This is a genomic window from Holtiella tumoricola (assembly GCF_027857615.1).
Classification (GTDB): domain Bacteria; phylum Bacillota; class Clostridia; order Lachnospirales; family Cellulosilyticaceae; genus Holtiella; species Holtiella tumoricola.
Window position 1 is genome coordinate 1 of sequence record NZ_JAQIFT010000004.1, and the last position, 51,624, is coordinate 51,624.

The 51,624-nt window shown below is 34.9% G+C and carries 35 protein-coding genes; 24 read left to right on the forward strand and 11 right to left on the reverse strand.

Going from position 1 to position 51,624, the window contains the following annotated elements; all coding sequences use genetic code 11:
• Positions 1–245: 245 nt before the first annotated feature.
• On the forward strand, positions 246–1,415 hold the full coding sequence (locus tag PBV87_RS00275) for an AI-2E family transporter (RefSeq protein ID WP_271010714.1): 1,170 nt from the start codon (positions 246–248) through the stop codon (positions 1,413–1,415).
• Between the two features lie 51 nt (positions 1,416–1,466).
• Here the strand turns inward: PBV87_RS00275 and PBV87_RS00280 are convergent, their stop codons facing one another.
• Both PBV87_RS00280 and PBV87_RS00285 read right to left on the reverse strand, forming a co-directional pair.
• A complete protein-coding gene (locus PBV87_RS00280) occupies positions 1,467–2,720 on the reverse strand; it encodes a Gfo/Idh/MocA family protein (RefSeq protein ID WP_271010715.1) in 1,254 nt (417 codons plus the stop codon).
• Between the two features lie 32 nt (positions 2,721–2,752).
• Complete coding sequence (locus PBV87_RS00285; protein WP_271010716.1) at positions 2,753–4,399, reverse strand: DUF4091 domain-containing protein; 1,647 nt, start codon at positions 4,397–4,399, stop codon at positions 2,753–2,755.
• 193 nt (positions 4,400–4,592) lie between these two features.
• Between PBV87_RS00285 and PBV87_RS00290 the strand changes: the two genes are divergently transcribed.
• The 8 genes from PBV87_RS00290 to PBV87_RS00325 all read left to right on the forward strand — a co-directional run bounded on the left by PBV87_RS00290 (position 4,593) and on the right by PBV87_RS00325 (position 15,970).
• Positions 4,593–6,023, forward strand: coding sequence for an alpha-L-fucosidase (locus PBV87_RS00290; RefSeq protein WP_271010717.1), 1,431 nt, complete (start codon positions 4,593–4,595; stop codon positions 6,021–6,023).
• Between the two features lie 37 nt (positions 6,024–6,060).
• Positions 6,061–7,086 carry a glycoside hydrolase family 18 protein gene (locus tag PBV87_RS00295; protein WP_271010718.1) on the forward strand — a complete coding sequence of 342 codons (1,026 nt, stop codon included), beginning with the start codon at positions 6,061–6,063 and terminating at the stop codon, positions 7,084–7,086.
• 91 nt (positions 7,087–7,177) lie between these two features.
• Positions 7,178–8,464, forward strand: coding sequence for an alpha-L-fucosidase (locus PBV87_RS00300; RefSeq protein WP_271010719.1), 1,287 nt, complete (start codon positions 7,178–7,180; stop codon positions 8,462–8,464).
• A 60-nt stretch (positions 8,465–8,524) separates the two neighbouring features.
• The gene (locus PBV87_RS00305; RefSeq protein ID WP_271010720.1) at positions 8,525–11,086 is read left to right on the forward strand and encodes a transglutaminase domain-containing protein; all 2,562 of its coding nucleotides are present in this window, start codon (positions 8,525–8,527) and stop codon (positions 11,084–11,086) included.
• 578 nt (positions 11,087–11,664) lie between these two features.
• Entirely contained in the window at positions 11,665–12,351 is a 687-nt protein-coding gene (locus tag PBV87_RS00310) for a response regulator transcription factor (RefSeq protein WP_053985987.1), read from the forward strand.
• 8 nt (positions 12,352–12,359) lie between these two features.
• Positions 12,360–13,397 carry a sensor histidine kinase gene (locus PBV87_RS00315; protein ID WP_053985986.1) on the forward strand — a complete coding sequence of 346 codons (1,038 nt, stop codon included), beginning with the start codon at positions 12,360–12,362 and terminating at the stop codon, positions 13,395–13,397.
• 75 nt (positions 13,398–13,472) lie between these two features.
• Positions 13,473–14,156, forward strand: coding sequence for an ABC transporter ATP-binding protein (locus PBV87_RS00320; RefSeq protein ID WP_271010721.1), 684 nt, complete (start codon positions 13,473–13,475; stop codon positions 14,154–14,156).
• A complete protein-coding gene (locus PBV87_RS00325) occupies positions 14,153–15,970 on the forward strand; it encodes an ABC transporter permease (protein WP_271010722.1) in 1,818 nt (605 codons plus the stop codon). The genes PBV87_RS00320 and PBV87_RS00325 overlap by 4 nt, the downstream gene beginning before the upstream one ends.
• Positions 15,971–16,399: 429 nt before the next feature.
• On the opposite strand, the gene PBV87_RS00330 is transcribed toward PBV87_RS00325, so the two are convergent.
• Positions 16,400–17,095, reverse strand: a complete 696-nt coding sequence (locus tag PBV87_RS00330; protein WP_271010723.1) for a peptidoglycan recognition protein family protein — start codon at positions 17,093–17,095, stop codon at positions 16,400–16,402.
• A gap of 674 nt (positions 17,096–17,769) precedes the next feature.
• Positions 17,770–18,495, reverse strand: coding sequence for a DeoR/GlpR family DNA-binding transcription regulator (locus tag PBV87_RS00335; RefSeq protein WP_271010724.1), 726 nt, complete (start codon positions 18,493–18,495; stop codon positions 17,770–17,772).
• Positions 18,496–18,702: 207 nt separating this feature from the next.
• On the opposite strand from PBV87_RS00335, the gene PBV87_RS00340 reads away from it, so the two are divergent.
• Positions 18,703–19,488, forward strand: coding sequence for a Cof-type HAD-IIB family hydrolase (locus tag PBV87_RS00340; protein WP_330680306.1), 786 nt, complete (start codon positions 18,703–18,705; stop codon positions 19,486–19,488).
• Positions 19,489–19,544: 56 nt separating this feature from the next.
• Here PBV87_RS00340 and PBV87_RS00345 read toward each other — a convergent pair whose 3' ends face one another.
• From PBV87_RS00345 to PBV87_RS00355, 3 genes are read right to left on the reverse strand one after another with little or no spacing between them, the layout of a single operon-like run.
• Complete coding sequence (locus PBV87_RS00345; RefSeq protein WP_271010726.1) at positions 19,545–21,167, reverse strand: DUF4091 domain-containing protein; 1,623 nt, start codon at positions 21,165–21,167, stop codon at positions 19,545–19,547.
• A gap of 38 nt (positions 21,168–21,205) precedes the next feature.
• A complete protein-coding gene (locus PBV87_RS00350) occupies positions 21,206–22,828 on the reverse strand; it encodes a DUF4838 domain-containing protein (RefSeq protein ID WP_271010727.1) in 1,623 nt (540 codons plus the stop codon).
• A gap of 15 nt (positions 22,829–22,843) precedes the next feature.
• Complete coding sequence (locus PBV87_RS00355) at positions 22,844–24,367, reverse strand: sialidase family protein (RefSeq protein WP_271010728.1); 1,524 nt, start codon at positions 24,365–24,367, stop codon at positions 22,844–22,846.
• Positions 24,368–24,526: 159 nt separating this feature from the next.
• Here PBV87_RS00355 and PBV87_RS00360 point away from each other — a divergent pair, with 159 nt between their 5' ends.
• The 11 genes from PBV87_RS00360 to PBV87_RS00410 all read left to right on the forward strand — a co-directional run bounded on the left by PBV87_RS00360 (position 24,527) and on the right by PBV87_RS00410 (position 42,085).
• Positions 24,527–26,887 (forward strand): chitobiase/beta-hexosaminidase C-terminal domain-containing protein, encoded by a 2,361-nt coding sequence (locus tag PBV87_RS00360; RefSeq protein ID WP_271010729.1) that lies wholly within the window; start codon positions 24,527–24,529, stop codon positions 26,885–26,887.
• 512 nt (positions 26,888–27,399) lie between these two features.
• Positions 27,400–29,418 carry an immunoglobulin-like domain-containing protein gene (locus PBV87_RS00365; protein ID WP_271010730.1) on the forward strand — a complete coding sequence of 673 codons (2,019 nt, stop codon included), beginning with the start codon at positions 27,400–27,402 and terminating at the stop codon, positions 29,416–29,418.
• Positions 29,419–29,452: 34 nt separating this feature from the next.
• On the forward strand, positions 29,453–32,347 hold the full coding sequence (locus PBV87_RS00370; RefSeq protein WP_271010731.1) for an extracellular solute-binding protein: 2,895 nt from the start codon (positions 29,453–29,455) through the stop codon (positions 32,345–32,347).
• A 19-nt stretch (positions 32,348–32,366) separates the two neighbouring features.
• A complete protein-coding gene (locus tag PBV87_RS00375) occupies positions 32,367–33,287 on the forward strand; it encodes a carbohydrate ABC transporter permease (protein ID WP_053985974.1) in 921 nt (306 codons plus the stop codon).
• Position 33,288: 1 nt separating this feature from the next.
• Entirely contained in the window at positions 33,289–34,176 is an 888-nt protein-coding gene (locus PBV87_RS00380; protein ID WP_053985973.1) for a carbohydrate ABC transporter permease, read from the forward strand.
• A gap of 14 nt (positions 34,177–34,190) precedes the next feature.
• Positions 34,191–35,660: an NHL repeat-containing protein gene (locus PBV87_RS00385; protein WP_271010732.1), complete on the forward strand. Its 1,470-nt coding sequence runs from the start codon at positions 34,191–34,193 to the stop codon at positions 35,658–35,660.
• A gap of 13 nt (positions 35,661–35,673) precedes the next feature.
• Positions 35,674–36,300 carry a Yip1 family protein gene (locus PBV87_RS00390; protein ID WP_053985971.1) on the forward strand — a complete coding sequence of 209 codons (627 nt, stop codon included), beginning with the start codon at positions 35,674–35,676 and terminating at the stop codon, positions 36,298–36,300.
• Positions 36,301–36,304: 4 nt separating this feature from the next.
• Positions 36,305–38,869, forward strand: a complete 2,565-nt coding sequence (locus tag PBV87_RS00395) for a DUF5696 domain-containing protein (protein ID WP_271010733.1) — start codon at positions 36,305–36,307, stop codon at positions 38,867–38,869.
• 17 nt (positions 38,870–38,886) lie between these two features.
• Complete coding sequence (locus PBV87_RS00400; RefSeq protein WP_271010734.1) at positions 38,887–39,786, forward strand: carbohydrate ABC transporter permease; 900 nt, start codon at positions 38,887–38,889, stop codon at positions 39,784–39,786.
• Positions 39,776–40,810 carry a carbohydrate ABC transporter permease gene (locus PBV87_RS00405; protein ID WP_053985968.1) on the forward strand — a complete coding sequence of 345 codons (1,035 nt, stop codon included), beginning with the start codon at positions 39,776–39,778 and terminating at the stop codon, positions 40,808–40,810. Before PBV87_RS00400 ends, PBV87_RS00405 begins: the two co-directional genes overlap by 11 nt.
• A 273-nt stretch (positions 40,811–41,083) precedes the next feature.
• Positions 41,084–42,085, forward strand: a complete 1,002-nt coding sequence (locus PBV87_RS00410) for a LacI family DNA-binding transcriptional regulator (protein ID WP_053985967.1) — start codon at positions 41,084–41,086, stop codon at positions 42,083–42,085.
• Positions 42,086–42,161: 76 nt separating this feature from the next.
• Here PBV87_RS00410 and PBV87_RS00415 read toward each other — a convergent pair whose 3' ends face one another.
• Together PBV87_RS00415 and PBV87_RS00420 are read right to left on the reverse strand one after the other, a co-directional pair.
• On the reverse strand, positions 42,162–43,199 hold the full coding sequence (locus tag PBV87_RS00415; protein ID WP_053985966.1) for an aldose epimerase family protein: 1,038 nt from the start codon (positions 43,197–43,199) through the stop codon (positions 42,162–42,164).
• A gap of 20 nt (positions 43,200–43,219) precedes the next feature.
• Positions 43,220–45,757, reverse strand: coding sequence for a beta-N-acetylglucosaminidase domain-containing protein (locus PBV87_RS00420; protein ID WP_271010735.1), 2,538 nt, complete (start codon positions 45,755–45,757; stop codon positions 43,220–43,222).
• Between the two features lie 321 nt (positions 45,758–46,078).
• Here PBV87_RS00420 and PBV87_RS00425 point away from each other — a divergent pair, with 321 nt between their 5' ends.
• The gene (locus PBV87_RS00425) at positions 46,079–47,242 is read left to right on the forward strand and encodes a galactokinase (RefSeq protein WP_271010736.1); all 1,164 of its coding nucleotides are present in this window, start codon (positions 46,079–46,081) and stop codon (positions 47,240–47,242) included.
• A 20-nt stretch (positions 47,243–47,262) separates the two neighbouring features.
• Positions 47,263–48,765, forward strand: coding sequence for a UDP-glucose--hexose-1-phosphate uridylyltransferase (locus PBV87_RS00430; RefSeq protein ID WP_271010737.1), 1,503 nt, complete (start codon positions 47,263–47,265; stop codon positions 48,763–48,765).
• 321 nt (positions 48,766–49,086) lie between these two features.
• Here PBV87_RS00430 and PBV87_RS00435 read toward each other — a convergent pair whose 3' ends face one another.
• Positions 49,087–50,430 carry an MATE family efflux transporter gene (locus PBV87_RS00435; RefSeq protein WP_271010738.1) on the reverse strand — a complete coding sequence of 448 codons (1,344 nt, stop codon included), beginning with the start codon at positions 50,428–50,430 and terminating at the stop codon, positions 49,087–49,089.
• A gap of 147 nt (positions 50,431–50,577) precedes the next feature.
• Here PBV87_RS00435 and PBV87_RS00440 point away from each other — a divergent pair, with 147 nt between their 5' ends.
• Positions 50,578–51,018, forward strand: coding sequence for a GNAT family N-acetyltransferase (locus PBV87_RS00440; protein WP_271010739.1), 441 nt, complete (start codon positions 50,578–50,580; stop codon positions 51,016–51,018).
• On the opposite strand, the gene PBV87_RS00445 is transcribed toward PBV87_RS00440, so the two are convergent.
• A partial coding sequence (locus tag PBV87_RS00445) for a DUF305 domain-containing protein (protein WP_271010740.1) occupies positions 51,019–51,624 on the reverse strand: 606 nt, incomplete at its 5' end.

Sequence of the window (51,624 nt, forward strand, 5' to 3'; positions counted from 1 at the left end):
AAAAGAACTTTGTCAGCGGTCTGAGAACAAGCTCACTTTAGGTGAGCTTGTTCTAGTTTTAACTAAATTATTTATCTTAAAGTATAAATATGTTTATAAGAATAACTATTTTCTTGACAGTAATAGCATAAAAGTATATAAAGAAACTATGAAAGATTACAAACACATGGGGAGCAAGAGGTGTTATATAAAGCAATCACCTCTAATGCAGAGTAATATAAAACTAATAGAAAGAAGACTAAAGAATGGAAATAAAAAAAGAAAACTTAAAGAAAATATTTTTTGGTGTTATAGCACTTATTATATTCTATTGGGCATTACAAAATAATATAGAAGTAATGTCTTGGGTTCATAATGGGATTGGCTTATTTGCACCCATTATACTAGGACTTGCAATAGCCTTTTTAATCAACATCCCAATGAGAGCTATAGAAAAAACAATTTTTAGAAAGCAAACAGAAACTGTAAAAAAGATTCAAAGACCAGTAAGTTTAGTGTTAGCAATGCTATTAATGGTATCTATTGTTATTCTTGTTATGGTTATTATTGTGCCAGAGCTTATACGTACTATTTTAATTATCAAAGATAGTGTTCCAGGATTTGTTATACAAGTACAAAATATACTTAATAATTTATTAGAACATTTCCCAGATTTAGCAAACCAAATTACTGTTTCAATTGATTGGGCAGAAATAGGTAAGAAAATCTTAGAATGGGTCCAACATGGGGCAGCAGCTTTTGCGGGATCAACCTTTAGTGCAATATCAGCCACTTTTAGTGGTGTATTTACTTTTGTGCTAGGGCTTGTTTTAGCTATTTATGTCCTATTACAAAAAGAAAAGCTAGCTATGCAAGTGAGAAAGGTATTTTATGCATATGGAAAAGAGCGTAGAGTAGACGAGGTGTTGCGTATTGTAGCAATTGCTAACAAAGCTTTTAGTAATTTCTTTACAGGACAATGTTTAGAAGCAGTTATTATAGGTGTTCTATTCTTTGTAACGATGTCTTTAACAGGCTTCCCTTATGCTTTAATGATTTCAGTAACAATAGGATTTACAGCTTTGATTCCTATCTTTGGTGCTTTTTTAGGATGCTTTATAGGGGTATTCCTTATCCTTGTAACATCACCAGTACAGGCTGTATGGTTTATCATCCTATTCCTTATCCTTCAACAAGTTGAAGGAAACTTCATTTATCCACGTGTAGTAGGGGGGTCAATAGGGCTTCCTGGAATATGGGTATTAATTGCTGTTACAATAGGGGGGAATATGTTTGGGGTATTAGGTATGCTTGTTATGGTACCAATGTGCTCAGTTATCTATACTCTTCTGAGAGAAGATACTTATAAGCGTTTAAATGAAAAACATGTTAATAACAAAAAAATTGAAGGTAAAATCCAGGACAATAAGCATTAGAATACTAATAAAAAAAGAGGCCGTTTTAGAAACGACCTCTTTTTTTATTGTTTATTTGTAAAGTTCATCGCATACACGACTTAAGCAATATTTGCTTGCAGCCTCTTCTTGGCGATGCATCCATTTCCCGTTTGTAAAGTCTGGGATTGCAACAGGCATGCTACCCATAGCAATAGATTGTTCAGATAATGCACCAATGCACATCCAAGCAGCTGTATCATAGGCATCGATTGGTACTTCAGTACCTGCCTTAGCACATTCAAAGAAGGCTTTAAGAACGAGCCAGTCCATACCACCGTGGCCACCTTGTACACCCTCAGTTAAGAATTGCTTCCAAAGTGGGTGATCATATTCTTCTCTGTACTTTTCAACATTACCCCATTGTTCATTCCATTTGAAGTCATATTCATTATGTTCTCCATCTAAGAATAGAGTCATGTTATCTTCTAGGAACATTGCTTTAGTACCTTGTACTCTAAAGCCTCTAGAGTAAGCACGAGGAAGAGTAGTATCTAAAGTGATAATGATTGTTTCACCATGAGCACATTTGATAGAAGTGGTAACCACATCACCTTGAGTGAAGTGTGTATTCATAAGTGCTTCATCATCAGATTTATGCTGTGCAATATACTCGTGCATACCACGTGCTTTAGAAGACATAGAAGTTAAAGAAAGCATACGGTTGCCGCGGTTAATATCAAGAACTTTAGCGATAGGCCCAATTTCGTGAGTAGGGTAGTTTTCGCAGTTACGGTTTGAGTAGTTTACGAGACGATAATGTCTGTTTTCCTTCCCGTATCCAATTTCTTCTCTAAGGTCATGTTGGTATCCACCTTGGCAATGAACTACTTCACCAAAGATTCCTTTTTTAACCATGTTAAGTACCATAAGCTCTTCACGACCATAGCAGCAGTTTTCAAGCATCATACATGGTACACCTGTTCTTTCGTAAGCTTTTACAAGGTCCCAACATTCTTCTACAGAGTAGGCACCGCCTACTTCCATACCTACATATTTTCCAGCTTCCATAGCTTCTATAGCAATTTGAATATGTCCAGTCCAAGCACTTGAGATGACAATAGCATCTACTTCTGGCATTGCCAAGATTTCTTTGTAGTCAGTTGTAGCAACAGGTGTTGTACCACGTGAAGCATTCACTGCGTTAGCAGCACCTTCAGCACGGTCAGCATAAGTATCGCATACAGCAACGATATTAATATCTTCCATATGTAAAATAACGCCATGTAAAAGGCCCATACCACGTGCACCAGCACCGATAAGACCAATATTAAGTTGAGTTTTCATGATTAAGCTCCTTTTGCGCAAGTGAAATTGGTTTATAAATATTTTTTGATTTCTTTATTAATAGTATCTCTAAAGTTTAGTAAATAGTTTGCATCATGAGGGTAGCTTGAGAAAGTAATTGGAGCATCAAGTGTACCTTCCATCAGTTCTAATACATGTTCTTTTGAAGTAAGTGATGCAAGAAGTTGCATTGCACGTAAATCATAGAGTGCTTCTGCAAATACTTTAATACGAATAGAGCAAATTGTACCATCTTCTCCAGGATAAACTAAGAAGGAGTCTCCAGAAGCAAAAGCAGAACCTGCATCTGTTATTTTGTAAGGGTCAATAGCCTTTTTAGAGTATTGTGTATTATAGAAGTTATACCCCCAATGTAAGAAGCCTACAATATCATATTTAAAGAGTTGTAATCCAATAATACGATTACGGAAGCTAGGAAGTGCCATGAAACGGTTACTTACTTGATTGGTTTGTGCACAGCAGTAATAAGTCCAAAGGTTAGGTACACCAGCTTCTATAAATGGATGAATATGATCATTTGCAGGAATCGGTAATTTAAGTGCTCCTGTTTGATAGAATTCTAAGTTAGAAAGTGCATCGATAATTGGATAACCTTCTAAGTGTTTTTCTACTAAGCTAAGTGCAAATTTGTAAGATTCTAAGTGCTCTAAGCTTGGTTCATCTGAAATATGGAAGTAACATTTATCTTTTAATCCATAGCTTTCAAGGTATTGTAAAAGTTGTGGTAAAAATGTATCTAAGAAAGTTTTATAGGCAGGGTCTTTTGCTAAAGTATTCCAACCGAAAATTTGAGTCAGTTCACCATTTACATTGGCCATAATCTTAGGTATAGCAAAGGCACCCCATTGAGTGAATAAGTGAGACATTTCAAAGTACTCAATCCCCACTCTTTTAGCCGCTTCAATCCAACGACCTAATTTATCAAAGTTGAAGCTATATGTATCGTTGTTTACAGTTACATCAACAAGTTGAACTGTAAGACGTTCGCCACCGATTTCAGTATCTAAAGGTGGTGTAAAGAGTGGTGTAAGAATCATGTTGATACCATGAGTAGCAGCTGTTTGCATATAAGCTTCAACAAGTTCCCAATACCTTTCGGAGAATACATCTATATTGTAGAAGTTAGCAATACAGTCTGTATGGAACCATTCTGTATGAAGAAGTGTTTGTTTAGGTAAAAGTCCATCAATAATCTCTAAGTTGAGTGTTTCTCTTGCTACTTCAGCACCAGAAGCATCTTGGAAGATGATTGTAATAGAATGTGTACCAGCAGGAAGCGTATTTGTACTTGCAACTTCAATCCATAAGCTTTTCCAGTGGTTTGGAATAATTTTAATACAATCATTGTCTAGTGGCTCGAGTACATCAGGGAGTAAACAAGGCATAGTAGTAAAGTATTCTTCATCAGAACCAGGAGGACATGGGTAGTTTGATGGTACTAAGCCTACAGATGTAACACTAATGTATTCTTTAAGAGGTGAATCAATAGAAACAGTAACAGGACCTCTCCAAAGCCAAGCATGATCTGTACTTTGATAAGCTACTTGGAAGTTAAATGTTTCATTTTTGAAAATAGATGGTTGTGAGACAAGAGTAGAAATAGGTTGCTCTTGAGGTAAAACTTTTTCTAAAGAGGAAAGCAAAATTGTAGATAACATCTAATGTAATCTCCTTAATGTGGTTTTTGTTGTATAAATTATATAATACTAGATTGTATAAATTATAATAGTATAAAAATTGAGTGTCAATAAAAAAACAGACAAAAAATAATAAAAAATATAATTAATTTTACTGTTTTTTTATCAAAAACATAGTAAAATAGAAGGGACACATATTCTAGGAGGTAAGTAAATGTCACAAAATACTTTAGTAGAAAGATTAGTAAGTACTGTCCCTTCTAAAAGACAACTTGCTTGGCATGAGTTAGAGTTCTATGCTTTTATTCATTTTGGGATTAATACTTTTTATGATCGTGAGTGGGGGAATGGGCAAGAAGACCCGGCTATGTTTAATCCTACAGAATTAGATACAGATCAATGGGTACAAACTATTAAAGCAGCAGGGATGAAAGCCATTCTTCTTACATGTAAACATCATGATGGCTTCTGCTTATGGCCAAGTGCATATACAGAGTTTAGTATCAAAAATAGTCCATACAAAGATGGCAAAGGTGATCTTGTAAAAGAGCTTGCAGAGTCTTGTAAAAAACACGACATGAAGTTTGGAGTCTATTTATCACCATGGGATCAAAATAGTTCAGTATATGGTGACTCAGAAAAATACGATGACTACTTTATCAATCAACTTACAGAACTTCTTACAAACTATGGACCAATCTTTAGTGTGTGGTTTGATGGTGCTTGTGGAGAAGGACCAAATGGTAAAAAACAAATTTACAATTGGGAAAGATACTACGCATGTATCAGAGAACTTCAACCAGATGCAGTTATTAATATCTCAGGACCAGATATTAGATGGTGTGGAAATGAAGCTGGGCATTGTAGAGAATCTGAATGGAACGTGGTACCAAAACGTTTAACAGATCCTGCTTATACAGCTGAGCATTCACAACAAGAAGACAATGAAGCCTTTAGAGAAAGACCAGTTTCTTTCTTAGATCAAGATTTAGGTAGTTTAGAAGCACTAAAAGATGAAAAAGAATTTATTTGGTACCCATCAGAAGTGGATACATCTATTCGTCAAGGCTGGTTCTATCATAAACATGAAGATGATAAAGTAAGAAGCTTAGAAACATTATTAGAAATCTACTACAATTCGGTAGGCGGAAATGCATCTTTACTTCTTAACATTCCAGTTGATGGAAGAGGTTTAGTACATGAAAATGATGCAAAACGTCTACAAGAGCTAGGTACATATATTAAGGAAGCTTTTGCTTCAAATGTTGCACCAAAAGCGAAAGTCACAACAGATACTGCATATGAAGATGCATATGATGTAACTCATGTTTTAACAGCAGATAGAGGCTACTTTAAGCCAGCACAAAACGAAGAAAGTGTTACTTTACGTTTTGAGCTTGATCAAGCTTATGCTATCAATCATGTTGTATTACAAGAAGAGCTTACAGAAAGTCAACGTATTGAATCCTTTGAAATCTGGGTTAAAAAAGCTGATGAGATGGAAAAAGTTTATGGAAAAACTGTAGTAGGCTCAAAACGTATTTGTAAGTTTGATGCAGTGAATACAGATGTTGTAGAAGTACGTATTACAGCATCTAGAATTTATCCAACACTTAAGTTTGTTGGCATTTATGAGGCACAATAATTGATACTAGAAATATGAACAACGGGGGAAGAAGATAGTGAGTTTAAATAAACATAGATTAATAGGATATGTTCACACGCAAGATTTAAAGACGGTAACAGATGATGATGCAAGAAATCTAGATATTATTAATATTGCGTTTGGCCATATTGTAAATAGCGCCATAGAATGGAATGTTTTTGACGTGGTGGAACAAATGGAGAGACTAAAAGGTCTCAATCCAACACTCAAATTCATTTTATCTATAGGTGGATGGAGTGCAGGTGGTTTCTCTGAAGCAGCAGCGACTGAAGAAGGTAGAAAGTCTGTAGCTAAGAGTGCACTTTATTGGATGAAGAAATATAACTTAGATGGTATAGACTTAGACTGGGAGTATCCATCTTACACAGTAGCAGGAATTAAAGGTTGTAGAGAAGATAAACAAAACTTTACTCTACTTCTAAAAGAGATGAGAGAAGCTTTTGATGAAGTGAATAAAGCATATATGCTTACTATTGCAGCAGGCGGTGGGAAGTACTACTTAAAAGGTGTTGAAATGGGAGAAGCGATCAAGTACTTAGATTATGTACAGCTTATGACCTATGACCTAAGAGGTGGATTCCAGACCTTAACGGGACATCATACCAACTTATATCCTTCAGAATTAGACCTTTTCGACTTTAGTACAAAAGAAGCAGTAGATGACTTTATGGCAGCTGGTGTGCCAGCAGAAAAGATTGTTATTGGTGTAGCTTTCTATAGCAGAATGTGGAGAGGTGTACCAGATGTTGACCATGGTTATTTACAAATGGCCGAGACTGTAGGTACATATGGACCAGGTTACTGTAAGCTAGTAGAAGAGTATATCAATAAAAATGGATTTGTGAGACATTGGGATGATGTAGCCAAAGCACCTTATTTGTTCAATGGGAATACATTCATTTCTTATGATGATCCAGAATCTATTCATCATAAAATTGCTTATATGAAAGAGCAAAATTTAGGTGGTATTATGTACTGGGAATATTGTACAGATACAACAAGAACCTTAACAGGTGTCATGAGAAAAGAAATAGAAGGCTAATAGGGTGAGGCAGAAATGCCTTACCCCTTCTATGTATTTACCATAGAAAAATAAAATAATAGATTAATAGATAGAAAAAGGAGATAGAATAATGCAACAATGGTTTAGCGAAGCGAAGCTTGGAATTTTTATTCATTATGGAATTTATGCAGTAAAAGGGGTATCAGAATCTTGGTCATTCTATCACGGTAGACTTTCACACGAAGAATACTTAGATCAGTTAAATGGTTTTACAGCAAAGAACTTTGATGCAGATAAATGGGCAGAGCTTATTGAAAAAGCTGGTGCACGTTATGCAGTACTTACATCTAAGCATCATGATGGTGTAGCCATGTTTGATACACAGTATAGTGATTTAAGTGTAGTAAAACGTTCACCAGCAAAAAGAGATATTGTCAAAGAGTTTAATGCAGCCATCCAAAAAAGAGGAATTAGAACGGGCGTATACTTCTCACTTATTGACTGGTCTCATCCAGACTATGCAAGTGTATATGAAGGGGGCAGAGTACCAGAAGACTTAAGTACAGTGAACAAATATACAAGTCCAACAGATGGTGTACAAGATGAAGCAAGATGGCAAAACTTTGTTCAGTTCAACCGTAATCAATTAGGAGAACTCCTTACAAACTATGGTCCAGTTGACCTGCTTTGGTTTGATGGAGACTGGGAAAGAAGTGCCGAACAATGGGGCTTACCAGAGTTCAAAACTTACCTACAAAGCTTTAACAAAGACATTATTATTAATTCACGCTTTGCAGGACATGGAGATTACAAAACACCAGAACAAGGTATACCAATCACACGTCCAGACGGTCCATGGGAATTCTGTACAACCATTAACCGTTCATGGGGCTATCAACCACGTGATACACACTACAAAACACTTAAACAAATCCTTAGAATGTTTGTAGACTGTATCAGTATGGGAGGGAATATGCTTCTTGATATTGGGCCAATGGAAGACGGTACAATTCCACCACAACAAGAAGAAATTTTATTAGGTCTTGGTAAATGGATTAAAGAAAATGAAGAAGCTGTATTTGGTACAGATGAAGGGATTATGCTTCGTTACTGGGCTGGAGGAAGTACCCTTTCTAAAGATAAGAAAACAGTTTATTTATTTGTACATGATACACCACAAGAAAGCTTATGCTTAAAAGGTTTATCAACACCAATCAAACGTATTAGTGTCCTGCATACAGGTAAGGAATTAACACATGTTGTACATGGTGGGGTGCCTTGGTTCAATATCCCAGGTACAACTTGGATTAATATTTCACCAGAAGATGCACATGAACATATTACAGTTATAAAAGTTGAATTAGAAGATGAAATTGATATGTATGGTGGATCAGGAGCAGTTGTTACTCATAACTAAATTGTTTATAATAGAAGAGATAAATAACAACAAAATGTTGAACTAGAAAGTAGGCGTATTATGTTAGTAAGTAATGAACACAGACAGATTATTGAAGAACGCTTCGTAGCTGTAAGGGAAGCAGCTAAACATAGAGAAGAGGAGCTTTTTGGGGTACTTACTGAGTGTAATGAAGATGAAGCTATTTGCTTAAAATACCTTTATGCATTCATGCCAGAGCAAGACCTTGCAAACCATGATGGTGCACTTTTCCTTAAGTTTGTAAGACAAGCGCTTAAAGTACGTCAAATAGTACCTTGGGGAGATAAACTTACAGGTGGGTTATTCTTAAACTATGTCCTTCAATACCGTATGAGTAATGAGTACATTGAATTTTATAAAGATGATTTCTTTGAAGAGCTTTACCCAAGAATTGAGGGTAAGAGCATGCAAGAAGCAGCACTTATTATCAACTATTGGTGCTTTGAAAAAGCAACTTATCAAACAACAGATTCAAGAACAACAGATCCACTTACAACCATTCGTAATGCATATGGAAGATGTGGAGAAGAATCTGTACTTGGCGTAGCAGCCTTTAGAAGTGTAGGGATTCCAGCAAGACAAGCTTACACACCAAGATGGGCACATTGTGATGATAACCATGCATGGGTAGAAGTATGGACAGACGGTGAGTGGCATTTCCTAGGTGCTTGTGAGCCAGAAGCAACACTTGATTCAGGTTGGTTCCAACTTTCAGCATCTCGTGGGATGCTTATAGGCAGCAAAGTGTTTGCAACAACAGTAGAAAATGAACTAATTACACGTCAAACAGACAGTGCAACAGAAGTCAATACTCTAGACCGTTATGCAGCAACAAAAGAAATTACGATTACAGTAAATGATCCAACAGGCAATCCAGTAGAAGGTGCAAAAGTAAGATTTGAAGTAGTCAACTACGGAGAACTTTTCCCTCTTACAGAGCTTGAGACCAATGCATTAGGTCAAGCCAAGTTTACAACAGGATTTGGAGATTTATTAATCTATGTACATAAAGAGGGTATTGCAACGTATGACCAAATCGATGTACGTTTAGAAGATCATTTAACCATTGTCCTTACAGATAAAGAACGTACACCAGGACTTGTAGAAACGATTACACTTGTACCACCAAAAGGTGCATCTCCGGATGAGAATGCCATTGACGAAGAAACTAAAAAACGTCATGAAGCATGCCATCAAGAGGCACAAAGTATAAGAAATGCCTTTGCAGGGACATTCTTCTTAGGTGATAAAGCACGTGAATGGGCGAAGGACTTCGCACCATTTGAAGAAGGTGTTGCTAAACACTTAGAATCTGCACGTGGTAACTATGAAGAAATTCAAGTATTCTTTACAGATGAAGCAACAAAAGACCTTCTTGCTTACAAAGTGAAGATGCTTGATACAATGAACACAAAAGACCTTTCAGATACAAGCTGTGAAACTTTAAAAGCTCACTTACAACATGCGATGCAGTTTAAAGATAACTTTGAAGAAGCAGTGTTTATAAAGGGGATCTTAGCACCTCGTATTGCAACAGAAAAGATCACACCTTACCGTCAAGGACTAGAAGTATTCTTTGATGTGGCACAAGTTGCAAGCTTCAAACAAAATCCAAGAAGCATTTATGACTTTGTAGATGCGCATATTGCAACAGCTACAAGTGCTCAAAATGGTTACTTATGTGCACTACCTGTAGGGGTTATGAAAGTAAGACTTGGACATGTAGCATCTAAGAAAATCCTATTTGTAGCGATTTGTAGAACACTTGGTATCCCAGCAAGATTAAACAAAGAAAATGGTAACATGAGCTACTTCCAAGACGGCACTTGGGTAGAAATTGAAGTAGGCGTACAACAAGAAGAAGTCGTTAAAAACAGTACACTTACTTTAAAAGCTGAAGATGAAACGGTTCATGAATACATGAAAACTTATACAGTAGGTCGCTATGTAAATGGTGTTTACCGTACACTTTGGTTAGAAACAGGTGACTGGGCTGAGGGGAAAATGAGCTATCTTGTTGAAGCAGGTGAGTACCGTGTAATCACTGTCAATAGAGAAGCATCAGGTACAGTACATGCTAACCTTTATTATGTAGCAATTAAAGAAAACGAAACAGTAGAATTAGGTGTGAAGCTTGCAGAAGTAAATAGCGCACATCAAAAAGAAATCGTAGTAAAAGAAACAAACTTCATGAATACAAATGGAGATGTATGTGAGCTTTCAGAAGTGATAGAAGACACAAGAAATATTGTAGCCTTCCTTGATGCAGGTGCAGAGCCAACAGAACATCTTCTCAATGAAATGATTGAAGCAAAAGAGCAATACTTAGAACAAAAACCAAATGTTATCCTTGTAGTAGAAGAAGCAGAGGATTTAGAGAATCCAACGTTACAAAAGACATTACAAGCACTGCCATTTGTTCAAGTCTATGTAGGCTATAAGAAAGAAGACCTCGTATACTTATACGAAGACTTTGATATCTTAGATAAGAAATTCCCTCTTGCCTTTGTTATGAACAAACCTATGATTGCAAGTATGGCAATTGCAGGCTATAACGTAGGTATTGGAACAATGCTTCTTAAATATCTTGAAAGTAAATAATAATTTAGCGGTTTAATAAACCGTATGTGATAGGTTTGAATCCTATCAGGTGCAATGAATAAAGCCTTACAATTACTTGGTTATCAAGGGTTGTAGGGCTTTTTGCTTTAATAAGGAGATAACGGTAAATTACAATTAGTGATGAGTAATAGCACCTTTTTCCAAGCAGTCGTCATCTTTAGGGCGTCAAATGGAGGACACTCATTGAGATATAGCGAATGACAGTTTTATAAGTATTTTGTTTTAGTAAATTATATTCATAAGAACATATTACATAAGGAAATATTAATTTGATTAAGTCATGAATTAGTGTAAGGAAGTGGCAGGATGAAAAAAATCCTAATGTTTCAGTGCGAGTATAGTATACTGAAGTAAAGTTCAATAGCTATTCTATTAATTTTTAATATAATTCTGTTGATACTATTTTATTAGAGTAAAGGGGTATAATGAAAATCAATTATTATTGCATGTCATATGCTTAGAACTTAAAAATAAGACATTCTAGGTGATTCTGAGAGATGTAGAGTAAACTACTAATATGAGTACAAACTCAATAAATTAAAGGATGATAAAAGTAAATGAAAAGGATATTTTTAGTTGAGGATGATTTGAGTTTAATTAATGGACTGACTTTTTCTATAAAAAAACAGGGCTATGAATTGGACATTGCTCGTACTAGTTACGAAGTTGATACTATGTGGTTAGATGGCAAATACGATTTAGTAATTTTAGATGTTTCCTTGCCGGACGGCAGTGGTTTTGATATATGTAAAAAAATTCGACAGACCTCAAAGGTGCCCATTATATTCCTAACAGCGGCTGATGAAGAAACTGATATTATAATGGGACTTGATTTAGGCGGAGACGATTACATTACAAAGCCCTTTAAGCTAGCTGTGTTTATGTCCAGAATAAATGCATTGCTTCGTAGAAGTAATAATTTTGCCCAGACAGAAGCAGAATTGAATTCAAATAACATAAAAGTAAAGCTTCTAAAAAGTGAAGTTTATAAAAATAATCAACTGATTGAATTAACCACAGGAGAATATAAGTTGCTGTGCTTATTTATGGAGAATCCCGGAAGAGTATTTTCAGCAGAACAAATTTTAGGGCAGTTATGGGATTGCAATGAAAACTATGTAGATAGTAATACACTAACTGTATACATTCGTAGATTGCGCAAGAAAATTGAGGATGACCCAAGCAACCCTAAAAGGATTATTACTATTCGTCGTATGGGATACAAATGGAATTTGATTGGTTGAGGTGAGTAATGAAAATACTCGTAAATAATAAAATAAAGACTCTTTTTTATAGAATATGGGCGTGTATAGCCTCCTTTTCTATTGCAGCAGTTATTTTTATGAAGTATGGTGTTAAGAATTCAGCACTTTATATCTTTCTATGTTCCTTGTGCATGGCGATGATAATTATGATCGTTTGTTACAGGTATTTTAAGGAGCAGCAAAAGATCATTGAAACAGCTACTGAACAAGTTGCAGAATATATTAAGGGTAATCCAAATGCCCGGATTGCTTGTAATGAAGAGGGGGAGTTGTATCAGTTATTCCACAAGGTAAATTCCTTAGCTTCGATTTTAAGTGCCCATGTAGAAAATGAAGTAAGATCAAAGGAGTTCCTGAAAAATACAATAGCAGATATTTCTCATCAGTTAAAGACACCGCTTGCAGCCCTTAATATATATAATGGTATTCTACAAGGTGAAGCAGAAAATCTGCCAACAATCCAAGAATTCATAGATCTTTCGGAGCAGGAACTGGATCGAATAGAAACACTTGTACAAAATCTCTTGAAAATTGCAAAGTTTGATGCGGGAACTATCTTAATTAATAAAAGGGAAGAGAACGTATCAGAAATGATGAAACGAGTACAAAAACATTTTTTATTTCGTGTAAAACAGGAAGAAAAGGAAATTAGTTTGACTGGAGATGAAACCATAACCTTGTTATGTGACCAGGATTGGCTCATTGAGGCAATTGATAATATTGTAAAAAATGCACTTGATCATACCAAAAAGGGTGACAAAATACATATTGAGTGGATGCAATTTGCCTCAGTTGTGCAGATTATGATAAAGGATAATGGCAGCGGAATCTACCCAGAGGACCGATACTTTATTTTTAAACGCTTTTATCGTAGTAGATTTTCAAAAGATATTCCAGGAATTGGGCTAGGATTGCCGCTTTCTAAGGCTATTATTGAGGCGCATAACGGTGTGATTGAAGTGGATAGTGAATTAGGCATTGGTACTAATTTTGTTATTAATTTTTTAATTCCTACAAAATTGTAGGGTGAAATTCATCTTTTAGTAGGATTCGTACAGTATTCTTTGGATATAGTTTGAAACAGAAAGAGAGGTAATAGAATGAACTTATTAGAAGTGAAATCTATTTCTAAAACTTATGGTAGAGGTGAAGCTGCTGTACAAGCATTAAAAAACGTAAGCTTTTCTATTCCAAAAGGAGAATTTGTGGCGGTAGTTGGTGAGTCTGGATCTGGCAAAAGTACGCTTCTTAATCTATTGGGAGCTCTCGATACGCCTACTTCTGGAACTGTTTTTATTGATGGAAATGATACTTTTCAAATGAAAGACAAGGAGCTTACAGTCTTTCGCCGTAGAAATATAGGATTTATTTTTCAGGCATTTAACTTAATTCCGGAACTTACAGTTGAGCAGAACATTATATTCCCATTACTACTTGATTATCAAAAGACAGATAAAAAGTATTTGGAAGAACTGCTGACAGTATTGAACTTAAAAGAACGGCGAAATCATCTACCAAGTCAATTATCTGGTGGGCAACAACAAAGAGTTGCCATTGGACGTGCGTTAATTACGCGTCCGTCTCTAATATTAGCTGATGAACCAACAGGTAATTTGGATTCTAAGAGTAGCAGTGAAGTAATCGCATTGCTAAAGGAAGCTTCCAAAAACTATGCGCAAACGATTGTCATGATTACGCATAGTCGTAGAATTGCCCAGGCTGCAGATCGTGTCTTACAAGTATCGGATGGTGTCTTAACTGATTTTGAGAGGTGTGCGGAATGAAAAGTTATTTAGATCTTATCTCAATCTCCGCAAAGATGCATAAACGTCAAAATCGCATGACGCTTCTATGTATTATTTTTGCAGTATTCTTAGTAACGGCAGTTTTTAGCATGGCAGAGATGGGCATTCGAATGGAGGAAACAAGATTAGTTTCCAAACATGGGGCGCTAAAGATTCATGATATTCTGGGTAGTGAAATGGGGAAAACACTTTTCCCAACTGCTATTGTATTATTTATACTGATCATGATAGCAGGTACATTAATGATTTCAAGTAGTATAAATAGTAATGTTGCCCAAAGAACAAAATTCTTTGGAATGATGCGATGTATTGGAATGAGTAAACAGCAGATTATCCATTTTGTAAGGCTAGAAGCTCTTAACTGGTGTACAGTAGCAATTCCAATAGGAGTTCTACTTGGAATTGTAGCTACATGGGGATTATGTGCGATTTTACGGTTTTGTGTTGGTGAAGAATTTACGACTATCCCACTGTTTGGTATTAGTATAATTGGTATAATCAGTGGAGTGGTGATGGGAACTGTTACCGTTTTGATTGCTGCTAGAACTCCGGCAAAACAGGCAGCAAAGGTATCTCCTGCTACAGCCATTTCAGGCAATTCAGAATATAAGAGTAAGGCATATTATGAAATAAATACGCATGTTTTTAAGATAGAGACTGCACTTGGCATTCATCATGCAGTAGAAGTAAAGAAAAAACTAATACTTATGACAGGATCATTTGCAATTAGTATAATTCTCTTTTTGTGTTTTTCAGTTCTAATTGATTTCGTTGGCTACCTTATGCCACAATCGTATAGTACTGCTGATCTTCAAATCTGGAGTATAGACGGTTCGAATTCAATAGACAGTGAACTGCTTGATAATATGAACGATATGCAGGAGATAAAGCATATTTTTGGACGCAGAAGTTCATTTGATGTTCTAGTAGAAATGAACAATGAGAACATGTCATCAAATGTGGTAGATATTATCTCTTATGATGCATTTGATTTAGATTGTCTTACAAAAGATAATATGCTAAAAAGAGGTAGTGACATTTCAAAAGTATATGGAGATAGCAATTATGTTTTAACGACTTGGGATAAAGACAGTAATTGGGAAATCGGAGATAAAATCAGAGTAGGCACTGAAAAATTAGAAATTGCAGGCTTATTAAAATGTGATCCATTCAGTAATGATGGAGCTACTAACGGTAAGATGACAATCATTACTTCAGACAAAACATTTCAGAGGTTAATAGGAGAAACGAATTATTCACTTGTTATGATTCAAATGGAAAAAGGAGCTACTGATGAAAACGTGGAAGCAATTCGTAACCTAACAGATGATAAATATATCTTTAGAGATCAGAGAGACCAACGGACTTCTGGCACTTATATAGCATTCGTTTTATGCATATATGCATTTTTAATCATTATTACGTTGGTTGCTATATTGAATATTATGAATAATATTTCTATGAGCGTGTCTGCTAGAATGAAACAATATGGAGCAATGCGTGCAGTAGGGATGAATACACATCAAATAGCAAAAATGATAGCGGCTGAAGCATTTACTTATGCGTTGTTTGGATGTATTGCTGGCTGTGCAATTGGCTTGTGTATGAGTAAATTTTTATATAACAGTCTTATTACCAGCCATTTTAGCTATGCAACTTGGAGCTTTCCAGTTTTGCCGATCATCATAATTCTTTTGTTTTTATGCTTTGCGGTTGTGGCTGCGATATATGCACCATTAAAACGAATTCGAAACATGGCGATAATTGATACAATAAACGAGCATAACATGTAGCAAATCAGTACTAAACAGAATTTGTTTTTAAACAAGGAAGAACACGAATAATCCTTTTATTGCTAGCAGAAACTGTAAGTGGTAGAATGAATTTTATTAATATATAGATTTATTAATGATAAGATATAAAAAAACACAAAAGATTTTAATGACATGAAAAATGAGTATTGTATTAAAATATTAAATAAAATTTAGGATAAAAGGGAAAAATGAAACAATAAAAGGTCATATTCGTTGGAAATCAAAGAGTATAGCCTTTAGTGAATGAACTCTATATGACAATTCAGCAGGTTTGCTAAACTGTGTGTCGTAGGTTCGAATCCTATCAGGCTATTCACTATGATATCATCCTTTACAATAGATAACTTAAATAATAACCCCAGCTTGAAAATCATAAGCCGAAATGATTTTCAAGCTGGGGTTGTAATTCTACAATGGTTTAAGGTTTAGCACAGGCATTTTCTTTACTTCATTATAGTCGATCTGAATATAGGAATCTTCCAGATCTCTCAATTTGACATAGTATTGATCATCTTTAACAAAACCTGAAACTTGTTTAAGGATACCATTGAGCTGAAGGGGTAGAAGCTGTGGTAAGTTATCTGGCTGAACTTGTAAGTAGTGTGCATTAAGGCTAGCGACCACATCGTATTTGAATTTGCTCCAAGCAGCTGGGTTGCGGACGTAGTACTTAGGGCAGACTTTGCCAGTGATATCGTAGTGGCGGATGATAGCAGTGGCAGGATCTAGAGTATGGGTATAGCATAAGTATGTGCAAAGTTCTATAAGATGCCTATAGGTAGTAGGGCTAAACTCGCCTGTAGCATCTAAGTGGCAGACTTCTATACCAAGGCTGTAGGTATTGGCATTCTTTGCATGGTAAGCCACTTCTGTCTCAGGGATACACTGGATAATCTCTCCTTCTAGTCCTACGATATAGTGGCTACTGGCATAGATACCTCGGGTGCCATTTTTAAGATTCTCGAAGTAGTTGCGATTGGCAAGTGCAGAGCTACCAGGGTTAGCAACCCAGTGGATAACAAGCTTCTTGACTTGCTTAAGTGGAAGTTGAGGACGGCTATAGATATTGGGTGTAAGAAGTGCTTGTTGTATGGAAGGTAGCATGGAATTCACCTCCTTTCTAGCCGTAATTTAGATTTAAAACATAAGAAGCTAACCTAAGGCTGTCCTCCCTCTTTTATCTATGGACAGACTTAAGTTAGCTTCTTGGTGTTTGTGGCAAAAAGGCTCACGAGATAAGTTAAATCAAACTTCAAGGAGAATAAGTAAGTAAGGTGGAGGCTGTAGGTGTGTGTCCTTGCAAGTGATGAAGGTAAGCGTCTGTTAGTGAAAGGGATGCAGGGCATGTATCACGACGATTGGCTTCTTAAAGGACTTGTGAGGAGGCATCACTTTATGAGCGTAGACCCGAAAAACTTATATTTTAAAAGAAGTTTAATATGGCTTAAAGAAAGGTGAGTAGGTAGTGCCCTAGATCTATGAAGCTTGCCACCGCTCATAGTAGATCTAGTTGTTAAGAAAAAGTCTGTATGTAGGTAGGCAAGAGGGAGGACCTATACATATACATAGCTTTTTCTAAGTGAAGGTGTATCAATAACGGCCTAGGATATGTTACTGATATGCGCCTTACACTCTATATATACAAATTGAGAGAGGGAATTCCTTACTTTTTCTACTGAAAAAATAAAATTTATTTAATTATACTAAAAAATTTGGTTCGGCATTGTACAAGTTACCTAATGAGACTTAAAACAAGTAGCTACATCCTTTGATGGAAGTTAAGGCTCCAATATAACTTCATCTTCCGTTATAATACCGGTTATTTCTTCTAAACGTGCAAATTTATAAAAAGCATCGTAGTTAAACTTTTCTTTTTCTATAACTAAATAGCTTCTATTGGCACATTCAATAATGGTTTTCTTAGTTGTACCATCTACAAGGCTAATAGTGCTGACATACCCACTATCTTTATTGACGCCACAAGCACCGATAAAGGCAATATCATAAGTGAAGCTTCTAATATAGCTTTCTGTAGCTGTACCAACGATTGCACCAACTTCATGGTTGAATTCACCACCGATACAGATGATTTTAATATGTGGATGAGCTTTAAGTTGGAATACGATCTCTAACATATTGGTTACAACAGTGACCTTCTTGTTGGCTGTTGCTAATTCTTTTGCAATCTCGAGGGTATTGGTAGAGGTGTCTAAAAAAACCGTATCGTTTTCTTGAATAAAGGTTAAGGCACTTCTGGCGATTTTTCTTTTCTCGTCAAGATTAATATTCTTTCTTTCATCAATAGTTCTTAGATCTTGGTGAGTTCTTTGTAGAATGGCGCCACCGTAGACTCTTTTTAGTTTTTGGTTATTCTCGAGTTCGCGTAAGTCTTTTCTTATGCAATCTTCAGTAACATTGAATTCCTTTGCTAAGTCTTTGACTTTTACTCGACCTTCGGCAGTAAGTTTATTTAAAATTCTTTTGTGACGTTCTTCTAAAAACATTTTATTTACCTCGCTTATAAGATGAGAATATTATAACATAGCTTTATAAGAAATATTACTTATTATTGTTTGTTATTGTTTTGTATTAATTGATATTGATTTTGTCTGGCACAAGGATTATAATAGGGGTGTAAGTAAAAAATAGCGTGATAAGGTCAAGCTTAGCGTGATATTTTATTTAATAACGGAAAGGACTTATTAGCTATGGTGAAAGCAATCTTTTTTGATATCGATGGAACATTAGTAAGTTTTAAAAACCATCAAATTCCTGAAACGACAAAACAAGCATTAAAAGCATTAAGAGAAAAAGACATTAAAATATTTATTGCAACGGGGCGTTCTCCTTCACAGTTATCAGTGCTTAAAGAATACATTGATTTTGAGTTTGATGGATATATTGCTATGAATGGACAATACTGTTTTAATCAAAAGGAGGTTATTCATAAGCAAATGGTATCAAAAGAGGATATAGAAAGTATACTTCCTTACTTAGAAGAAAGATCAGAGATTGCTTGTAGCTTTGTAGAAGTCGATTATGTATATTTTAATCAAGCAAATGAAAAGGTTAATAATCTTTGGGCAAAGTTAGGAAGTGCTGCGCCTAAACTCTATGTAGATGAAGCTGTGCGTGCACTGACTCAGCCAACTTATCAATTAAGTATATACATTACAGAAGATGAAGAAGAGGAAGTGCTAAGATATCTTCCAAATTGTAAAGCAGCTAGATGGCATCCAACGTTCACAGATATTATTCCTAAAGATGGTGGGAAAAATACTGGTATTGGGAAAGTGCTTGAATACTATGATATTGATCTTACTGAAACAATGGCCTTTGGTGATGGAGGCAATGATAAAGATATGCTTCAATATGTCAATATTGGAGTAGCTATGGGAAATGCAACAGATGATGTTAAAGCTGTTGCAGATTATATTACATCAGAAGTTGATGATAATGGTATTATGAATGCATTGAAACATTTTAAGGTTATTTAAGATAGAAAGCTGGCTTCTCTTAAGGTGAGAAGCCAGCTTTTTTATGTATAAAGTGATTAATCTATAGTTTGTAATGCATTCAAGGTAGAAAGTAGGGTGTGCTTAGTTTGGCGATAAAGCACTAGATCTGTTTCATAATCCTTATAACCACGTGCTAAGGTATGCACAAGTTGATCACAAAGTGCTGGATTCATCTTTTTGAGTAACTGAATCAGTTCTAAGTCTTCAAATCCAATGCGATGCCCTTCTAAGCGTGTACAAGAAATAGCGCCACTGTAATGAGGATAGAAGATTCCACAATCACCAGCAGGAAGCTGTGAAGCATAATCGCTATGGTAGTTTGTATATTCCTCAGTATTCATACACACACAAGATTGCTCGTAAGGATTAACTTTGAAATAACTACCGCCCCAATGTAAAAAGCCATCTACATCATATAAAGAAGCTACCCAACCAAAAAGTACAGTGCGGATTCTTTCCATATCCAGTAAGCGATTCAGATATGGGCCAGTAGGTTCTAAACATGTATAAACCCATACACGATCCCCTTCAGAAATACGGTGATTATAAAAGTCTAAGTCATGTTCATAATCAGCAACATTAGGACACCAGATAGTAAGGCTTCCTTCAATAGGCTTAGCACTCTTATTAGCATCTAAAATTGGAATGTTTGGCATAACAGATTTCAAAATAGATACACCCTGTTTGTAGACAGTACTAGAAACATCTAAGGGTTCATCAAAGAAGCTTTGAATCCAACGTTCTTCTAAATTGTGTTTGACAAGATAAGCATAGAGCTGTTCTCCAATAGAAGCGAGTGTAGATTCTCCGGAGCCTGGGATAGGTTCACCAGTGATCATCACTTCAGCTTCACTTGCCATCCAATCCCCATCTTTTCTGCCTGCTACAGTAGCACATTGAATATAATACAGGCCACATTCATCAATGATTTGAATAAGTTTATCAAGTTTCTTTTCATTAAGTACAAGTGTATGGTCCTTGATTTGTTCAAAGAAAAGAGTAGGTTGTAGCCAAGCTGTATTCTGTCTTCCATAATGCGCTAGTTTGAAATAGGATTTTACATGTGCAAGCCATCTGTCACTCCAAGGTGTGCAATAGTGTAATTCGGCTACGTTATCTAAGTTGATCCAATTGACATACTTATGAGAGTCTTTGCCACATGGTGGTACGCATACAGGGAAGGCATCTACAATAAGTGTTACCTTTCTTGTTAAAGTGCCAACTGTAATAAGAATATCCCATTTTTGCTGAGTATACTTAGATACGTTTACAAGAGATCTAAAGGCTACAGCTAAAGAAGTACCAGTTGCTTGTAAGATATTGCGCATAGGTCTTAAAGCTTCATAAATCATAAAAGGTGCACGGCGAATGGTATAAGGATTATACATATGATCTATACATTCGGTGCGAGTAGTAAGGCCTGTATTATGTTCAACGGGTACAGGAACAAGTTCAAAAAGCTTATAGTTTCCATGAGGACCTATAATTTCAAAAGTAACACAATCCCCTGGTGTTAAGTCTGAAACCATAAGATGAGCGCTAGCAAAACTATTAGAAGCGCTACTGATTTGATAAATTTCTTTGCCTAAATGTGCATTTGTATCTGGATATAAAGCATCTAATTCATCGAAAATACCTACGTTAAAATGTGGCTTCATGACTTTATAACAATCTCCTTTTGGATGATATAGTAAATTTATAAATCAAGTTGGGATAATGCGTCAGTAACAAATTGGTCAACAGTAATCTTCCATTCTTCAACCATATGAAGTTGGCACTTTCTTGCAACCTTTGCAAAACGTGCAATACGTTCTAATTGTTGTTTGGGTGTACCGTACTTAAGATAGATACCCGCATAATCTATAGGAAGTGCAGCCACTTGAACACGAAGTAATAAGTCTTCATCATATGCTACACTTGCTTTTGCTTTGTCAAAGAGTTCTACATAGTATTTGAAAAGCTTTTTAGTTAAAAAGGTCTTCTTAGCATCTTCAGGGTTACCAAAGATATCTAGGCGATGATTGTGTTTTTCTTGTGCATCATGAATGGTCTTAATATATTCAAGGATAAAAGGTGCACCCTCTTGATAATAACCTTTGCAAAAATCTTCTAGATGTGCATTTACATCACAGTATGGATCCCATGCCAGTTTGGCAAGTAAGTAACCACGTAAGTCACTCCATTCACCACCTATTTCTCTATTACATTGGCTAAAGAGAAGTTTCACGTTGTTTTTGACAAAGAACTGCATATTTGGAGCAAGAGTACGTAAGTTAGGGAAAGGACTCACTAAGTTTCTAAATTGGATATTGTAATCCCAAAGTGAAACATTCTGGGAGATACTTGCCCAAAATTCTAATTCTTCCTTGCTTTCTTTTGAAGTAGGATCGATAGCAATTGGAAGTCCTCTGTTTGCTTCAATATTGCAAGTCATAATATGTACATTTTTTGTAGGACGTGTATGCTTTGGTGGTTTTCTAGTATACCAGTATGAGAGCGTAGAAATAACTTTATCAGGATAGGTATCAGCTACATGGTTAACAAAGTTAAGTACGGATCCCATAGGACTTTCATCGTAGTCATCAATCTTTTTGCAATGTTCACATTGGCAATAGTTATTGTCATCGTTTTGGCTTACAGACCAGTAGCGACACTCAGGTTTCTCATCCATGAACTTTTTAAGGTTTTCAATCATAATCTTTTGTACTTCCGGATTACTTAAGCAAGGTTCTCCTTGAGGATGACGCTCACCATTAAGAAGTGCAAAGTATTCAGGATGTTCGTTGAAGTATTTACTACTTGGTAAGAGGTCTTGGAAAGAGTGACACCAAAATCCCCAACCTTCATGAACTTTACTTTGTGCAGCTTTGTGTTTTTCTGCAAAGGCTTTATTTTCAAAAGCCTTATAATAAATTTCACGGTATTCAATAGGAGGGACATAACTATAGTGATCCAGTGCGATAGAGAGGTTAGGGTATGCTGGAATGAAGTCTACATCTGGTGTGAAGTAGCGACAGCCTACTAATCTTTCTAACAAATCATAAACAGCATAAACAAAGGCTTGCTCGTTTTCTGACTCAAAAATAAGCTCAGTGTGATCAGTGCTTTGTGCAGTATAATAAGCAAAACCATTATGTCCATATTGATTAGATGTTTTAAAAATAACTTGGTTAAGTAACTTCTCATTAGATTCTAATGAGAAGTTTAATTTTGTGATTTTTTCTAGATAATGTGTAAGGATAGTAGCGCTGCGGTAACTTGTGTCAGTTGGATGAATACTACATAGTACTTGATTTTCCTTCGAAAAATGAAAGTCCATAAAAGCCTCCGAAATTTAATTTGTAGTAGGAAGTGTTTCTAAACTACTTTCAAGCGTAGCATCTTGGAAGGTAGTTGTAATTTGAAGAACAGCTTGCTCAAGATCAGAAATCATACAGTTTTGAACAGCTAAGCTTAGTGTATCTAGAGTTGTTGCTTGAAGATAGAGTTCGTATACAAAGTAATCATCTTCTTTAAGTGTTGGAACAAGTTGAAGTGGCAACGTAGAAGTTACTTCTATATGCTCTAAATCATGTGCATCTGTATTGTGCTGCTTAGCACGTAAGATGATGGTGTCGTTATGATGGAAACCTAAGACATTAAGATTGAGTAAAGCAAAGCTATTTGCCTTAAGTTTTAATGTAAGGAGTTTGTACCATTCATCTTGGTGTGTCATATTAAGGTAATGTCCCATAGAGTATACAGGGAAACGGTGTACCTTACTTATTGCTTGGTGATCATAAGTTGTATGGTTTTGCATAATAGCAGGAAGGTAGCAACTTAAGTTGTGGCAAACAATATTTCCTCTTTGTTCTGTAAGAAGGTAGAGGGCTTGGTTTGTCTCGTCATAAGTAAAGCAAGAATAACCATCATTAGAGTCGTGAATAACTTCAGCAATAGTATTCCAGTGAATGAAGTCATCAGTAGCCATAAGTGTAAGTTTGTTACGTTCCCAAGAAATGCCTGAATGCTGAGGTGTGGCATATACACCATAAGTTTTGTGGTTTGGTGCAGTAAATTTAAGAATAGGAGATTGACAGCCTCCACGTTCGTAAATAGTATTATTAGAAATATGAGGCACCCAAGTCTTACCTAAGTCAGAAGTTGTATAGAAGGCACGTGCATCAGTAAGCGGTGCACGACAGGACATAAGGATTTGGTTTGACTTATATTCTACAACTGAACTTTCTGAAGTATAGGTATCAATGCGTGTCTCACCTTGATGCCAAGTTTCGCCGTGGTCAGTAGAGTAGACAATACCTGCTGTTGAACGAATGTTAGTATTTGGTGGAACCCAACGTTGAATAGGTATAACCAATGTACCATCTTCTAATTGGATACCATTACCTGGTCCTTGAAGGAAGAGGTTACAATCATCATCATAGAATTTTTTGAGGCTAATTTCTTCAGACCAAGTTTTACCGTCATCATCAGAATAGGCATAAACTAAGTCTTGCATTTTGTGGTTATGAGAATCTAAATGCATATGTAAATCAAGTGCTAAAGCGAATAAGAAGATACGTCCAGTCACATGGTCAACAACGATACAACCATCCATTTTTCTAGAATGTTCAGGATGGATACCGCGTCTATGATGAACGATTTGTTTATCTATCCAAGTTTTACCTCCATCTTCACTTCTAGCAATACCGATATCAATCATATTATAGTCGCTAGCATCTACATAACGAATATCACTACCAGCAATGAGTGTACCTTTTTTGGTGATAGTCATAAATGGGATACGGAAATAATTTGAATTGAAATCTTGATTGTGTTCAAAAACTATTGATTGAGGTAAAACATTTTGTGCAAACATACTAATGCTCCTTTCAAACTCGTGGTAATACTCCTATAATAAAATAAAAACTAAAATTTTACTATAAAAAAGTGAAAAAATATATGAATTATGTTAATTATGTTGTATGATAGATTTTATCTATTTTAAACAAAAAGACTATAAAAGAGGGATTAAAGCATGAAAAAACAAGCATTAGTAAATATTTATCATTTTGTTCGTAAGTCAACTTATAATGATGGCATTTTTACTCAGGAAGATTTTGATACATTGAAAAATGAAATGGACATTTTAAAGCAACATCAACTTCCAGCAACCTATGCCTTAAAACATGATGCAGTTATGGATGAACGTTATACAGAACTTATTAAGTCTATGATTGATGAAAAAGATGAAGTAGGCGCTTGGTGGGAAATTACACAAGAGATGGCAGATAAAGCTGGTGTAACATGGAAAGGTTGTGATGTGATTGACCTTCATGTTAAGGCTGGGTACTCCCTTGCTTATACACCAGAAGAAAGAAAGAAACTTATAGATGTTTATATGAAAGACTTCAAAGAAGTGTATGGTTACTATCCTAAAACAATTGGTTCATGGGTAATGGATATTGTATCTTTTGAGTATGCAAAAGAAAAATATGGTGTTATAGGTGGAGCGCTTTGTAGAGATCAAAAAGGAATAGATGGTTTTACACTTTGGGGCGGATATGTAAATGGTGCTTACTATCCAAGTAAAGTGAATGAAAATATTCCAGCTCAAAGCCATGAGATGCAAGTGAATATGCCTATCTTTAAATTACTAGGACCAGATCCAATCTATAACTTTGAAGCAGAAGTGAGACCAGGAGCAGGTGGTATTTATACATTAGAGCCAGCTTGGACATGTGGTCAGTCAGAAACATGGGTAAAATGGTTATTTAATTGTATTACAGAAGAAGAACAATTAGGTTATGGCTATACACAAGCAGGTCAAGAAAATAGCTTTATCTGGGGGAATGTTGGAGATGGATTTGAAATGCAAATGCGTCATATTGCAGACCTTAGAAAAGAAAATAAAGTTAGAGTAGAAAGCCTTAGAGATTCTTCAATCTGGTTTAAAAAGAAATATCAACTAACGCCACCTGTTACTTATACAGCAACTACAGACTGGAACGAAACATTTGATCTTAAAACGTGTTGGTATAGTAGCCGTTTCTACCGTAGTAGCTTAATGCTAGATCAAGGTGTTTTAAGTATTAGAGATTTATATTTATTTGATGAAAAGTATGAGTCAAGATATCTTAATGATTATATAGATAATAATGAAAGTATTTTTGATGCACTACCAATACTCAATGCTTGTTATTGGAGCACAAAGGAAAAAAGAGCAAGTATTGACTTTATCAATTTAAAGACTGGTGCAGTATTAAAAGGTGAAACTGTTCAATTTGAAGCAAAAAAAGATGAAAAGACATGGATTGCTACATGGAATATGGAAGATCAAGCTAAAATGATCATTACACATACCCAAGCAGCTATGAAATTTGAAGTAGAGAGCAAGGATATTGAGATAGAATGGGGTATTAGAATTAATACATTACCTGTTTTAGAGGAGATTGTAGATAATAAGTTAATCTGTAGGCATGAAGGATTTACTTATGGTATGAAAGTAGAAAATGGAAAATGTATAAAAGAAGATGACAGTGTAATGATTATACCAACAGATTCTAACTGTACCTTTATCATGAATGATCATGTAGAATTACAGCAGTTAGAAATCTTTAATGAAGAGTACTTAACTCATGCAGTGGCTTTTGATGCAGAAGTAGAAAAAGCTGTAGAGGTTGATGAAGAAAAAATCTCAAAGATTAAGCTTATTAAGCCAATCATGTCTCATCGTGCAAAAGTAAAGCAATACGATGAGGTTGTATACTGCACAATGACCAATATCAATGATGGTGGAGTGATTCGTTATACGGTAGATGGTACAGATCCAACAGAAGAATCTTCTATATATAAGGAAGCTGTTGAAGTAAGAGAAGATTGTGTCATTAAAGCACGTGCCTTTAAAGAAGGGCGTATTGCAAGTGATGTAATAGAGGCTAAATATTTTAATACATTACCAAGGGTAGCTATTACAAGTCCTACCAAGTTTGATGAAAGAAAAGTATTTAACCGTAATGGGGCAAATGACTTAATTGATGGTGAGAAAGGTAGCCTTAATTATGTAGATAACTGCTGGCTCATTACAACAGACGTATTAGATGTAGTAGTAGACTTAGGCATAGAAAGAGAAATTTCTAGTATTAATATTGGATTGATGCAAAGTAAAAGATCAGGTCCATACTATCCTGATTATGTAACTTTCTATATTTCACAAGATGGAGAAATGTTTGAAGAAGTAGGAACAAATCATGTACATGCTGAAAGTGGAGATCCTGATATTGAAATTAAGGATATTGTAATGGAGCTACAAGCAAAGGCAAGATATGTAAGAGTTAAAGCTAAGCCACATAAGTTCTATTTCATTTTTGCAGATGAAATTATTGTTCAAGGAAGATAAAGTAACAGAAAAGTTAAGTAACTATAAAGAAAAAACATAACTTTTGAGCGAAAATTTATAAAAATTAGGGTTACGGTAAAGTAGTAAAATAAAGTAGTAAAATAAGACAGGTAAATAAATTGGTAAAAAACTAGGTGGTAAAATTTGAGTCATCTAGTTTTTTTGAACTTAAAATAAAAAAATAGTGCTAAAAAAAGTAAAAATTTTATATTTGTATTGTAAGTTAGAACTAAATGTTGTAAAATATACTTAAATTACACGAATAAAAAAATGATTTTTGTGTAAAAGTGCAATTAAACTTTTTCTAACAAGTATGTAAAAATTAGTTAACAAATGGTTTTTTTAGTAAAAAGTTTTAGTGATATTCTTAAAGGTCTTAATTGGTAATCAATCAAGATAGATAAGACTTGCAAGTTAAAGTAACTCTTTTAAGTACACAATAATTAACATCTGGGAAAAGGGAAAAATTTAAATTGTAAGCTTAAAAACACATCAAGAGGAGGTAGCAGAAAATGCTAAAGAAATTTTCTAAAGTGCTTGCATTAGGTTTAGCGGGTGCAATAGCTCTAACAGGTTGTGCAGGGGGAAAAGGTGCTGAAACAGGTAATAATACTGATACAGCTCCAAAAGGAGATAAAGGTGAAACAACAGTAATCCGTATTGGATCACATGCTGCAAACTCTATGAATCCTAACTACAAAGATCCTGTAACAGGCGAATATGCAATGAATGAAGTTGACAGAGAAATCCGTATTCAGGCAATGCAAAAAGTAAAAGATGAATTAAACGTTGATATTGAGTGGGTACAATTCCCTGGAGATACAACAGAAGTACTTTTACAAAGTGTAATGGCTGGTGACCCGGTTGCGGATGTTGTTAACTTATATGCTAACTCACAAGGAACTATTTTAGGACAAAACGTACTTCAACCATTAGATAATTATATGGACGCATTTTTACCAGATTGTGAGATTCCAGCACCAATCTATGGTAAACAATACTTTATTGAAGTATCAGGCGGTGGAACACATCCGTTATCACCATTATTCTATAACATTGATTACATAGAACAAGTTGACGCTTTAAAAGAAAACGGCAAAACAATTTACCCAACAGATCTTTATAAAGAAGGTAAATGGACATGGAGTGTATTTGAAGATTACTTAGCTAAAATCAATGCACACTATGCAAATAGTCAGGCACCAGAAAGACCAGAAAAAAGAATTGATGCATACAGAACAGACTACACAGAAACACTTATCCAAGCAATGCATTCAGCTGGTGGAAGTATCTACGGCCAAGAAGGACTTGGAATTGAATCTAAAGGTACAAAAGAAGCTGTAGCATACGTTGAAGGTTTAATCAACAAAGGATTACTTGTTACAGAAGTTGTAGAAGGTACAAGTAACAGACCTTACAATGCACAAGGTGCACCATTCGAAATGGGTGAATCAGTATTCACAAATATCGAAGACTGGCGTTCAAGTGGTGCAGCATCTAAAGCAGCTGATCGTGGTCAATCTTTAGGATTTATTCCTTTCCCAAGACCAGACAGTATGGCATTTGATGATCCAAACTACAGACAAGTTCGTACAGGTGGAGAATCATGGGCAATCCTTCGTGGTGTAGATGAAGCTAAAATTCCAGTAGCAATTCAAACATACCAATTATTTAACTCAGAAGTTCAAAAATTAACAAAAGAAGTAAATGGTGGAGCAGATGAAAAAGCACCAATCAGAATTGGAATTGACTTATTCCATGAAGAAATTGGCGCTGATATGCAAGATATCTACTATTCAAGTACAGAAGCAACAGTTGTAAACGAACTTTCTAACATGACAGGCGTTTATTGGGACTTCATGAAGATTGCAGGAGACTCAATCTTCGGTGTAGATGGTTCACCAAGCTACGAAGTAGCAGTAGAAGCTAAAAAAGCAATTATCACAGATAAAATTGCAAGTGTAGAAGCAACATTAAATAGTACAGAAGTAAAAGATAATATTGCACCAGCATTTACACAAGTAGAAGCAGGTAAAACATACGCATTCCCTAAAGGAACAGATCCAGCATCAATTGATTGGGCTAGTGAATTTACAGTAGCAGATAATGTTGATGGTAAACTTGATGCAGCAAACATTAAATGGGATTCATCAGCAACAGACTTCAACACAGTAGGCGTTTACTCAAAAGGTGTTGTAGGTACAATTTCTGATTCAAATGAAAATGAAGGTAAACAAAACATCAATATCACAATCTATGATGGTAATAATACAACAGCACCAACACTTACAATGAAAGAAGAAATGAGAACAATCACTGTAGGTGAAGAATCAGCAAATATTAACTGGGCTAACGATTTCGTAGAAGCAGCTACAGATAAAGATGGTTTAGACCTTAAATCAAAGGTAGTAGCTGATTTATCAGAAATTGATACAACAACAGCTGGTACATACAATGTTGCAATTACAGTAACAGACTATGCAGGCAACGAAGCAACACAAACAATTGAAGTACAAGTTGTAGCAGAGTAAAAATAAGTAATTAGTCATATTAGGAGGCGAGGCAATGAATAAGAAGCTTGTAGGAAGCTTGATATTATCATTGGTTGCCCTTGCTGCCATTGGTTATAGCTATAAGGGTGCTAACGACTCAAAGCAAGGTGTGTATACGATAGGTGTACCAACGGATAGAGAAGAATTCTATGAAAGTACATATGCGTCTTACTTAAGTTCTAACGGATATCAAGGAAATATGTCAAAAGGTGAAGTTGTAGTAGATATTAATAACTATACTGCTGCAGATGGCACTCGTGTAACGACAGACCAAGAAGGTGTAATTACACCTGAAGAGGGTAAAGTAACATGGCAGTTTGACGTTAAAACACCAGGTTTTTATAACTTAGAAGTAGGATTTTTACCTGTAGAAGGTAAAAATTCTACTATCGAAAGAAAAATGTACCTAGATGATCAAGTTTGCTTTAAAGGTATGGAACAATTAAGTTTTGAACGTACATGGGCAAATGAGACAGCTGAAATTGAAGTTAGAAACGATAATGAAATAAGACCAAATACCGTAGAACTTATCAATCCAAAACAAACCTTTGTAGAAGATGCTCAAAGAAGGGGAACAGAACCTTATAAGTTTTACTTATCACAAGGAACACATACTCTTACTTTTGAAGCAATCAAAGAGGCTGTAAAAATCACAAATCTTGTCTTTAAGGCAGATGAGCCAATCCTTAGCTATGAAGAAACCATTAATAAACTACAAGGCACTTACCCTCTTTATGAGGGTAACCTTCTTGTAGGGCAAGCAGAGCGCAACGAAGGCATCACAAAAAATGTATTAAAATCTTCAAGAGCAATATTAATTAATACAAATTATTCTAGTCCAAGAATAGAACCATCACATCCATCTAATTTAGTATTTAATACAATTGGTGGAGACAGCTGGAAAACACCAGGGGATGGTATAACATGGGAAGTTGAAGTTCCTGAATCAGGACTCTATCAAGTATCCTTTACAGCAAGACAAAGCAGTAATCGTGGTGGAGTATCATACAGAAAATTATTAGTTAATGGAAAAGTTCCATTTAAAGAAGCGAATAGTATAGGTTTCCCATATAGCACAGGATTTAAGAACTATGTTATTGGAAATGATGATGGAGCCTATTTAATTCCTCTTGAAAAGGGAATTAACACAATTACATTAGAGACAGTATTAGGCCAATTCGATAGGGCCACAACAGAAGTTCAAGAAAGTTTATTTGTCCTCAATGAAACTTACCGTAAAATTATTCAGTTAACAGGTACGGTTCCAGACAGTTACATTGACTATGAAATCGAGAAAAAACTTCCAGAAGTTAAAGATATATTTACGCAAGAATCAGAGAGACTTGGAAATATACTAGAAGAAGTTATCAGCATTACAGGTGAAAAAGGTGAAGACTCAGTTATTATCGATAAGCTTGTTATACAACTTGGACGTCTGGCAAAAAATCCAGAACTTGTTGTTAAAGAGCTTAGCCAGTTAAAAAATAATATTTCGTCACTAGGTCTATGGAATATGGAAGTAGCATCTATGCCACTTGAAGTAGACTCTATTACATTAGGTACAGAGCAAAAAGAACTTATACAAACAGAAGCAGGCTTTGTTGAGAACTTTGCGTATGAATCACAACGATTCTTATCTACTTTTATAGATGATAATACGCAAATGTCAGGGAAGGTTGATAAAAAGCAAGAATCAATTAAAGTTTGGATTGGGACAGGTCGTGACCAGGCTCAAGTAATGATGAACTTAATTGAAGAACGCTTTACACCACTTACAGGTATTAATGTTCAATTAGAACTTATTCCAGAAAGTGTAATCATTCCTGCTACTCTTGCAGGACGAGGCCCAGACATTGTAACGGGTATTACAGAGCAACAAGCTATGAACTTTGCAGTGCGTAATGCACTTGTAGATTTAAATGAGTTTGATGGCTTTAGCGAAATGTATACACAGTATGAGCCAAGTGCATTTGAAGGTATTACATTCCAAGAAGGTATCTTTGGTATGCCAGAACAACAATCATTTATGATGTTATTCTACAGACAAGATATCTTAGATGAATTAGGACTTGAAGTACCAACTACATGGGAGGAAGTAAAAGCGATTATCCCAGTATTGCAAATGCATAACTACGACTTCTATATGCCAGCTGGAACAGCAGATCCAAATGGAACAATGTATGCATCACTAGTATTCCAAGGTGGAAATGATATGTATCTTGGAGAAGGAAATGACTATGGTATCGAAACAGGTTTATATGAAGAAGGGGCAATGAGAGCCTTCCAAGATTATACACAGTTCTTTACAAGTTATCACTTACCAGTAGTTGCAGACTTTGCTAACCGTTTCAGAACAGGGGAAGTACCAATGGGTATAGCACCTTATACGGTATATAGTCAGTTACAAGTATCAGCTCCAGAAATTCGTGGCCTTTGGTCATTCTCACCAGTACCAGGAAAAGTAAAAGAAGATGGTACGGTAGATAATACACTTGTTTCTAGTACAACACAATGTATTATGCTTGAACAAGGTAAGAATAGAGATGCAGCTTGGGAATTTATGAAGTGGTGGACAAGCGAAGAAGTACAGCTTGAATACGGAACCACTATTGAAGGGATTATGGGACCAGCAGCACGTTATCCAAGTGCTAATGTTGATGTTGTAGAACAACTTCCATGGTCAGTTAAAGATGCAGGAGCTTTAAAAGAACAGTTTAGAGCAACTAAAGGATTACCTGAAGTACCAGGTGGTTATATGACATCTCGTATGGTAAGTTACGCATTCAAAAATGTTGTAACAGATGGTCAAAATCCAAGAGAAGCACTTTACTTAAATGCTAAAGAAATTAATGATGAACTTACAAAAAAACGTAAGGAATTTAATTTATCAACTGTAGAATCAGAATAAATTTAATGAGGAGGGTAGCATGGAAACAACAACAAACAAAAAAGGGCGCCTACCCTTAAAGGAAGCATGGAGACTACATAAAGAAAAATATTTACTCATTATGCCTTTTGCGATTATTTTCGTGATTTTTAACTTAGTGCCTGTACTTGTAGCAATGGGACTTAGTTTTACATCCTTTAACATGTTAGAAGCACCAGACTTTGTTGGACTTGCTAACTATATCGAACTTTTGGCAAGAGATGAAGTTTTTCTTATAGCCGTTAAAAATACGTTATTACTTGCTTTTATTACAGGGCCAATAAGTTATATTATGTGTTTCATCTTTGCGTGGTTAATCAACGAATTACCACCAAAACCACGTGCAATCTTAACACTTATTTTCTACGCACCATCAATATCAGGTAACGTATATCTTATTTGGAAATTAATTTTCTCATCTGATATGTATGGTTTTGCAAATGCATGGCTTATGAAATTAGGTCTTATTGATTCACCAATCTTATGGTTTGAAAATGCAGATTACATCTTACCAATCTTAATTGTAGTTCAATTATGGTTAAGTCTTGGGGTAAGTTTCCTTGCATTCATCGCTGGTTTACAAACTGTAGACAAGTCATTATATGAAGCAGGAGCTATGGATGGTATTAAAAATAGATGGCAAGAATTATGGCACATTACACTTCCATCTATGAAACCACAGCTTATGTTCGGTGCGGTAATGCAGATTACAAACTCACTATCTGTATCAGCTATATCTATTGAGCTTGCGGGATTCCCATCAGTAGATTATGCAGGTCATACCATTCTTACTCACTTACATGACTACGGTAATGTAAGATTTGAAATGGGATATGCAAGTGCTATTGCGACAGTATTATTCTTCGTTATGTTAATAGCCAATATCATCGTTCAAAAAATGCTGAGAAGGGTTGGGGATTAATATGAACGTTATACAAAAAGTTAAACAATCCATTAATAGTAGAAAATTTACACGTAGAAATAGAAGTATTGGTGGCGACCTTGGTCTGATGATCCTTCTTGGAGGGTTTGCACTCTTTAGTGCTTATCCTCTCTTATATGCAATCAACAATGCATTTAAGCCGATGAGTGAGATTTTCTTATTCCCACCAAAACTCTTTGTTCAAAACCCTACTTTAAATAACTTTTATGATTTATCAACAATTATCAATAACTCTTGGGTTCCATTTTCAAGATACATATTTAATACACTTCTTATAACATTACTTGGAACCTTTGGTACAGTACTTTTAGGAACAATGGCAGCGTATCCACTTGCTAAGTATAAGTTCCCAGGTTCACAAGTGATGTCTAATATCATCGTTTATGCACTTATGTTCAATGCATCAGTTACAGCTATACCTAACTATATCATCATGAGTAAGTTAGGAATGGTTAATACATATTGGGCAGTTATTTTACCAGTTATTGGTTCAACACTTGGACTTTATCTGATGAAGAACTTTATCGTTCAGATTCCAATGGCACTTATTGAATCAGCTAAGATTGATGGAGCAAGTGAAATAAGAGTATTCTGGACTGTAATTATTCCACTTTGTAAACCAGCTTGGATTACACTTTGTATCTTATCTTTCCAAACACTTTGGGGAGCAACAGGTGGTAACTTTATCTATTCTGAAAACTTAAAGCCAATTAGTTACTCATTATCTCAAATTATTGGAGGGGGTATTGCAAGAACAGGGGTAGCATCAGTTGTTTCACTAATTATGATGATCGTACCGGTTACTGTCTTTGTAATTTCTCAATCTAACGTTATTGAGACTATGGCAACATCAGGAATGAAAGACTAATGGGGGTGAGTAAGATGCGTAAAGGGAAAAACTTTTTTGCCTATCTTTTGATAGTAATGCTCTGTATCCCAAGTTTTGTATATGGACAAAACACACGTGAGATGAATTACGCGTATGACTATTGGGGTAGAGTAATTGAAGATATTCCTTTCTTTGAACTGTATACAACGATAGATCAAGGAAGTATGGGAGATGTAAAAGTTTCAAGTATGGATGATGTAACGGTATCAGGCGACAGAATCTATATTGTTGATAGCGTAGAATCTAGAGTAAATGTATTTAATCCAGATTTAGAGCTTATCACTTCTATTAAAGTAGTACGTAATGCAGAAGGAAAAATTGCAGTTGACGAAAAAACAAAAAAACAAATTGTACTTAATGCACCAGAAGGTGTATTCGTACATGAACCAGAAGAAGAGATTTATATTGCTGATACTGGTAACCAAAGAATTGTTGTCTTAAATGAAAAAGACTTTTCACTTAAGAAAATTATTAATCAACCAACAAATATGGTTGGACAAACTGTATTTAAACCTTCAAAGATTGCAGTAGATAGAATCAATAGAATCTATGTAGTTGTACAATCAGGATTTGAAGGGATTATTGAACTTAACCAAGATGGTGAGTTTGTAAGATACTTTGGGGTTAACAAACCAAAAGTAAATTTACTTGATTACTTCTGGAGACAACAAGCATCTGAAGAACAAAAAGCTAAAATGCAAAAAGTTTTAGCGCCATCATTCAACAATATCGAAATTGATGATGAAGGTTTTATTTATGCAACAACACAAGATAGTAGTGCACAAGATGCAGTATTTAGATTTAACCCAAAAGGGGAAAATGTACTTCGTGAAAATGGATTCTGGAAAGTACGTGGTGATTTAAATACAGATCCAACATCAACATCAGTAGCACGTATTAGTAAATTTACAGATATTGCGCTTACTGACTATGGTACATATGCAGTACTAGATAAAGAAAAAGGACGTATCTTCATTTATAACTTTGATGGAGAACTTATGAACATCTTTGGTGGTAAAGGTTACATGAAAGGTGAATTTGCAGATCCTTCTTCTATTGCATGGCTTGGAGAAAAGCTTGTTATAACAGATAAACAAATGAAAGCAGCGTATGTTTATGCGCCAACTGAATTTGGTAAATTAGCGCTTAGTGCTTCAGAAGCTTACTTTAATGGTGAGTGGGACAAAGCAACAGAACTTTTATTAAATGCTGTTGCAATCAATGGTAACTATGAAATGGCTTATTCAACCATCGGTAAATCCTATCTGATGAAAGAAGATTATGAAACAGCTATGTATTACTTTAAACTTGGAGACAACCAAGAATACTATTCTAAAGCATTTAATGGCTACAGAAGTATTTGGATTAAAGATCATTTTGGTTGGATTTTTGCTACATTTGTATTAGTGATAGGCGGGGTAATCTTCTCTGAATGGCGCTATTATAAAAAGCAGAAAATGTAAGGAGGGTGTAAAAATGAATAAAGTTGTAGAAGAGCTTAAATACCTAAAATATACGCTTTTTCACCCATTCGATGCTTTTTATGAAATTAAATGGCGTGGAAAAGGTAACATATGGCTTGCAACAGTTTTAATTTTAGCATATGGAATAGCAATGATTTTAAATAATCAATATACAGGATTTGTAGTTAATAGTTTCCCAGCGTATAAAATCAATAGTATTGCTACTTTTGTTTTAACAGTAGCACCATTACTTCTATTTATTGTAAGTAACTGGAGTGTATCTACTTTGTGTAATGGTAAAGGAAAAATCAAAGATCTTTACATGGTTATAGGATATGCGATTTGCCCAATGCTTTTATTCCAAGTAGCTACAATTGCAATCAGTAACATTATTATTTTAGAGGAAGCAAGTTTACTCTTTGCTTTTAATGCAGTAGGAATGTTATGGTTCTATTATTTAGTATTCTGTGGTGTTACAACTGTACATGAATATACAGCTAAAGAGAGTGTAATTACATTAATTACTACAGCAGTTGCTGCAATCGTTATTATTTTCATTAGTGTACTTTACTTCTCTTTAATGGAACAAGTTATTAGTTTTATATCAACATTAGGACAAGAATTTATTAGAAGGTGGTGAGAGAATGAATAAAAAGATACGTAATATTATTCTAGGGGTAGCAGTAGTAGTTTTAGTAGCAGGAACAGTTAAGGTCATTCCTCACCTAACACTTAAAGCAGCACAAGTTGCAAGTGTTGAACGAGAAGGGATAAAAGAGGTTAAAGGATCTATAGATATTAAAAAAGGCGAACTCTTAGTTGCAGAATCTGCAACTAAAGAGCTTCACTTAGATACTGATACACTTGATATTAGAGTAGCAGATAAAGTAAGTGGCAGAGAGTGGACAAGTAAAGTTGCAGCACCAAGTAATAACAAGGATAAATCGATTTTAACGATCTCTTATTTAAGTGGAGATAATAAAAAGAACGAATGGGACGCTTTTGTAGACGTCATTGAACCAGGTAATTATAGTATTGACCGAATTGAAGATGGGGTAAAACTTACTTTATACTTCGAAACTTCAACTAAAAAACCTGATCAGTTATTACCAAGTTATATTGAAAGTGAATATCTTAACTCAAGATTTTATGATGAAATAGAGAAGAAGGCCAAAGAAGGGGCTATCACTGATAAACAAGCTGCAAACTACAAAAACATTTTAAAGAAAGTCTATATGAAAGACTTAACAAAAGGTGGATTTAAAATTGTTGATGCCAAAGCTTTACCACCAAGTGCTGTAAAACAACTTAATGAAATGGTACAAATCATTGGTTATACAGAAGAAATGGTAAAAGCAGATAATGAGGCTGCTGGCTTAGATATTGAAATTCCACAAATTGCAAGCTTTAAAATTGTAGTAGATGTTACACTTGATGGAGAAGACTTAGTTATTAATGTACCAACTTCTGAGTGTACAAGTGGAAATGATTATTTCGAATTACAAAACATTGAAGCTTATGCTACTTTTGGACACGCATCTTCAGAAGATGTTAAAGATGGATATATCATGGTTCCTGATGGAGCTGGGGCATTATTTGAATTAAATTCTTACAATGCAGCATACCCACAATATTCAAGACCAGTTTATGATAATACATACTATGATCAAATGTATCAAATGCCAACATTCAAAGAAAACATTCATATGCCAGTATTTGGTATGACTTATGGCAAAGATGAAAATGCTACGCATGGATTTATGGGGATTATTGAATCAGGAGCAGAACTCGCAACAGTTAATGTACGTCTGGGGACGAACGATATCTCTACAGGAGGAAGTGTAAACAACAAAGTTTACCCATCTGTAGATGTAATGCAATATTCAAGGGTTAAGCTGATGGGACCATATAGTGATAACGATAGTAGATACTTAGCATCTACAGGTAAAATTGATATGGACTATACAGTACGTTATAAACTTTTCAATGACTCAGTAACCTATTTTGATATGGCAAATACCTATAAAGAATATTTAACTGAGAAACATGGTTTAACACAAAATTATGTAACTGAGCCAAAAATGTATATAGATATGCTTGGTGCACTTACTATTCCAGCACGTATTGCTGGGGTACCATATGATAAAACCATTTCAATGACTACTTATGAACAAGCGCAAGCGATAGTGGAAGAGCTTAGCGATATGAATCTTGTTCTTAACTATGAAGGTGCGTTCTTTGGTGGAGAGAAAACAGGTCTTCAATCAAAAGCAAGCCTTGTAAAAGAAAATGGTAGTAAAAAAGAATTTGATGCATTAGTGCAAGCAGTAGAAGCTAGTAATGATCAAATTTTCTTTGGAACAGACTTAATGACAATCAAAGATACAAGTTATCCATTTAGTGCAAAAGTGCATGGTCTTTATAACTATGATAGTAAACCAGTAGCAATTTATGATTACGATTACACAACAGGTAAATATTCACCAGAATTTGAACCTACTTATCGTATGCATCCAAAATTCTTTGGAGATATTGTTAATCGTTTTGTAAAAGGTACAGAAGGAATTAATAACATTTCAGTTGGTGATGTACCAAATACTTATTATGCAAATTATAAAGAAGAAGAGATCTTAACACCTGTACAAGCAAATGTGATGATTGAAAATGGATTAGCTCAGTTAAGTGAGAATAAAGTATTAGCCTTTAACAATCCAAACATGAATACATTACCTTACTGTGATTACGCAGTAAATATCTCAAGAGAGAGCAGTAACTATGGAACAATGTATTCAAGTATTCCATTTAGACAACTTGTAATGAATGGATTAGTAGAGTATACAACGCTTAATGTGAATATGTCTAAAGAAAGTAAAGATTATTACTTATTACAAGCTTTAGAAGTAGGTAGTTATCCTAAATTTACAATAAGTGCAACAAACCAAGATGTATTAAAAGATTCACAATATAGAGAGTACTTAAGTGTAGATTACAACACACTTAAACCAGAGATGGAAGCACTTTATAGTGAATACAGTGAAGCATTTAATACAATTGGTACAAGAGAAATTAAAAATCATAGAATGCTTGAAGCAGGTGCCTTTGAAACAGAGTATGCAAATGGTACAAAAGTGCTTGTAAACTACAATCCATATCCAGTACAAGTTGAAGGACGTACAATTGATGCAGTAGGGTATGAGATTATTAAATAATTGAGGGAGGATATAAAATGAGAGCACTAAAATATTCAACAAAGAGAAAAATACACGGCTTTATTTTTATCTTGCCTTGGATAATCGGGTTTATTACATTCTTTGCAATACCTATTATTAACACAACAATTTATTCTTTTAACCATGTATCTGTAGGGGAAGCTGGAGGGATGAATTTAGCATTCTCAGGTATACAGAACTATATAGATCTATTTAAAACAGAAGTAACAACAGAGAATACTCAAGTACTTAGACTACTTGTTGAAGAAAATCAAAAGATGTTAATCAATGTACCACTTACAGTAATCTTCTCCTTGTTCTTAGCATTAATTATTAATGCTAAGTTCCCAGGAAGAGCTATTGTACGTATCATTTTCTTCTTACCAATTATTCTTGGATTAGATGTTGTAGTAAGCATGATGAGTATTGATACAGGTATGATGACACAAACAGCAACAACAGCAGTATTTGCTGAAACGTCTTTTGCGGAGTCTATACTGCAGTTTACTGGATTACCTCCGGAAGTTGTAGCCTTTATTCAAAGTACGATAACAGGTATTTTTACACTGATTACAAAATCAGGGGTACAAACTTTAATCTTCTTAGCGGGTCTTCAATCTATCAGCCCTGCTCTTTATGAAGTAGCAAAAATTGAAGGTGCAACGACATACGAAACATTCTGGAAGGTTACAATTCCTTCAACAGCAAACATTACATTTTTCGTAGCAATCTACACACTTGTTGAGCTATTCTTAAGCTCACCAGTAACAAAAGAAATTCATAACTTTGCTTTTATTAAGAGTAAAATTGGTGTAGGTTCTGCACTTTCTATTATCTTTATTGTTAATGCAATTGTATTACTTGTATTTATTAGCTGGTTCTTGAAGAAGGTGGTGAAACTAGATTATGGCAAATAAAGTAGTTAGTAACGACAGATTTGTGAAAGCGAGAGAATTAAAAAGTGCAAAGATCCCATGGGATGGCTATCGTATTAAAAAAGAAGCTATGGGTATTGGGTACAAACTTTGCTTTTACTCACTTATACTAGGATTATGTTTTGTAATCCTTTATCCTATGTTAAAACTTTTCCCACTAGTTTTTGGAGAAATGGCTGACTTAGGTAACCCTGACGTTATCTGGATTCCAAAAGAGTTCTCTCTTCTTAGTTTTAAGGCAGCCTTCAAGATTGCCTTAGGCGGAAGCTTTATGGGACTTATCATTTCACTTCTTTACGCATTAAGTATGGCTGTAATTCAAGTATTTATGAGTGCAATGGCAGGGTACTCACTTGCTAGAATTGATTTCAAAGGTAGAAATATTATATTTGCTTTAGTAGTACTTACATTCTTAGTACCACCACAAGCATTATTAATCTCTCAATACCTTCACTTCAAACAATTTGATATCTTTGGCTTAATTACACTTATGAATGGTTCAACAATAGACCTTATTAATAAACCATTTGTACTTTATATATTAGCCTTTTTAGGATTTGGGGTAAAACAAGGGCTCTTCATCTTCATTTTTAGACAGTTCTTTATTACTATGCCAAATGAGTTTGAAGAAGCAGCTGTAATTGATGGTTGTGGTTTCTATCGTACATACTTTAAAATTATGTTCCCTAACGCAATGCCTCCAATTATGACAGTTGGTGTTCTTTCATTCGTATGGAACTATGGGGATGTTTACTATACAAACTACTTCCATCCAGATGGACCATATTTAAGTGTTGTACTACAACGTCTATTCGGTGCAGAGCAAAGAGATAGAATTAACTCTATTCTTTTCGATCAGTTCAATGTATTCTTAACAAGCCAGCTTACATTTGATGCAACAAAGCAAGCGGCATTAATCATTTTCTTAATTCCGCTACTGATTGTATACTTCATCGTACAAAGAAACTTAGTAGAAAGTTTAGAGCGTTCAGGTATCGTTGGATAATGAGATACTAAGCAGCAGATAAAAAAATGCCACAGACAATATAAGTCTGTGGCTTTTTTTAGTAAAAAATAGCTTGTCAGACACTATATGAAAGTGGTATGATTTCATAAACAGACCTCTTAGTTTAGAAGTTGTTATTTAGGGGCATAGCAGTCATTTACTTCTAATAAAAGAAGATAGAGTATGATAGATGATAGCTATGGATCAAGCGTGGGATATATAATACGAGATATATGTGTAAAAATATAAGAATATGAAAATAAGGAGGAAAATATGGCTACAATTAAAGAAATAGCTGATAAAGCTGGAGTATCCATTACAACAGTCTCGAGAGTACTAAATTATGATGAGACACTTAATGTTTCAGAAGCAACAAAACAAAAAGTATTTGAAACCGCAGAGGAATTAAACTATACAACTTTACGTGTAAGAAAAAGTAAAAGTAACAAGTATACAATAGGTATTTTAAATTGGTATACACAAGAGCAAGAACTAAATGATCCTTACTACTTAGCTATTCGTTTAGCAGCGGAAAAGCGTTGTCAAGAAAGAGGGTATGCATATAAGACTATCGATAGTATTCAAAATATTAGAGAATACAAAGATGTAGATGGTATTATAGGAATTGGTAAGTTTGGAGAAGATGAAATTGGTAAGTTAGAAGCTATTAGTAAAAATATTGTTATTGTTGACTATATTGAAGCTTATAATAAATATGATTGTGTGACAACAGATTATGAACATGGGACAATAGCAGCTCTTGGACATTTACAATCATTAGGGCATACACATATTGCATACATTGGTGGAGAAGAGGTTATCAACAATGGTACTAAAAAGATTGAAGATCCTCGTGAAAAAGCCTATATACAATATATGTTTACAAATTTAGAATATCATCCAGAGTGGGTATATAAGGGTAACTTTAGCTTACAAGATGGATACAAGCTTATGAAGGGCTTACTTGAAAAGGATGAAAGACCAACAGCTTGCTTTGTAGCAAGTGATACAATGGCTATAGGTGCTTACCGTGCTATTAATGAAAAAGGTCTTAATATACCAGATGATATTAGTATTGTAGGTTTCAATGATATTCAAACAGCTCAATTTTTAAGTCCTGCACTTACAACAGTTAAGATTTATCCAGATGCAATGGGAGAAACAGGTATTCAGATTCTTATTGATGAGATTGAAAAGGGAAGTAGCATCAGTAAGAAGATTATCGTTTCTAACAAACTCGTTATAAGAGAAAGTACAAAAAAAATAAGCAAATAACTTATAAAGTAAATAATCTATAAAGTAAGAATGCCCCTAAAACATTAAGTAAATGTTTTAGGGGCATTCTTTTTGATTATCTAACAGTAAATTTATACTCTGTAGTAGAGTGTAATACTTCACCTACTTTTAAAAGGCTATATTCTTTGAAACTTTCGTTATGGCCAATAGGTGGCTTTTGTGTTTCGAAGCAAATAGCACGGCGAGGAGAAGCAAGTGTATCATTATCTAGCATGTATGGATCTGCAAAGTTCATTGTATAAAGAACAAGAGCAGGCTCAGTTGTAGAAACTATCATTTGTCTTCCAGATACTTCATCGTAGAGACTAGCACACGCAGAAGTATTAGGTGTAAGAAGCCAAGGATGGTCGTAACCTCTTTGTGGATTCATAAATGGATCCTCAATATGTACGCCGATGGCACGAGGTGCATTGAAATCAAAAGTAGTATGTTCTTTTACATCTAGTACAGTACCAGTAGGAATATTATCATTATCTAATTCTAGAACTTGGTTACTACTAACTTGTAGGATTTGTGGTGCAATATTTTGCTTCATATATCCTGATAAGTTGAAGTAAGAATGATTAGTAAGATTGACAACCGTATCTTTATCAGTTGTAGCACAGTAAGAAATTTCTAAAGCATTTTCGTTTGTAAGGGTATAAGTAAATTTTACATTTAAATTACCTGGATAACCTTCTTCCATATCAGCACTAGTATAAGAGAAGTGTACCCCTACTTTATTTTCTGCTTCAAAGGTTTCAATATCCCAAAGTTTTTTGTGGAAACCTTCCTTACCACCATGAAGTGTATGGATGCCTTGAGTTGGTGTTAAAGGATAAACTTGCCCATCAATAGTCACTTGACCTTTGTGGATGCGACCAGCTGTACGTCCAATAACAGTACCAAAAAAAGAAGGATTTTCTAGATAATCTTCTAAGCTTTTGTAAGCAAGTATAATATTTTCAAATACACCATTACGGTCAGGTGCTGTAAGCTTTGTAATAGCACCACCAAAGTTTAAACATTCTAATTCCATACCTAAATCATTGGTAAGGTTGATCTTCTGTACTGAAAGTGTGCCTAGTTTAATCGTTTCTACATTAATTTTCATATATGCCCTCCAGCCTTTTATTATAATCCTTTAGAAGTTCTAACACTTGGAAGATAGTTTTTAGCAGTACGTTCTACAAAGATTCGCGTATTAAATGTATTAAGTGGAAGATTATTGAAGCATACAGATGTCTCACCGTCGAGCACTTCAGGTGAAGTTACAACAGGTGTAGTCGCATCTAAATCTGTGTAAAGGTTGATCACATCACCTTTATCTACATTACGGATAACAACTTGGTTATCTGTAGTGCATTCAATTTCAGAAGGTTGAACTTTTCTTGATTGATATGGATAACCTTCTTCAAAGAGTTCAAATGCATAGATTCTTGTATGTCCGCCACCATTGATGCTAATTTGAGCTGGCTCAATGATTTGTAAACGAATATATCTAGCATCTACAGGTGTAAAGAGCATTCTGTTAATAATATCTTCAGTATTATCTTTAACTTCATCAACTACAGTATAATTTTCTCCGTCTGTACTTGCAAGAATTTGTAAAGCTTTTGTATTCCAAATACGTGTTTCACCAGCTTCAGGGTGACCACAGTTAATGATACGATATTGTTTAATGTTTTTAACTTCTTGTAGGTCAAGAGTTAAGTACGGTCTGTAATCACGAGAACACCATTTACCACTTCTAATTGTGCCATCAATTACTTTTTCTGGTTCTTGATCTTTTTGTACTTCACCAGAAGCACAAGCAGTTACACCACAAGATGCAAGTGCAATGTTATTCATATCATAATTAAGTGTGATTGGAGCAGTCTCAATACCAGCAAGGATAGCAGATTTCTTTAATGTTTCTATTAAAAATGGTTTGATACGAAGTGTACCAACATCTACAGTAAAGTATCTTTCGGCACCATCTTTGAGGCGGAGTACTTTACAATCTTCCATTGCTTCAAGTTGTTTAAGTGCAGCTTCATTTCTGGCTTCCATTGTTTTAATATCATGAGCTTGTAATGCAATGAGTGCTTCCATAGTGTTTTGACCAGCTTGTCCCATAAGGCAAGTAGCGTCTAAGAAAGGACGAAGCTCTGCAACAAGTGCACTATTTGTACATTTAGCATCAATTGTATCAATAGCTTTTTCCATTTTAGCAAATTCAGTAAGAAGTGCTTTGCTAGTTTGGGTTAAATCTGTACCGTTTTCTAAATGAGTAGCAAGGGCTTCAATATCAGATGCTAAGTACCATGACTCATCAAATAAGAATGTGCCACTTACACCACCGTCTTCTTTTACATAAGAACAGTTAGAAGCGAAGATTTGAAGTTCGTTAGCAACTTCAGGTGCAATAGCCTTGAATGAATGTACAAAGCTTGCTTCACAGTCATAGCTTGCTGTATTCCAGTTGTGATCAGCAATACAGAAAAGAGCTTGTTTAGAAGCCTGAGCTTGGTTCATAGGGTTTGAGAAGAAACCGTTAATGTTGTCTACATCAGGATTAAGGTTTTCAATTTTACCCATAAGCATTTTTGCATCACAGTAGTCATTAACTGGATAGTTCCACCATACAGATAAGTTCTTATCAGAGTTAATCGTACGTTTTGGTGCATCAAATTGTTCTTTAGACACATTAGACATTGTTGCAGAGCCAGTCCACATAATTTCAACATCATCATGAAGAAGTTCAACAAAAGGTTTGAAGTATTTCTCCATAGAAGGCCCCCAAGCTTCACAATATCTAGTACCTACAGTAAGAAGTGGACGCACATCTCCTTTTGGCTTGATAAATTCACTATCTACACGGTTGATGTAACGTGCTTGTTGAGCCCCATCTGGATAGCCACCGATGTCATCAAATAAAATACCAAATTGGCGAACGCCAAGATCATAAAGCTGTTCTAACTTTGCAATGGTTGATTTGAAATCTGCTTCAGAGTCTAAATCTATAGAATCACCAGGGTGGATAGTCCATACAAAGTTTACATTATTCTCATGTCCAACTAAAGCAAGTTCTGCAATTTCTTTTGCTTTATCAGCTGGATAGAGTTCTCTCCAGTGACTTCTATGATATGGATCATCTTTTGGAGCATAAATGTATGTATTAAGCTTTTGTTCTCCGCCAAATACCATTAAGTCTTTACGATCTTCATGGCTCCATGGGAATCCATAGAAACCTTCAATATAACCTCTGTAAAGGATTTGAGGATAATCAGTCATTGATAAAGATTCAATTGTATTATTGTTTAACTGGCTAAAAATTTTACTAAGTGTAATTACCCCATAATGAATACCATCAATATCACAACCAGCAATTGTAATATCACAATATGTATCACCTGTAATAGAAAGTGTATAACCTTCTGTTTTATTAAGTTCTAAAGCAGTAGTAGAAGTTGCTTGGTCTTTTAGATAAATATGAGTTTGACCATCTACTGGTTGCTCTACAAATTCATAATTTACGCCAATAGAAGATAGTGCTTTTTCTAATGCATTAAGTGTTGCTGTTTTTGGTTTTGCTTCTGCTAAAATAGCAACATTTTTAGTGATTGTAAGTTGTTTGTTATTGTAGATAACTTGTTGTGGTACAGGAAAAATAGTGTAAGTCGTACACATGATGAATACCTCTCTTAAAATTAATATGTTTAGATTGTAACTATTAATATTTTACTATATTTTTTACTATTTTTCATGTACTTTTTATAATTTAGGTATTGTCACTAGAATTTGGCCTCTGAGTTTGTAAAATCTATATGAAAAATAGTATATCAAATTAGAATTTACAATAAAAACTAGCATAGAAACTATATGAAGAAAAAGGTTTCCAAAAATAAATTATAAAAAATAAAATTCAGATAAAATTTTCAGTGGTTTTTTTAGTAAACATATGATAATATAAGGTAAAATAAAGTAAAAAAACACTAAGGAGTTGATTAAATGGATTTTGCAGAAATGAGTTCAAAGTTCCAAGAGGAATTTGGTAAAGCTGCAGACAGAAAATACTTTGCACCTGGTAGAATTAATATTATAGGTGAGCATATTGACTATAATGGAGGGCTAGTTTTCCCAAGTCCTATTACCTTAGGAACCTATGCTTTAGTAGGTAAAAGAGAAGATAAGTTAGTAAGGGCCTACTCAATAAACTTTGAAGAAATAGGGATTATTGAATTTAGCTTAGATAACTTAGAATACAATAAAGAACATAACTGGGTAAATTATTTAAAAGGTGTGGCAAAAGCACTTATTGAAGAAGATTATGCGTTACAACATGGATTTGACATTGTTGTATATGGCAATATACCAAATGGTTCAGGTCTATCTTCTTCAGCATCACTTGAAATGCTTTCTGTTACAATTTTTAAAGATTTATTTGAATTACCAATTACACCAGTTGAAGCTGCGTTATTAGGTAAAAAAGTTGAAAATCAATACATAGGCGTAAATAGTGGAATCATGGATCAATTTGCCATTGCTTTAGGAAAAAAAGATCATGTGATTTTATTAGATTGTAATACATTAGAATACTCTTATCATCCATTACAATTAGAAAAACATAGCATTGTTATTATGAATACTAATAAACGTAGAGAATTAGCTGATTCTAAATATAATGAAAGACGTAGTGAATGTGAAAGTGCTTTAGAAAAACTTCAAACAGTATGCACGGCAAATAACCTTTGTGAGATTACTTTAGAAGAATTAGAAGCCAATAAAGAACTTTTAACAGAAGTTGAATACCGTAGAGTACACCATGTTATTACAGAGAATGCGCGTGTAAAACAAGCTACAACAGCTTTAGCTGAAGGCGACTTAGTTCAATTAGGCCAATTACTTAATGGTTCTCATACTTCACTTTGTAAAGATTATGAAGTAACAGGTATTGAATTAGATACATTAGCTGAAGCTGCTTGGCAAGCAGAAGGTGTACTTGGAGCACGTATGACAGGTGCTGGTTTTGGTGGATGTGGTATCGCACTTGTAGAAAATGAAAGCGTAGATAACTTTATTGAACAAGTAGGCAAAAAGTATAAAGAAGTTATTGGATATGAAGCTTCTTTCTTTGTAGCGAATATAGGAGATGGACCAATTAGAGTGGATTAATTCCTAGGAGGCGTGTAAAGATGGAAAAGAATTTAACTAAGAAGTTATGTGGGTTTATCGATAGACTTATAGAACTTAATATAGAGAATCATCTTATTGAAGAAATGGATGCAATCTACATTAGAAATAGAGTGTTAGCACTTTTTAAAGAAGACTATTATGAGGTTTCAGAAAAAGTAGAAACCAATCAATATGAAACTTTAGATGCACTTTTAGAGATTGCACTTGAAAAAGAACTTATTGAAGAACATATGGCGGCTAAGGATCAATTCATTAGCCACCTTATGGATCTATTTTTAGATAAACCATCTGGAGTGAATAGAAAGTTCTTTGCACTTTACAAAGATGACATAAAAGCTGCGACAGATTATTTCTATGAACTTAGCCAACTTTCTACTTATATCAAGGTGAGACAGTTAGCGAAAAACAAACAATTTAATGTGGATTCTCCATATGGAGAAATTCAAATTACAATTAACTTATCAAAACCAGAAAAAGATCCTAAGCAAATTGCACTAGAAAGATTAGCTCCAAGTAGTAATTACCCAACATGTCTTTTATGTCAAGAAAATGAAGGATATGAAGGTACAATCAAACACCCAGATCGAGCAAATCACCGTATGATTCGTTTAGAATTAAATAATAAAAAATGGCTTATGCAGTATTCACCATACTTATATTACAATGAGCATTGTATTATATTATCTGATACGCATACACCAATGCAAATTACAGCAAGCACTTTCAATAATTTATTAGACTTTACAACACAGTTTCCACACTATTTCATAGGTTCTAATGCAGATTTACCTATTGTTGGAGGATCTATTCTTTCACATGAACATTACCAAGGTGGACGTCATACATTCCCTATGGATGAAGCAACAACACTCTTTGAGTTCACTTTACCTAAATACAAAAGTATTCAAGGGAAAGTTGTAAACTGGCCTCTTTCAACGATTGAGCTAGTAGGTGAGTCAACAGAAGAATTAGCGAAATGTAGCGATGAAATCTTAAAGCTTTGGAGAGCATATAGTGATCCAATATGTGATATTTTAGCCTATACAGAAGATACACCACATAATACGATTACACCAATTTGTAAGCGTGAAGGCAGTAAGTATGTGATGCGATTAGTACTTCGTAATAATCGTACAACAGATGAACATCCGCTAGGAATATTCCATCCACATCAAGATGTACAACATATTAAGAAAGAAAATATTGGACTGATTGAAGTAATGGGACTCGCTATTTTACCAGGTAGACTTCTAACTGAATTAGAAGAAGTGAAGAAGTATGTACGTGGAGAAGTAGCTGACGTAGCAGAAAATCATATGCTTTGGGCAGATGGATTAAAAGCTACTTATAATGAAGAAATGGATATAGAACAGTATATTAAGCAAGCACTTGGAGATAAATTCGTAAGAGTACTTGAAGATGCTGGTGTTTATAAATTAAATGAAGAAGGTATAGCTGGATTCAAACGCTTTATTGAAACCTTTGGAAATTTAACAGAATAAATATTTTATGGAGTGAAAACGTAGTAGTTGAGATAAATCGGTCGGCACTACGTGTGTGCTTTCGCTTTTGCTCAAATGGACTAAGAATGTGTAAACTCATATTTAGTCAGAACGTGCGAAAACTCGCTGACGCTCAAACACTCGCACAAAACCCTTCCTTCATATTCGCTAACACATTCTAAGTCCATCCTCGAAAAAAGCTCCAGTGAGGTCACCCACGCATCACCGCCCTCCGGAAATTATTTAACTGTAAAAGGCAACGACTTTTGATCAAGTCGTTGCCTTGTTTATGTTGTCTCTATTATTAGGTGTGATATGTGCTTAGGCAGAAACATCTAGAGTATGATTTAAGTGTCTATTGCTGTAGAGCTGTTTAACACTGAAGAATACTGCAAAGATGATAAGTTCTGTAACTGGTAGTACGAGCCAGATGCCTGCTTCTCCTAAGAAATGTGGAAGTATGAGGAGAAGGATGAAGATAAGTCCAATACCTCGTAAAAATGCCATGATTGTAGAGTAGAAAGAACATTCTATGGACTGGAAGTAATACATAAGTACTGTATTGAATCCAGTAAAGGCAAAGGCGAAGAAGTAAAGGCGTATAGCCAGTGCACCTTGTTCAATTACTTGAGGGTCAGTAGAGACTAAAGCACTGATAATAGGTCTAGAGAATAGGTCTAATAGGATAAAGGAAATAAGACCTGCGCTACCAGCTACCCACATTGCGTAGTTATTGGCAAGTTTCATCACCCCGAAATTCTTAAGACCAAAGTTAAGGCTAATAATAGGCTGGCTAGCTTGTGCCATACCACCAAATAGGCCTTTGGCGATGAAGGCGATATTAGAAATGACACTAAATATGGCTACAGCGGTTGCACCACTTACTTTCATAAGGGCTAGATTAATGAGAAAGATTGTAACACCCGTAGATATTTCTAATAAACTAGCACCTAAACCATTTTTAATCATACGAATAAATAAATTTATATCAAAATACGATTTTGTAAAATGAACTGTATTTTTTTTCATAATAAAGTGTAACCAAAGTATACACATGCTAATGGTAAATCCAATAGCGGTTGCTAGGCCTGCACCAAATGTTCCCCAACCAAGAGGTATAATGAAAATATAGTCTAAAATAATATTAATCAGATTACCGGTCATACCCGCAACCATAACAAGTTTTGGATTACCATCTGAGCGAACAAGCACAGTTAGACTACCTGCAAGCATATAGAATAAGACACCATAGCATACGGGGATTAAGTAGCCAATAACGTCTTTTAATATAGTCGTATCTGCTCCTAATAGTAGGGCTAATTCTTTAGTAAAAAGGATACTTAGTAGAGTGAACAAAGTACCGAGTAATGTAACTGTGGAAATAGCCATAGTCAACGTTTTATGGGCTCCATCTAGATTTCCTTCTCCTTTTAAAACGCCAATTGTAATAGAAGCACCTACCCCAATTAAAATAGCTAATGCAGAATAAATGGTGAAGATAGGAAGAGAAATGTTTAAAGCTGCAAGTCCATTACTACCTTCCCCTAACGATACAAATAGAACATCAGCCAAGCAGTATAAGCTATAGGTTACCATACCGATAACAGTAGGTAATAAATAGCTTACGTAGTTTTGCCATACCGTTTTTTTCATTGAATGATTCACGATAAAATCTCCTTATGTAAAACAAATTTAATTGCCTCATTTATTCTAAGTCTATCATATAGAGAATGCAATTATTTTGTGACAAAAATATGGATTAACATATATAATAGTAGATACTTATATTTATTAAGAGAGAAGGCGTAAAAGATGAGATTTGAAAGATTAACGAAAGAACATCTAAATGAAATAGCTAATATCTATATTAAGGCATTTAATGCACCACCATGGAATGATAAATGGACAATACAAACTGCAAGTAAAAGGCTTTCACAAATGTTAAGTCATGAGGCTTCATATGGTTTAGTAGCCTATGAAGAAGACAAGCTTGTTGGCATGATATTAGGATATGAAGAACAATACTATGATGGGATTAAGTTTGAAATAAAAGAGTTTTGTACCGATCCTACACTTAGTGGTGGCGGAAGAGGCACAAAACTCCTTAATGAATTTGAAAAGCACCTTTATGAAAAAGGTATTAATGATATTGTTTTATTAACCTGTAGAGCTGAGGCTACACAGGGGTACTATCAACGTAGAGGTTATAAAGACTACGAAGATATGGTGTTAATGGGTAAGAAGAGTAATTAATTATTTTTGAAGAGTAGCAAGTAAAGTTTGCATTTGTTTAATTTGTGCTTGTTGCTCTTTAACTATGTTTTTAGCTATTTTTTTAACTGCACGATTATGGCTATATTCGAGAATGTTTTGAGCCATTTCAACTGCACCTTCATGATGAGGAATCATTTCAGCAATGAAATCTGCATCATCGTTACAAGTAGCAACAAGAGCTTTCATCTTTTTAATCATAGATTCATTGATTTCTTTATATTTAGCTAAATATTTAGCTTCTTCTTCATTTGCGCAAGAATTATTTTTGTCGCATTTACAATTTTTTGTTTTTAATTTTTCTTCAAGTTTAGTCATTTGTCCTACTTGAGCTTTTTGGCTTTCTACAATAGAAGTTGCAATGGCTTTAACTTCATCATTTTTTGCAGTTTTTAAGATGTTTTCAGCCATTGAAATACCTAATTCATGATGAGGAATCATTTCTTCTAAGAAGTCAATATCAACGAATCCAGATGGTTGAAGTTTTGAAGTGGTTTCTTCGTAACCAGCCATAGCCTTTTCAAATGCTTTATAGTAGCCTGTTTGTTTACAGTTAGGAGTAGGGGCAGGCATTGGTTTAGTATTTTC

Excerpts from the sequence above, each read along its gene's own strand:
- PBV87_RS00335 (WP_271010724.1), bottom strand. The coding sequence starts at position 18,495 with ATGTTTTTAGAAGAACGTCACAAAAGAATTTTAAATAAACTTACTGCC.
- PBV87_RS00395 (WP_271010733.1), top strand. The coding sequence starts at position 36,305 with ATGAATAAAAAGATACGTAATATTATTCTAGGGGTAGCAGTAGTAGTT.
- PBV87_RS00320 (WP_271010721.1), top strand. The coding sequence starts at position 13,473 with ATGAACTTATTAGAAGTGAAATCTATTTCTAAAACTTATGGTAGAGGT.
- PBV87_RS00390 (WP_053985971.1), top strand. The coding sequence starts at position 35,674 with ATGAATAAAGTTGTAGAAGAGCTTAAATACCTAAAATATACGCTTTTT.
- PBV87_RS00425 (WP_271010736.1), top strand. The coding sequence starts at position 46,079 with ATGGATTTTGCAGAAATGAGTTCAAAGTTCCAAGAGGAATTTGGTAAA.
- PBV87_RS00355 (WP_271010728.1), bottom strand. The coding sequence starts at position 24,367 with ATGTTTGCACAAAATGTTTTACCTCAATCAATAGTTTTTGAACACAAT.
- PBV87_RS00300 (WP_271010719.1), top strand. The coding sequence starts at position 7,178 with ATGCAACAATGGTTTAGCGAAGCGAAGCTTGGAATTTTTATTCATTAT.
- PBV87_RS00360 (WP_271010729.1), top strand. The coding sequence starts at position 24,527 with ATGAAAAAACAAGCATTAGTAAATATTTATCATTTTGTTCGTAAGTCA.
- PBV87_RS00370 (WP_271010731.1), top strand. The coding sequence starts at position 29,453 with ATGAATAAGAAGCTTGTAGGAAGCTTGATATTATCATTGGTTGCCCTT.
- PBV87_RS00305 (WP_271010720.1), top strand. The coding sequence starts at position 8,525 with ATGTTAGTAAGTAATGAACACAGACAGATTATTGAAGAACGCTTCGTA.
- PBV87_RS00410 (WP_053985967.1), top strand. The coding sequence starts at position 41,084 with ATGGCTACAATTAAAGAAATAGCTGATAAAGCTGGAGTATCCATTACA.
- PBV87_RS00315 (WP_053985986.1), top strand. The coding sequence starts at position 12,360 with ATGAAAATACTCGTAAATAATAAAATAAAGACTCTTTTTTATAGAATA.
- PBV87_RS00290 (WP_271010717.1), top strand. The coding sequence starts at position 4,593 with ATGTCACAAAATACTTTAGTAGAAAGATTAGTAAGTACTGTCCCTTCT.
- PBV87_RS00280 (WP_271010715.1), bottom strand. The coding sequence starts at position 2,720 with ATGAAAACTCAACTTAATATTGGTCTTATCGGTGCTGGTGCACGTGGT.
- PBV87_RS00440 (WP_271010739.1), top strand. The coding sequence starts at position 50,578 with ATGAGATTTGAAAGATTAACGAAAGAACATCTAAATGAAATAGCTAAT.
- PBV87_RS00325 (WP_271010722.1), top strand. The coding sequence starts at position 14,153 with ATGAAAAGTTATTTAGATCTTATCTCAATCTCCGCAAAGATGCATAAA.
- PBV87_RS00330 (WP_271010723.1), bottom strand. The coding sequence starts at position 17,095 with ATGCTACCTTCCATACAACAAGCACTTCTTACACCCAATATCTATAGC.
- PBV87_RS00420 (WP_271010735.1), bottom strand. The coding sequence starts at position 45,757 with ATGTGTACGACTTACACTATTTTTCCTGTACCACAACAAGTTATCTAC.
- PBV87_RS00385 (WP_271010732.1), top strand. The coding sequence starts at position 34,191 with ATGCGTAAAGGGAAAAACTTTTTTGCCTATCTTTTGATAGTAATGCTC.
- PBV87_RS00400 (WP_271010734.1), top strand. The coding sequence starts at position 38,887 with ATGAGAGCACTAAAATATTCAACAAAGAGAAAAATACACGGCTTTATT.
- PBV87_RS00275 (WP_271010714.1), top strand. The coding sequence starts at position 246 with ATGGAAATAAAAAAAGAAAACTTAAAGAAAATATTTTTTGGTGTTATA.
- PBV87_RS00405 (WP_053985968.1), top strand. The coding sequence starts at position 39,776 with ATGGCAAATAAAGTAGTTAGTAACGACAGATTTGTGAAAGCGAGAGAA.
- PBV87_RS00345 (WP_271010726.1), bottom strand. The coding sequence starts at position 21,167 with ATGAAGCCACATTTTAACGTAGGTATTTTCGATGAATTAGATGCTTTA.
- PBV87_RS00415 (WP_053985966.1), bottom strand. The coding sequence starts at position 43,199 with ATGAAAATTAATGTAGAAACGATTAAACTAGGCACACTTTCAGTACAG.
- PBV87_RS00285 (WP_271010716.1), bottom strand. The coding sequence starts at position 4,399 with ATGTTATCTACAATTTTGCTTTCCTCTTTAGAAAAAGTTTTACCTCAA.
- PBV87_RS00310 (WP_053985987.1), top strand. The coding sequence starts at position 11,665 with ATGAAAAGGATATTTTTAGTTGAGGATGATTTGAGTTTAATTAATGGA.
- PBV87_RS00380 (WP_053985973.1), top strand. The coding sequence starts at position 33,289 with ATGAACGTTATACAAAAAGTTAAACAATCCATTAATAGTAGAAAATTT.
- PBV87_RS00350 (WP_271010727.1), bottom strand. The coding sequence starts at position 22,828 with ATGGACTTTCATTTTTCGAAGGAAAATCAAGTACTATGTAGTATTCAT.
- PBV87_RS00365 (WP_271010730.1), top strand. The coding sequence starts at position 27,400 with ATGCTAAAGAAATTTTCTAAAGTGCTTGCATTAGGTTTAGCGGGTGCA.
- PBV87_RS00375 (WP_053985974.1), top strand. The coding sequence starts at position 32,367 with ATGGAAACAACAACAAACAAAAAAGGGCGCCTACCCTTAAAGGAAGCA.
- PBV87_RS00430 (WP_271010737.1), top strand. The coding sequence starts at position 47,263 with ATGGAAAAGAATTTAACTAAGAAGTTATGTGGGTTTATCGATAGACTT.